Source organism: Novosphingobium sp. PhB165 (assembly GCF_004341845.1).
Classification (GTDB): Bacteria; Pseudomonadota; Alphaproteobacteria; order Sphingomonadales; family Sphingomonadaceae; genus Novosphingobium.
Genome location: NZ_SLVB01000007.1, coordinates 57,672 through 115,342, shown reverse-complemented (window position 1 = coordinate 115,342; position 57,671 = coordinate 57,672). Strand labels below are relative to the sequence as shown.

The following is a 57,671-nucleotide window of genomic DNA, read 5'->3' as shown; positions in this document are numbered from 1 at the left end:
GGTTCGGCCCCGACGCTCGCCATATCCGATCGAGCCGGTTCCGGCGACGATGTTGATACCGTCCTCGCCGCCGAACGAACCGGCCCAGCCGCAGATCATGTCGTTGCCGACCACATAGCGGCTATGGCCGAGCACTTCTCCGCATGCCGCATGAAGGCGCGGGTCGATGGCGCGATCCTCGCCATAGGCTGGCAGCCCAAAGAAGGCATGGCCGATGGCCTCGCGCGGCGTGCCGATCGCTGTGCAGACCTGCGAGAGGCCGGATTCCAGACGCCGCACCACTTCATCGAAGCCGACCTGCAGATGATAGGTCGTCCCCGTCAATGCGGTGGCAAGGACTTGTCCTGCTGCATCGATGCAGACGAACTCGGTCTTGGTCCCACCGCCGTCGACGCCAAGGAAAAGGCTCTGGCTCATGCGGGCTGCGCGTGAATCCGCACGCCCTGTACCACGCGATTGACGGTGCCGCTGGCGTTCGGGCGATCCGGCGTCAGTCCCAGCTCCAGCGAAACTGCCAGCCCGAACAATTGTGCGGGGATGATGAACGGGAACAGCAAGTCCGCGTCCACTGCCCGGGCCAGACCGGGCACTGCGACCTCTGCAGCGTCGTCCGGATTGGCGGAAACCACCATGACTGCACCGCTGCGGCCGTCCGCGCGCAGTTCGGCGATGATGTCGAGATCGTAGAGGCGTGTAAGCGGGTCGTTCGAGACGAAGACCACCACCAGCGTCTGCGCATCGATGATCGTCTTCGGGCCGTGTCGGAAGCCGAGCGCGGTGTCGAACGCGGTCACCACTGCGCCGTCGCTCAGTTCCATCAGCTTTAGTGCGGCTTCGCGCGCCAGCCCCTTGAACGGCCCGCTGCCGAGATAGACCACGCGGCGGAAGCCGCGCGCGGCCAGATCTGTGACCACCGGCAGGCTCCGGGCGTGCGTTTCGGCCACGGCGGATGCGATGGCATCGATACGGCCGTCCAGCATATCGATACCGCTCAGGATCGAAAGCGCAGCGAACATCATCGCGCTGAAGCTCGACGTCATCGCGAAACCGCGATCGTGCGTCGCCTCGGGCAGCACGACGACGTGCATGTTGCTTCCAACGCGGCGCGCCAGTTCACCTTCGGCGTTGCAGGTGATGACGAGGTGGTAGGCATCATCGACATGCGCGTCGACCAGATCGGCAGCGGCCACGCTTTCCGGGCTGCTGCCCGAACGGCCGAACGAGACCAGCAGCGTTGGCTCGTGGCGGCGCAAGTACAGCGCGGGCGAACTGACGATGTCGGTCGTCGCGATCGCTTCCACCGATCGGCCCAGCAGGCCCGAGAGCCACGGCGCGAGGCACTCGCCGATGAAGGCCGAAGTGCCCGCACCGGTCAGCACGATCCTGACACCGGATTTGGCGAGGAGCGGCGCAACGAAGGCCTCGATTGCGGCTTTTTCGGCGTTCAGGATCGCCTGCGTGGCGCGCAGCGTTTCCGGCTGCTGCGCGATCTCGCGGCGAGTCCAGGGTTCGGCGTTGTGACCCGGCATTTCGGGAGCCAGCGGTGCGTCAGGCATTGGGGTGACAAGCTCCATGATAGGCATCGAGAGTGGCGGCTATATGCGCCAGAACAAGGTCGGCTGGGTCGAGTGTGGCGTCGCCGCTGCGCACGGCCGCGTAAGCGAGCGGCAGGTGCTGACTGACCAAGGGCAGGGAAGGCGGCGTAGCGCGCAAGTTGGCGAACAGCTGTTCTTGCGCGGCAAGGATCTGTTCGTCCGGCCAGTAGTAGCGAATGCGGTCCGAGAGGCTGTACTGCAATTGCAGGTTCAGCGCCGCGCCTTCTGCATGGTAATACTTGCGCCAGTTGCCGGGCTCTGCATGCATGCGATCGAGCGCGACTTCGCGCAAGGCGGCGCGGCCGGACGCGGGGATCGTTTCCGCCTCGATGGCATCGAGCGCCCAGAGCGCTTCGCGCAGCGCGAAGGTCACGCCGGGGCCGACCTTGAGCACCGCGAAATGATCGCGCACCAGCGCCGAGAGCGCATCGGCGGTCTGATAATCGGTTGAGTGCGCCTCGTAGACGAGCCCGGCAATCGGCTCGATCGCGCGGCTGAGGTTGGCGGCCCGCTCGGGCCGATAGTCGACCACCTTGTCGTGATCGAATTCGACCCCGGGCTGGACGACGGTGGCGATCACGCGGTCCCACGCGGCGGACAGGCCGGCTTCCGCGAACATGTCGCGGTGCATCTCGACGGTGGCGATGGCGTCTGCCGGATCGGTGACGGCCAGTTCCTCAAGATCCTCGGCAGCGCCGCCCGGGACGGGAACTTCGGTGCCGATGACATAGACCGGCGCGTCGTCCGCCCCGCTCTCGCTGTCGGGCTGGAAGGCGTCTTCCGCTGCGCGGCACAGACGTGCGGCGCGCTCGGCGATAGTGCGTTCGGGCAGCGGCACGGGATCGTCCGCGCAGCTCATCGAGCAGTCGAGATGGATCTTGCCGAACCCGGCACGGACGTAAGCCGCAACCATGACCTCGGCACGCTCCATGGCCTCGGCAGCGGGAAGCGCCGTCCAGGGGTTGGGGCCGAGGTGGTCGCCGCCCAGTGCCAGACGGTCAAGCGGGAAACCCACGCGCCGGGCGATTTCGCGCACGAAGTCGCGGTAATCGGCGGGGGTCATTCCGGTGTAGCCGCCTTCCTGGTTCACCTGGTTGCAGGTCGCCTCGACGAGGAGGACTTCCTGACCGGTTCCCAGCGCGTGACGGAGCGCCGCCTCGATCGCCAGCGGATGCGCGCAACATACCGAAGTCACGCCGATGCGTTCGCCCGCCTTGTGCCGCAGCACGATATCTCGAATCGCTTTCACATCGCTTCCTTTCGCAATCAGGGCTAGCGTAGCGAAATCTAAAACGCAACTAATCGAAACTAATCGAAACCATCATTCCGCAGGAATGGCGTCTTCGTCTTCGGCGTCGGGTTCGATGGCGAGAAGCAGCGAGGCGAGCAGCGCGAGGCCGATGCCCAGGCTCTTGAGCGGGCCGGGCATGACGCCCAGCACGGCGAGCGAAAGCAATGCTGTGGCCAGCGGCGCGCCCGCATTCGAGAGCGGCGCGACGATGATCGCCTTGCCGTAGCGGAAGGCGAAAACCAGCGTGAGCGCGCCGACTGCGTTGAGGACCTGAATCACGGCGGCCAGACCCGGACCGTCCCAGCCCCAGTTCACCGGGTGCGTGAAATCGGTCATCGCCCAGGCTGCGGGCATGAGTACGAGGGCGGAAATCGTCATGTAGACGAAGATGCTTTCTGCCGACATCACGTTGTTGGCGGCCTTCATGAAGTAGGCCTGCACGCCCCAGCATAGCATCACTACCATCGCCGGGATCAGCCACGCTGCAGAAGCGGCGCCGCTGCCGCCGGGCGCGAAGTCGAACGTGGGCAGCGCCAGCAGGGCCAGCACGATGCCCAGCGCGCCCAGCTTGCCGGTCCTCTCGCGCATCAGCACGAAGGACAGCGCGATGGTCACCACCGGAGAGAGCGAGATGATCGGGAAGATCAGATAGGCTGGCCCGCGCGCGACGGCGTAGAACAGCACCATCTGTCCGCCGGCCCCCAGCAGGCCCACCGCAAGCCCATAGGCAATGGCGCGCGGCGTAACGTCCAGCGCCCAGCGCACCTGCGCCAAAACTACCAGGGCGGGCGGGATCATCGTCAGCGCCCAGACGCAATAGACCAGCGTTTCGGGAAACCCGTGCTGGGGAGAAAGGCCGGAGAATGCCCCCCAGATACCCCAGAGCACCACGGTGACGAGGGCGTTGACCAGCCAGGCCCGGTTCGACGGTGCGGTAAGAGCGTTCATGCCTTGGCTTCCTTGGCCGGAGTGGCGCGGACGAGCAGGAACCGCTCGAACTTGGCGGGGATCGTATTCTGCTTTGCCGTGGCACTGCCCAGCGGCTGCCCCGTGAAGCCGTCGGTCAGGCTGTATCGTCCCGATTCCAGCCCGCGCAGGCTTATCGGTCCGTCCCACTTTTCGGCATAAAAGGCGTAGTGCAGTTCGCCGTTCTTCGCGATCGCGTGGGCCTCGGGCTTGTCGAAGCCGATGTCGTACAGCCCGCCAAGGTAGGTGCCCTTGGCCAGCATGTTTTCACGGTAGAGGTCGATCCACTTGCGCCAGAGTTTTTCCTTCTCGGCCGTAAGCTTGAACCCGCCGGGTGGCAGCGGTTCGGACGGTGTAGGCGTGTCCTCCGGCCAGGTGAACTTGGTCGAGGGGATAGCGCCGATGCCGTAGGTCGAGGCGAAATCGTTGCCCGTCTCGGTCAGTTCGACATGGTCGCCGGAATAGGGTGCGGATGGCCCCATCAGCGCCTTGAAGGTCTTGCCCTTCGATCGCACCTGCCAGGAAGAGGTCGGGTCCGAGGCGGGCGTGTTGTTCATCGCCGGGATATTGTGGAAGGCAAAACTGTCTCCGCAGGGGCAGATCTCGACGACGGCCTGCGGGTTGATCGCCATGACCTCGTCGTAGATCGCTTTCCAGAAATCCTGCAGCTTCTCGTACGATTCCTCGGGCCGCGCGTGGTTGTGGGCCGGGTTGTGGCAGGGCGCGACGCCGTTGAGGTGCTGGCCGTCGAGCTTGAGCCCCTCAAAGCCCCATTCGCCGATGATCGTGCGGACAACACCGCGGAAATAGTCGATTGTGGGCTGGTAGGCCGGGCACAGCGTAAAGGCGTTCCACCAGGTCACGTTCTGCGCGGCGCCGTCGCGGTCAAGCAGCAGCATGTCTGAATGGTCGCGCAGCAACGGAGTGCCGGGATCGGCCGCCAGCGGCGCCAGCCAGAGGCGGGGGCGCATACCGTCGGCCTTGATGCGATCGGCGAAGGCCTTCATGTCGGCGTCGCCGCGCGGGAAGCGGGTGCGATCGACGCGCCAGTCGCCATCCGCGACCTGCCAGCCGTCGTCGATCACCGCCCACTCGAAGCCGATTTCCTTCGCCTTGGGCAGCGCACCATAGATCTGTTCGGGCGTGAATTTGCGCTCATAGCCCCAGGCGCACCAGATTGGGCCGTAGCTTGATTCCGGGATCGCCGGTGCCTTCAGGCCGCGATCGGCCATCAGCTGGCGATAGGCGTCAAGCGGGCGGAAATGGTCGCCTTCATGCGCCATCACGAAGGCGCTCGGCAGCGCCAGTGAGGCGCCGGGGGACAGGACCTCCCGCGCGTCACCGGTCATGCCGATGCGCGTGCCGCCGGGCTGCGCCGAAACGGGCAGGGCGACGAGGCGGGGCACGGTTTCGAGATGTCCCACCGCCAGCCCGACATCACGCCGCCAAGCGACCGCAACCGGCGTCCCGCCGCCATAGTCGGAGCCATTCATGCCCATGAAGTTGCGCTGTTCGAAGCCGGGGCCGACTTTCTGCACCCAGTCGCGGCGATCGGGATAGGATGCGCCCGCAAAGCTCCAGGCGCCATCGGGGTGATTGTGCAGATCGTGCATGGCCAGACGCCAAGCGGACAAGGGCAGGGGCTTGTCGCCGGTGTTGCGGTAGCGCACGTCATAGATCGCAAGGCCGGGGAAGCGATCGATGAACGTGATCGCGATCTCCTGCTCCAGCGTGCCGCCCGCCGTAGCGCGCAGGACATGGCGGCGGCCTCCGGGAACAGCGGCTTCGCTTTGGTCGAGCCGCACGAAGCGGTCGAAAGCGGCGCCTTCCAGCGGGAAAAGTGCATCGGCGGCCGCCCAGGGCGCAATCTCACGGTCACGATACAGCAGGCGCGAACGCATGGCCGCGTCGAACTCGGTGGTCAGGGTGCCGTCGGTCAGCTTCACGGTGGAGGCAGTCGCCGCCCAGACTTGCCCCGACAGCATCGGCCCGCTCGCGGCGGCAAACGTGGCGCCGGCCATCAGCCGGGCAAGGGCCGCGCGGCGGGTAACGGGGCTCAACTGCATATCCTCTCTCTCCTGATGGTGCGCACGTCCGGTTCGAGCCGGAACCGCCCCTCGAGAAAAAGCTTGCACCAGCGCAACCCCGCATGCAAACCAAAAACGCAATTTATGAATGCGTTTTCTTTCGTTTTCGTGTGAAAAGGGCTCAATCTTGCATAAAATGGTCAAATGGGCGCTTCTTGCCGGCATAGCGCTGGCAAGCGAAGGCGCCGCATCTGCTGCGGCCGAACGGCACTACAGCGAGGCCGACTTTGCGCGGGTCGCCAAGTTCGACGCGCATGTCCACGCCAATGTCGACGATCCGCGTTTCATCGACCTCGCGCGCCGCGATCGTTTCGAGGTGTTGTCGATCAATGTCGACTATCCCGATTTCCCGCCGCTGCTTCTGCAGGCTTCGATTTCCGGGGCGATGCGCAAGGAAGATCCGAAGGTTTTCCATTTCGCCACGACATTTCCGATGGAGGGCTTCGGAACGCCGGGTTGGACCGAGCGTACCAATGCCCTGATCGATGCGGCCGTGGCGCGCGGGGCCTTGGCGGTGAAGGTCTGGAAGAACATCGGCATGGTTGCCCGCGATGCCGAAGGCAAGCGGGTATTCCTGGACGATCCGCGCTTCGATGGGGTCATCGCGCATCTGGAAGAGCGCGGAATTCCGCTGATTGCACATCAGGCTGAGCCCAAGAACTGCTGGCTTCCGCTCGATCAGATGACCACCGACAACGACCGCAGCTACTTCCGTGAGCACCCCGAGTACTACATGTACCTCCATCCCGAGGAGCCGAGCTACGAGGCGCTGATGGCGGCGCGCGACCGGTTCGTGACGCGGCATCCGAAGCTGGCGTTCGACGGGGCGCACATGGCCAGCCTGGAATGGAGCATCGATGAGCTTGCGCGGTTCTTCGATGCCCATCCCAAGGCAGTGGTGGATCTGGCGGCGCGGCTGTCCAATTTGCAGGTCCAGTCCAACGCCGATGTCGCCAAAGTCCGGGCCTTTTTCATCAAGTACCAGGACCGCATCCTCTATGGAACGGACCTGACCGACAGCCCGCCAGACCCGGCGGCGCGCGCCCAGAATCCGCCCGCAACCGATGATTTTCCGGGCGAGGCTGACAAGGTGTGGCGGGCCGACTGGCGCTATCTGGCAACCCCGCTCAGCCAGCGCGTCGATGCGATCAACGCTGATGCAGTGGGTCTCAATCTGCCCAGCGACGTGATCGACAAGATCTACTGGAAGAACGCCAGAAAGTTCTTCCAGATCAAGGCGTAACGGCCGCAGACAGCAACGCCGCCCCGTCATTGCGAGGGGGCGGCGTTGATGGCACCTAACGGTACCTAAGCGTACCCTAACGCTACCTGAAGTGCACCAAAGCCGTCAGGCGCGGTGGAGGCGGAAGCCCAGCCGGTCGGCGGCGGACTGAACCGCGTCTTCCTCTGTCGCGTCGGTGACGAGGTCGTCGATCTCCTCCACATTGAGGATGCGGTGCAGGCAGACCTTGCCGAATTTCGAACGGTCGGTAACCGCGATGACCTGTTGCGCCGCTTTCGCCATCTTTCGGTTCAGCATCGCTTCGGGTTCGTAATGCGTGGTGATGCCGCGCTCGAAATCGAAACCGTCGACGCCGAGGAACAGCTTGTCCACGTGCAGATCGCTGAGCGCGCTTTCGGTCTGCGCGCCGTAGAAGGCGCGGTTGCGCCGCCGCAGCGCGCCACCCAGCATGACCACGCGGATGTGCTCCTTGCGGGCCAGTGCGCAGAGGATGTCGAGATCGTTGGTGAGGACGGTAATTTCCTCGTCATCCGGCAGATGATGCGCGATTTGCAGCGTCGTCGTGCCGGAATCGAGCACCACTGAATCCCCCGGCCTGACCATGGCCGCCGCCAGCGCACCGATGCGTGCCTTGGCGTCCGGATTGGCCGCGCGCTTGGTTTCCAGCGGCGGTTCGGCAACGACGTTGACGGCGTCGGCCGAGATGGCGCCGCCGTAGGAGCGTTCGGCCACGCCCTTCTTCGCAAGGAAATGAAGGTCCTTGCGAATCGTCTGCATCGAAACGCCATAGCGTTCGGACAGGTCCGTGACCTGCACACTGCCGCGTTCACGCACGAGCGTGCTGATTTCCTGCCGTCTGCGGCTCGTGTCCCGGGTGATGACCATCAGATTCTCCTGCGAAGCACTGCATTATCAGCGCCGACGCGCTGCGACAAACATTAAGCGATGTTTCGTTTCGTTTCTGTTTGACAGATATCGGACATCCAAGTTACCAAAACGAAATATAGTACGCCATGGCGACGGGAATCACGCGAAATCCCGCAACGGACTACGGCGACGTGACAAGGGGTATGGAAACATGACGGGACGTATCACCTGGCGCCACGCAGCGCTTGCCGGGGCCAGCACCATGGCGCTGCTCGCCGCTTCTCAGGCCCAGGCCGCGCAGGATAACGGCCCGAATGCTGCCACCGCCCCCGCCTCCGCCGATGCCGTTGCCGCCGATACGACGGTTTCCGCCGACAGCGCGCAGACCGCCGCCGACGCCGCCACTGCCGAAGCCATCGTCGTACGCGGTGTGCGCGGCAGTCTGTTGCGCTCGATCCAGGCCAAGCGCAGCGCCGACACGATCGTCGACGCGATTTCGTCCGAAGAACTGGGCAAGTTTCCCAATCGCAACGTTGCCGAGGCGCTTGCCAACATCCCCGGCGTCACCGTCGGCCGCGACGGGCGCGGCGAGGGGCGCTCGATCACCATTCGCGGCCTTGGCGAGAATTTCGCGATCACCACCCTCAACGGTCGAATCCTCCCGACCGACGGGCCGGACCGCTCTTTTGCCTTCGACGTTCTTCCCTCCGAGATCATCTCGGGCGCCGAAGTGCAAAAGGCGGTCCGCGCGTCCGAACTGGAAGGCAGCATCGGTGGCAATGTCGATCTGCGCACCGCGCGCCCGCTCGATCGTCCCGGCCTTCACGCCTCGGGCGCGGTCGAAGGCCAGTACAACGATCTGGCGGACAAGGGCGGCTACAAGGTCAGCGGCGTCGTCAGCACCACGTTCGCTGACGACACGATGGGCCTGATGCTGGGCGTCAGCTATAACAAGTACAAGTTCCGCACCGACAATCTGGGCGAATACTCGCTGGCGGACGGCACCGAGGCGGCATACGGCATCGACTTCAACCGCGACGGCCGCGTCGATCCCGATGAGAACGGCCCCGCCTACATCTGGCCGGACTACTACAGCGTCGGCACCGTGGTCGGCCAGCGTGAGCGCATCGGCTCGGCCGGATCGTTCCAGTGGAAGCCGTCGAGCGCGTTCGAACTGACCATCGACGGTCTCTACAGCCGTTTCGACGTCAAGCAGCATAACTATCGCTCGTCGAACTACCTCAACCCGCTGGGCGACGATGGTTCGCCGCGCTGGGATCCGGACTCGATCAGTGTCGATGCCAACCACGTCGTCACCGGCTTCTCCATCAACGACTATACTGCCGAAGTTCTCACCACCGACGAGCCGCGCAAGAGCCAGACCTGGCAGATCGGCGGCCACATCGACTGGAAGGCGAGCGACCGCCTGAAATTCGGCTTCGATGGCTACGTCGGCGAGGCGCGCGACAATACTGGCGGCCAGAACCGCTTCGTGGTGGCGGGCATCACCGGTGCCTCGGCTGATTTCGCGACGCGAAATGGCGGATTGCCGGATCTCGACATCACCATCCCCGGCGGCCGCACGCTGGACGAGGCCACGAACGACGATTTCCGCGCCCACTATATCGGTATTCAGGGCCAGAACATCTCCGACCGCACGCAGGGCCTGAAGGGCGACGGCACCTATGACGTCGACAACGGCGTGTTCAAGTCGATCCAGTTCGGCGTTGCCTATACCAATCGCAAGAAGACCGTCGCCACGATCGACAACCAGTATACCAGCTCGTGCAACTTCTGCGGTTACCCCTTCACGTTCGGGCAACTGGGCGCGGACGTCGTGCAGCCGGGCAGTGGCTCGATCCTTGGCAAGCTGGAGGGCGATTTCCCGCGCAACTTCCCGCGCTTCGATATCGACACCTACCTCTCGGCGCTGTCCCGTGCCGAGAACAACCCGGCGATCCTCAATCCCAACAGCTGCCTTGACGATACCGGCGCGACCATCCCGGGCTGCACGCTTTCCCAATATCCTTCGGGTTATTCGACGCAGGTCATCGAGGAAGACCTGCCCGCCTCTTATCGCATCAAGGAGCGGACCTGGGCGGGCTACGTGATGTTCAACCTTGAGGGCGATCGCTGGCGCGCCGACATCGGCGCGCGTCTGGTGGCCACCAAGGTGTCCTCGGTCGGCTACGGTGCCAGCATCGCCAGCATCATCCCGCGCGCCGGTACGCAGGACAACGCGGTGACGTTCAACCCGGTCGAGCCCATCGAGGGCGGCGGCGACTATATGCGCCTGCTGCCGGCGGCGAACTTCTCCTATGATCTGGCCGATGGGCTGCGTCTGCGCCTTGCCGCCTCGCAGGCGATCTCGCGCCCCAGCTTCGGCGAGCTTTCGCCCGCCAAGGACGCGACTTCGGCGCAGTCCGGCACTTACATCATCTATGATGCCGGCAACCCGAACCTCAAGCCGACCGAGGCCAACCAGCTCGACATCAGCCTGGAATATTATCCGACCAACCGTCTCGCACTTACGGCGGCGGCCTTCTACAAGCATATCACCAACTTCGTCTCGACAGTGCCGGTGGATGTGCAGATCACGCCGACCAACCAGCCCGCCAACCAGCCGCAGGGCTACTCGTTCGTCGAATATCAGGTGATGAACGGCGACAGTGCGAACGTCTACGGCCTCGAAGTGGGGGGGCAATACTTCCTTGATAACGGGTTCGGTCTTCAGGCGAACCTTACCTACAATCGCTCGCGCGCGAAGACCGGCGGCATTACCACCGATCTTCCGGGTGCGATTCCCTTCTCCGCCAATGCCAAGCTGTTCTACGAGAACCACGGCATCAGCGCGCAGGTTTCGTATAGCTATCAGTCGCGCTTCACGTATGCCCAGGCGGGCAGCCTTGCCTACCTGCCCGTGAAGGAAGAGCCGTATCACGAGATGTCGGCGAGCCTGTCCTACGACCTGACCGATAATTTCTCGGTCTATGTGCAGGGCTCGAACTTGCTGGGTTCGGCAATCAAGCGGTTCAACGATTATCGTAATCTGCCCAATTTCTACGAATATTCGGGCCGTTCGTTCTTCTTCGGGGTCCGCGCTCGTCTCTGACGGGGTAAAGGGACCGATCATTTTGGTCGCATGCTGCATCTCGCCCTCGGCTCGGGGGCGGGATGCAGCCCGTCAGTTTGAAATGATCGTCCGGTCCCTTCACTGAACAGAGGCCAAATTACCTGCGTAGAGCGCACATCGGATTGAGTGTTCTACAGAAAATACCCGTCGGAAGGCGCGTCAATAAATGCCTGTTATCGGAGGGCAGTTCGACCAACGGCAGCCAAGACGACGCCGGGGAAGTTGGCCGGGGTCAACACATGAATTGGCCAGTGAAGGTTTGATAATGACGTCATCCTCACCAAGCCGAAGCCCATTTTCACCCGTTTGACGGTCGCCATCCGCAGCAAAACACAATCCGCCTTGTTTTGCCCAGCTTCAGGCAGCCGCGGCTCTTCATTTCGCCGCAGCCGGTAGCTATCGCAGTGCCGGAGGGGGCGTTCAACAATGGATTCGATCAAAAGCACGCTGTCGGATCGGCAGGCAGTCTGGGCTTTCATCCTCGGTTGTGTTGCTGTCACTCTCGGCGTCTGTGCCCACCTCCCCATGTTCGCGATGGCCCGTTCGATGCAATATCGTCTGGCGGGCATGCCGATGGACGGCATGATGCTGGGCGGAATGGCGCTGATCATCGTCGGGACAATGGTTGCCGCTTACGGCCTGCTCCCGCGTAATATCGGGGCGCAGCGCACCGCCGCATCCGAAATCGTGGTCGCGGCACCCGAGGATGCGCCGCTCGGGCCTGCGCACTGGGGGCTGATGGCGGTGCTGGTCATCGCGCTGGTCATCGACGTCATGAAGCCTGCTTCGCTCGGCTTTACCGTACCTGGCATGATCAGCGAATATGGCGTTCCGAAGAGGACGGTCTCGCTGGTGCCCTTCTTCGCTCTGGCCGGTACCGTGACGGGATCGGTCTTATGGGGATGGATTGCCGACGTCTATGGGCGCAAGGCTTCGATCCTTTTGTCGGCGGTCATGTTCGTCGGGACATCAATCTGCGGTGCCATGCCCAGCCTCGCGTGGAATATCGCGATGTGCTTCATGATGGGCGCAGCCGCGGGAGGCATGCTGCCGGTCACTTATGCACTGCTGGCCGAGATGATGCCGAGCCGGCACCGTGGTTGGAGTCTCGTTCTGGTCGGCGGATTGGGCGCGGTCGGCGGCTATTTCGCAGCGAGCGGCCTTTCTGCAATTCTGCAGCCGGTTTTCGGCTGGCGGATATTGTGGCTCGCCAACTTGCCGACCGGCCTTACGCTGGTGGTGCTTGGCGCGTTTATCCCCGAATCCGCGAAGTTTCTGCTCGCGCGCGGGCGGGTCTCGGAGGCGGAGGCGGTGATGCGCCGTTTCGGTGCGCGGGCGACACGGGCGAGTTCGGGAAGGCTCGCAGAGGGGCGTACATCACACGCGCTGACCGGGATCGGCCTCTACGGCAAGCTGGCGGCATTGAGCATTTGTGCGCTGTCCTGGGGCCTCATCAATTTTGGTTTGTTGCTCTGGCTACCCGCCGATCTGGTCGCGAAGGGGTACTCGGTGGGCATCTCGAGCCGCCTGCTGGCCGAAAGCGCGCTGATAGCCTTTCCCACCGTTTTCGTCGCTGCGCTGATGTACAGCCGATGGAGTACCAAATGGTCGCTCGCGACGATGATCGCACTGACCCTCGCGGGATTGCTACTCGTGCTCCGCCTGGAACTGGCGGGCAGCGGCAGTCCGGTGCTTCCGGTTGCTTTGCTGATTGTCGGCACGAATGGCATTATCGCTATCGTTCTCCCCTATACGGCCGAGAGTTTTCCGCTGCGCGTTCGCGGTCGTGCAACGGGCTGGGTCGCGGCCTGTACCAAGGGGGGTGGGCTGCTGGCTCAGGGACTGACGATCAGCGGGATTGTCCTGTCCATGGGTCTGTCGTCAGCGCTGGTGATGCTGCCGACCACATTGGCCCTGGTACTGGTGGCGTGGTTCGGACGGGAAACCCGTGGCCGCGACCTGCGGGATCTGGATGCGGAGAATGGCCAGATCGGTCATTAGCGGCGAAACGAATGATCCCGCGAAGCACGGGCGGGATCGACAGCGGCTCATAATATTTTGGGCGAAGGCCTTGGGAACGCGGCCGCCACGTTGATTTGGCGCTGACTTTCGTCAAGATAAGTGAGATCCAACTTAAGGCGCTGGCTGCTTCAAGGTCTGAAGCTGCGGGTGCTTGCGGTTGCCACCCAAATGCGGAACGTGAACAAGGGTTGTTGCAGTGCGAATAGCCTGTCCGTCTGGAATCCCAAGGTAACTGTTGCATCATGGCAAAGAAGCCCGCCCCTAGCCGCCGGCCACCTACTCTTCAAAACGTTGCGACCCTTGCAGGCGTATCGTTGATGACTGCCTCGCGTGTCGTGAACAGGAGCGCCTACGTCAGCGAAGCTGCAACCAGTGCGGTCGAGAAGGCGGTCCAGGAACTGGGGTACGTCCTGAACAGCACCGCGCAGTTGCTGGCTGGCGGGGGAACGCGAACAATCGCCCTGGTGCACAGCGACAGCATGACTTCCGCATATCTCGGAGAACTCCTGCTGGGCGCCTTGGCGGAGGCTGCAGCGCGTCACATCCACCTGACCGTGGAGCAATATGTTCAGGGCCGTCCCTCGGCCTGGCTTGTCAACCAGATAGTCGACGGGCGCGCCGCTGGTGTAATCCTTCCTCCTCCGCTGTGCGATTGGCAGGAATTGGTCGAGGGTCTTTTGGCGGAAAATATTGCCGTCGTAGCCATCACCCCTGATCGGTACACAGACGGGGTGACGGCTGTCTCTGTCGATGACCGGCAGGCATCCTACGAGATTACCAAACACCTCGTGGATATGGGCCATCGCAGGATCGGCTTCATTCAAGGTAATCTGCAACACCGCGGCAGTAGCCGGCGCCTGGAAGGATTTCTGCAAGGGCTAAGCGAAAATGGAATTCATCCTGGAGAGGAATTGATCGTTCCAGGAGACTTTTCCTATCGCTCCGGACTCCTCGCCGCGGAACGCCTGCTGAGCTTGCCGACGGTTCCCACAGCGATCCTGGCGTGCAACGACGATATGGCGGCAGCGGCGGTCACGATCGCGCACCAGCGAAAAATCGACGTCCCTGGCGAACTTTCGATTTGTGGCTTCGATGATGCGCCTCTGGCGAGCTCTATTTGGCCCGCACTCACAACGATCCGGCTTCCCGTGCGGGAAATGTCCACCAAGGCCATCAGAGCTTTGTGTCAGGAACTTGAGCAAGGCGGCAAAGCAAGCGAGTCCAATTCCAGGCACGTCAGCCTGCAACTCGATTACCGGCTCATCCGCAGACAATCGGATGCGAGACCTCCAAAGCGTTGAACTTGCGGCTGATCCATAGAAGCAAGGACTTTCCTGTGCCTTTTGTGCGGATCATGGCGCGCGCACTCACGCGGCCGGGGTGTAGTGGTAGAGACCAAAGATCGTGCCGACGAAACCGCCCGCCTTTTTGGTACTGAGCAGCGTCGCGTCAAGCCCGTCTTTCAGGATCTGCGTCTGGCCATCGACTTCAAAGTCGAAGCCCATCGTTGCGCCGTGCGTGCGGATAGTGAGTGTGACTGGCCCGGCGGCCGAGACCGGCGCGGAGGCGATCAGCGTGTCGGCATCGGCAGCGTCGCGGGTGTAGAGCGCGATCACGGTGTTGCCGGCAATCCGGGTCAGGCCGAAGAAGAGGTTGCTTCGGTCGCTCTGCACGGCTGCCAGGCCTGCGCGGTCGCCATCCCTGACGGGGGCATAGCGGATCGTTGTGGAGACGGTGGCATTGGCATGCTGTTGCCGCCGGCCGATGAAGGCAGGAGCACCGTTGAGGTCGCCGATAGGGCGTGCGCTATCCAGTTCCAGCGCGCCGCCCTTGAGATGGTAGAAGGGCTTTTGCGGCGTTCGGATGCCGATCCACTGTATGGGCAACGTCTTGCCGTCGAATTCCTCGACATATTCGAAGTTGCCGCTTGTCGGAATTGGCGATTTGGGCTGGGCAGGCAGGTCTGGCGCATTCAGGGCGTGCGGGATTGCCTGCCCGCGCGGCAGGATGATCGGCCAGCCATCCTTCCATGTGACGGGCAGAAGGAATGTTTCGCGGCCGGTATTATAATAATCGTCAGCATAGGGCCGCACAGCGAGGAAGGTCGCCCACCAGTCTCCGTTCTGGGTCTGGACCAGTTCGGCATGGCCGGCCGATCCGATCGGATCAGGCCTTGCCGGATCGAGATCACGCTGGGTCAGGATCGGGTTATCCGCGAATGGCACATAGGGACCGAGCAGATCCTTGGAGCGGAACACGACCTGCGAATGGTTGACGCTCGTGCCGCCTTCTGCGGCGGTTAGATAATAGTAGCCGTCCTTGCGGAAGATATGCGGCCCTTCGATCCAGACCGGCTTCTTGCCGATGTCGACGCCGCCGTTGATGAGTTGGGTACTTTTTCCCACCATCTTGCCCGCGCGCCAGTCGTATTCCTGGATCCAGATTGCGCGGTGGCCTTCATAGCGGGGGGGCTCGTCGGGGGCGCGGTTGTTGACGATGTAGGCCTTGTCTCCTTCCCAGTAGAGAGAAGGATCGATACCTTCAAAGGGCAGCCAGATCGGGTTGGACCAGGGGCCGGCCGGATCCTTGGCAGTGATAATGAAATTGCCCCTGCATTCGACGCAAGTGTTGACGATGTAGAAGGTGCCATCGTGCCAGCTGATGTCTGGTGCAAAGACGGCCTGCGATGTGCGGCGGCCCTTGAAGTCGAGTTGCCCGGGACGGTCGATCGCATTGCCGATCTGGGTCCAGTGCACCAGGTCCTTGGATTTGAAGACAGGCAGTCCCGGGTAGTGAGCGAAGGAGCTGTTGACCAGATAATAGTCATCGGCGACCCGCATGACAGAGGGGTCCGGGTAATAGCCTGTCAGGATCGGATTGCGATATTCACCGGGCTTGATGGCGATCTCTTCGGTCGAATACCCCTTGTATGTGAAACGATCGAACCGAGCCGGCGCGGCATAGGCGGCAGTATTGGCCTGCAAGAGTGCGGAAAGCGACAGCAGCGCAATGGGCAGGGCGGTAAAGCGCGAGGTCCGGTGCGTCACGATTCCATCTCTCCTTTTGTTGCCACACTTATGCTGCGCGGCTGGAGAATTGGTAACGCTAACAATACGGGGTGTCGAGCGCCGTTTCAGTCCCGTCCATGCCGTGTCGGCTCTTGGCCAGGCGTACCGGACGCCATTGCGGCTGCGCTGGCGATGAGCAGGGAGAACGGGTTCATCGCGCGGGACCCAGAAACCAGACAATCAAGCTCAGAGGCACGGCCGCGCCGATCAGCAAGGCCCAGGCCCGCATGGGACTGGCGGCGTGGAATACCGCCATCGCCACGACCGCGAATACCGCATAGCTCGCCAGCGTTGCGGCGGTGACCGCCTCGGAGCGGGTCACGCCGAGTGCGGCGAGGACCAGCGACACAGCCACGGTACCAAGCGCAGTCACTGCATAGGCACCGAGCGTTCCGGCAATAGTGCGCGAGGCGACCGACCAGCGATGGCGGGTTTTCTCCCGAGGGGAGAAGATGGCGGAAAGCGGCTTGATCATGCGCGGAGTTCTCGGGGTTTTCATCGACGCAGGCGGGCGAGGATGCGTTCGCGGTTGGTTTGGGCGGTAAGCGTAAGGGCAGCCCCAAAGGACAGCCAGCCGAACCAGGCGACGGCACCGTAGGCCCAGCCGAAACCTGCGCATGCAACGGCGAACGCGCCGGTCAGAATGCCCAAGCCGCCCAGGCGCAGCCAGCGGCTGATGCGGGCCGGTAGCTTGCGGCGGAGCCAGTCCTGCTGGTGGCGGGTCATCGCCATGAGCAGGAGCGCGAAGCCGGCGATCGTCATGACGGCGACGATGGAATGGATCATGCCGTCGCCTCCCCGCCGCTGCGGCGTTTGCGCGCGGGTATTTGTCGCGGTTTGTGGCGGGCAAGCGTCCAGCCTGTAAAGGCAAAGCCGGCTGCCAGCGCCAGCATCACAAGGTCGAAGCTGGCGAAAGTCCAGTCGCCCGCCATCAGGCTGGGGGCAAGGCCGCGCGGGGTGGTGGCTGCATTGATCAGCGGGATCGCGGCGTAAAGCGTGGCGGCTGCCGTCAGCGTTTCCAGCCATGCCCGGCGCGGCTGGCGCAGGAAGGCCCAGACCAGCGTGCCGCCCCAGGCAATGAACAGCGCGTTGATCTCCCAGTCCGCATGGCGGGCCATGGCAACGGGGAGCAGCCGGTTGGCGAGGAAATAGATCGCGATCCCGATCGGCGCGCCGGTGATGAAGCCGATGTTGAGCCGTTCCACCAGACGGAAGCCGAAATGCGGGCGGCTGGGATCGGGCAGCTTAAGGCGCCGCTTTACGCACCACAGGCAGAGCCCGGTCGCGGCCATGGCCACGCCGCCAAGGCCGGAGAGGAAGTAAAGCCAGCGCAGGCCATAGCCGGCGAACCATGCCGTGTGCAGGTCCACCATCACCCGGTGTGTCGCGGTGGCGCGACCGGGCGTTGCAGGTGTGGACGGCAGCAGCGCTGCGTTCGTGGCATCGAGGTAGACCGTGTCTGACCGGCCATTCCCCCATTCCGACTTGGCGGTGTAGAGCGTGGCCATGGCGGCCTTGTCGCCGGGGTTCTCGATCGAGAGATAGGTGGGCATGGCGCCGCCCCATTGGCCCTGGGCCTTGGCGATCATTTGCCCGATCGGGGCGACGGGTGTGGCCTCTCCGCTGGCCTCGCGCTCGGGCCCTTGCGGATAGGTGGTGGCGTAAAAGGCCTGCCGGTCCGGGAAGTTTGCCGAAATCGCCCAGGGCATCAGCGTGAACAGCAGCGTCGCCAAACCGGTGTAGGTGATCATCAGATGGAAGGGCAGCGCCAGCACGGCCGTCACGTTGTGCGCGTCCAGCCAGCTGCGCTGCCCCTTGCGGAAGCGCAGCATGAAGAAGTCGGTGAAGATCTTCTTGTGCGTCACCACGCCGGACAGGATCGCGACGAGCATGGCCATGGCTGCCACACAGACCAGATAGCGCGCCCACATGACCGAGATGAAATGGAGGTCGAAGTGGAAGCGGTAGAGGAAGAAGCCGCCCCGCGTCTCGCGCACCGGGATTTCGGCGCCGGTCGCGGGATCCAGCGTGATCCGCGTTGCTTCGCGGCGGCCTTGGCCGGGCATCTGCCACGATACGTCCAGCGCGCTGCCGCCGCGCGCATCGGGCAGCGAGACGGACCAGCTCTCCGCCCCCGCCGCCCGGGCCCGCAGCACGGCATCGGCAGAGGCGAAGGCGCGCGGGGATACGCGCGTTTCGGAAGGCAGCTCGGGCCGCATCCAGGCGTCGATCTCGTGCTGGAAGAACGCCGCCGATCCGAACACGAAGATGACGTAGAGCACCCAGCCCGGCACCAGCCCGGCCCAGGTGTGCAGCCATGCCATCGATTGGCGCAGGCTTTGCTTCATGACGCGGCCACCGCGCATCGATCCCGTTCCGTCATCGCTCAGAACCCGTACTTGACCGCAAAGGCCACGTTGCGGGGGCCGCCGAGCTGGGACGAGGTCGCCCAGTAATCGAGGCCGCCCAGATTGGCGACGTTGAGGTCGAAGCGGATCGGGTGGCCGTCGATCTCGGTCTTGTAGTGCATGCCAAGGTCGACGATCGTGTAGCCGTCGATCTTCTGGAGATTGGCGCTGTCCTTGTACATTTTGCCGGCGTGGTAGACGCCGCCGCTGATGGAGAAGCCGTCCAGCCCCGGAATCTCGTAATCGGCGTAGACTTTCGCCAGCATGTCGCTGACGCCGGTGGGCTTCTTGCCGAGCAGCGAGGCCGTGCTGGTCTTGGTGACTTTCAGGTCCATCACGGTGCCGCCCAGCATCACGTTGAGCCGGGGCGTGACATGGCCGGTCACCGTCAGCTCCACGCCCTGGTGGACCTCCACGCCGTCCTGCGTGCGGGTGATCTTGCCGTTTACCGTCTCGTCGTAGGAATTGGCCTTCTCGATCCGGTAGAGCGCGCCGGTGATCATGAGCGCGTCGATCGGAGCGTACTTGGCGCCCACTTCGTACTGCTTGGAGACGTAGGGCTTCATGATCTCGCCCGAATTGTTGTAGAGCGCGGCGTCGTCGGGGACGGTCGAGCCCTGCTCAAGCCCTTCCATGTACGTCGCATACGTCGTCACCCGCGCCGCCGGCTTGAACACCAGCGAGACCGTGGGCGTATAGGCGCTTTCGTTATAGCTGGAGGTGCGCGCGCCGGTCGCCCCGAAGTTGCGGGCCTTCACGGTGCTGCGGTTCACGCCCAGCATTGCGCTGAGCTGCTCGGTGAACTGGATGTCGTCGCCCAGGATCACGTTGGTGTTCTGCGACTGGCTGGACTTGTAGAGCGCGCCCCACGAATAGGTGTTCAGCGTATCGGGCATGGCCCAATTGTTCATGTCGTTCGGGTCGGTGAAGGCCGGCGAGAAACCGGCGCTGACCGAGTTGGTGACGTGCCGCTTCACCCGCAGGATGTCACCCGAAGCGCCCAGGGTCAGGCGGTGCTTGATGCCCAGCGTCTCGAACTCGCTGTCAAGATAGGCATAGGCGCCCTGCGCAATGTTGTAGGACGGCGCGCTGCGCGAGGCCCAGCCGACTTTCCAGCCCACATCCTCGAAATAGGCGGGATAGACGTTGATCGATTCCTGCGCATCGCGCTTGTAGAGGTAGGCGGCGCGCAGGCTGAAAGTGTCGTTCAGCTTCCACTTGGCATTGGTGCCGATGCGGTCGGTCTTGATCTGGAGATAGGTCCAGTCCGGCGTCCAGGTCTTGCTGGCGTCCAGCGGTTCGATCCAGTGATCGATCGCCGCGTAACTGGTATCGGCATAGGCGTAGAAGCGGGAATCGATGCCATCGACCCGGTAATAGGTATGCGCCGCTTCCACTTGCAGCAACAGGTCCGGCGTCACGTTCCAGTCCACCGCGCCGCTGAACAGGCTGCGGGCGATGTTCTGGTTCTTCTTCGCGGTCTCACCGTCCTGATAGGAGAGGTTCAGCCGGTAGGCGAACACACCGTCCCGGTCGATCTTGCCGCCCAGATCGGCATGGACGAAGAACTGCCGGTTGCCATAGTCGCCCACGGTGATGTCACGCGTGGGCGTGTAGGTCGGCCGCTTCAGCACGTAGTTGGTCACACCGCCCGGATTGCCGACGCCGTATAGGAAGCCGGACAGGCCGTTCATGATCTCGACATTGGCGAGTTCTTCCATGGAAATGCCGGTCAGCGTGGAGGAGAGCCGCACGCCGTCCACCACGCCCTTCTGGGAATCGAAGCCGCGGATGGTGACATAGGGCGTGCCGTAGACGGTCGATGGGGCGGAGTTCTGGACCACCGGGTTCATCTTGAACATCTGGTCCATGTCCCCGGCGACGACGCTTTCGATCAGGTCCTGCGACAGGACGCTGATCGCATAGGGCGTGTTGATGACGAGCTTGTCACCCCAGGGGCCCGAGGCTGAGCGGGTGTCGATCTTGTCGTTGTGGCCCGTGACCACGATGGAATCGCCACGCCGCGCGTCATACGCTGGGTCGAACCGATCCTCATCGCTGAGCATGGCTGTCGTGGAAGGCTCTGCGCTGGCCGAGACGAGCAGTGTATCGAGCGTCATTGCCCCGGTGGTGGCACGCGCAATGGTCACGGCCGCCGGGCCATTGGCACGCGCCACAAGGCCGGTGCCCGACAGCAGCCGCGCCAGTGCGTCACGCCACGGCAGCTTTGCGTTGAGGCCCGCCGAATGACGTCCTTGCGTGAGCGAGGCGTCGTAGTTCAGCTGCAATCCGCTCTGCTGCGCAAAGTTGTTCAACGCGTCGCTCAGCGAGCCAGCGGGAATGGCATAGGCGTTCACGCTGCCGTTCTCTTGCGCCATCGCGCTGGAAGCGAACGCAGTCATGCCCCCGGTCATGGTGGTGCCGGCTAGCAGTGCTGCTACCAGCAGGCGTGCGCCGCCATGACCCATTTTCTCGTACATCGAATTGACCCCCACATGGTTGCGAGATGGCGCAATCACGATGTTGCGACGCATTCTCAATAATGGAGACGGGGCGGGGCGGGAAAAGACGACCAAGGGCTGCAAATTTTTTGCGGTTCAGCGGTGGAGCACGATCAGGCGATCCGAAAACCGGAAAGACTTGAGATTCAGGCTGCGCTCGATGCTGTCGACGGCCTCAAGCGGGTGGTCGAGATCGTAGACGCCGCTGACCTTCACTTCCGCCGCTGTTCCCGTGACGGAAAGATAGCCGTGTCGATAGCGCGCGATTTCGGCGACGACTTCGCGCAAGGGGCGGTTGACCACGACGAGCCGGCCTCGCGTCCAGGCGGTGGCCCCATTGCCGGCGGCTTCGACAGCGCCCAGTGTCTCGGCATCGAAATCGACGCGCCGGCCTTCGTCGACGATTGCAGAGCGACCACCGCCGATAACCCGGACCCGATGTTGGGTCACCACGAGTTCGGCGATCCCGTCCCGCTCGCGCACGGCGAAAGCCGTGCCAAGAGCGGTGGCGCTTCCTCCCGCGGCTTCGACGGTGAACGGGCGGCTGCGGTCCGGCGCCACTTCGAACAGCGCGCTTCCTTCTAGCAGGCGTATCTGGCGGCGGGTGCCGGAAAAGTCGTGAACGATGGCCGAACTGCTGCCCAGCGTCACGCGTGAGCCGTCTTCCAGCGTCAGCAAACGGCGTTCGCCTACCCCAGTGGCATAATCCGCGCGCAGGCGGGTCGGCCAGTCGCCGAACGAGGCGAATGCCGCCAGCGCTACCGATGCGGCGACTGCCGCTCCGGCCCATCGTCGCGGCTTGCGGGCGGGAGGGGGGAAGGAACTGCGGTTGCGGCCGAATATACTCCGGCGTTTGAGCGCGATTGGCGGCAAACCGGGTTGGCTAGCAACGGGTGCTGGATCGCTGTCGATCAGGCACCAAAGCTCTTCCAGTCGTTCAAGGGCGCGGCGATGGGCCGGCTCGGACAACCATTCCTGAAAGGACCGCTCATCGTCAGCCGACAATTTTCCTCCGTCCCGGCGGACGATCCAGTCTGCGGCGGTTTCGGCAATGGCGGCCGAAATGATGGCGCGAGGTGCGTTTTCGGTCACGGTTCCGTCCCTTCGGTCGGCTTTCTCATCAACCATGACGGAATTGTACCGCCAAACACGACGCGGCCAGACGAGATGCCGTCAGGCAAAGCTGGGCGACTGTTGCGGAGCGCACTGGCCATCACGCCTCCCCCTCGATCTCGCCGAGGCGGGTGGCCAGCGTCAGCAGGGCGATCCGTAATTGCTTTTCGACCGCGCCCCGGGTGATGCCGAGCCGGTCGGCGATGACGGCTTGGTCGAGGCCATCGAACTTGCGCAAAGTGAAGATTTCCCGGCATCGGGGGGGTAGATCTTCCACCAGTTCGCGCACCATGCGCAGGCGATCTGCCGCGAAGACTTGCCGCTCGGCATCCGGGCTTTCATCGGCGACGGTGATGCCGGCCTCTTCGTCTGCCAGCCAGGGCCGCCACTTGCCGCTGTCCCGCGCCCTGTCGTTCACCAGATTGCGGGCCACGCGGTAGAGAAAGGCGCGGGGGTTCTCCACCCGGCCCGCACGAAGCGACGGAATGGCCCGGGCCCAGGTTTCCTGCACGATATCGGCGGCAACCGGCGGCGAATCCACGAGCGAACGGACATAGGCGAACAGCGCGGCCTGATGGGAACCGACGATGGCGGCATCGCCCCCGTTCACGGTGTGGCTGCCGACGTCGCCCCGTCATCGATCAGGAAGACGATGGGTAGGGAAACGGCAAGTTCGTCCGGAAGCCCGCTCGGGATCGGGGGGAAAGGGGCGGCCCTTGAGACGATGGCCAGCGCGGCTTGATCGAGGGCGGAATGTCCCGTGCTGGAAACGATCACCGCATCCAGCAAATACCCGTCGCGATCGATGCGGAAGAGCAGGGAGCCTGTCCCTTGCGCGTGGTGTTGAAGCGATCCCGCTGGATAGCGGCGCTGGCTTTCCAGCCGCGCGATCAGGGCCCGGCGATAGGATAGCGCGAGGTCCGGCAGATTGTCCGACAGGCCGCTGGTGGCAGCAGCGGCGGCCTGTTCAGGGGCGTTTGTCGCGAGTACTGCTGCGGTGCGAACGGGCAGGGGCGTCGCGACATGGGGCGGGGCCGATGCCGGGATATGCCGCGGACGCACCGCTTGGGCGTTCGGCTTGTCGTGCACGGGTGCGGGGGAATGGACGTTGAACGTCACCAGCGTGGCAGGTGCCGCGTGATCCGGCGCGCCTGCCTGCAGCCAGCCGAACGTGATGGCGGCAATGGCGGCTGCCGCCACGTGAACCCCGGCCGTAATGGCAACGGCGGCCGCGCGCACCGATGCGCCGTTTCCACCCTTTTGGTTGGAACGGCGCAAGCGGCAGAGGAAAGGCGGCGGATTCACGCGCGGCGAAGGGTGAGGGGGTGCTTGCTTACGGCCTGGTTCTCACAGCGTGCCGCGAAGCGTCAATGTGAAGGCGCGAGGCGTCGCGAAGCGTGCGCTGCCGATATAGAGGCCCGAGTAGTACGTCTTGTCGAAGACGTTATCGAGGTGCGCGGTAAGCGAGAAGTGTTCCGAGAAGCGGTAGTTGGCCAGAAGGTCCAGCGTCGCAAGGCTGCCCTGCGTGTAGATTTCGCCATTGGGGCCGGTGCCGTCGGCAGTGGTCTTGCTCTGCCACTTGAGGTTTCCGCCCACCATCAAGGCGTCGAGCGCGCCGGGCAGCCGGTAGGTGGTGAACATCTTGAAGGTGTTCTTGGGGATCTGCGGAAGCTGGCGAACGCCATCGCGATCTTCGGCCCGGGCGTTGGCGAAGCCACCCGCCACGCGCCATCCGGGCAGGACTTCGCCGTTGACTTCAAGTTCGAAGCCCGATGATTTCATGCCCGATACCGCGTGATAGGCGGAGCTGCCGTCCGGCGCGAAGATGCCGGGGCCGTCTGCCAGGGCATAGTTGTTCTGCTTCATCCGGAAGACCGCCGCGCTGGCGCTCAGCTTGCCGTTGAGGAAATCCGCCTTCAGGCCTGCTTCGTACGTGTCACCTTCAAGCGGAGCAATCGTATCGCCATCCACGGTGCGTTCCGTCTGCGGGTCGAAGACGCTGGCGTAGCTGATATAGGCCGAGATGGCCTTGCTGAAATCGAGGACGATGCCCGCGTAGGGCGTGAATACGGCTTTCTCGTCGGTTACCGATGACCATGTGCGCACGCCGCCAGCCGGCTGCGAATAGCTGTCCTGCTTCCACCATGTCAGGCGTCCACCGGCGATCACCGACAAGGGGCTGATGGGCTTGAGGCGCGCCACGCCGGCGATCCCGCTCGTTTCGACGCGATTGCCGCCGAGATCGCCCGTTGCCGTCAAATCGGGTTTGGGCGTGTCGCCATTCGGGAAGAATGCGTAAGCATTGATCGGTTTCGCGTAATCGCTGCCCGACCACCAGCCGGGGTAAAGCGTCTGGTCATCGTCGGACCGGGCGTGGCTAAGCGTCAGGGCGATGTGCTGCTCCTGGCCCAGAACTTCGAAGGTCCCGCGCAAGTTGGCATAAACGGCATTGAGCGTGAGGTCCGAGGCCCAGCGCGTCGAATAAAGAGTGCCGCCATCCCCGGTATCCTTGTCTATCGCGCTTCCGAAAAAATAGCCGATAGTTTCGTCATAGGAACCGGACTTGTGCTCGGCGTCGATCTGCAAGTGCCAGTTCTTGTCGAAATCGTGCACCAGTGACGCGAAGATGTTGACGCTTTCGCGCTTGAAATCGGACCAGTTCGCGCCGCCGTTGGTCGATCGTGCAAAATCAGTCGTGGTTCCGTCTGTGAAAAACAGCGGTACGCCGCCGCGCGAGGCACCCTTGTTGCCGAAGTTCTGGTATTCGACGCCGACCGTCAGCAAAGTGGACGGCGCCAGATCAGCCTCGACGATGCCGTAGAGCGCCTGGCGCTTGACGTGCTCGCGATCGATGAAAGTGTCATTGTCCTGCCAGGCGCCAGAGACGCGGGCGCGGATGTGGCCGTCGGCCGTTACGGCTCCGCCCACGTCACCTTCCATGCGGTACATATCCCAGGAACCGACGGTGGCGGCCGCGGTGGCCGTGAGATCCGTGCCGGGACGCTTGCGGATCATGTTGATTGCCGCGGAGGGCTGGCCGGTGCCCGTCATCATACCGGCCGATCCCCGGATGACTTCGATCCGATCATAGGCGATCATGTCCGCCGTATCTTCGGTGAAGCCGTAGATCTTGGTCGGCCGGGCGATGCCGTCGACGAGGTAGTTTTCGATCGCGAAGCCGCGGGCCGTGTAGTTTGTGCCGTCGGTCCCGAGTGCGCTGGATTGATTGGACTGTATGCCGACGATTTGCGCCATCACGCCGGAGATGTCGTAAAGCCCCTGTTCCTGCATACGCACGCTATCCAGGACGGTTACCGATTGTGGAGTCTCGCGCGATGAGAGGCTGAGGCCGGTTGCTCCTGTCTCACCCGTGACCACGATCGGGTTCTCCTCCGGATCCTCAATCGCGGGTTCGGCGTGGGCGCTGCCAAAGTTCATCCACCCGATAGCCAATGCGGATGCGACGCAATAGCGTATTCGACTTCTTGTTCTCATTGTCATTGTGGGCCCCCTGATGCAGCGCACCGGAGAAACCGGCGTCCTTATGCCGGCTGGCGTCTAATGCGAATGATTTGCAAATGCAATAAGACAAAAACGTCTACGTTCACTGTTCGATATGCCAGGCACACACGACACCCTGACCCGCGTGGAACCCGTGAAAGTCTATGGGGCGGGAGCTATGGTCGCCGCCAACCCGGGCGGCGCGTGCGTGGAACTGACGGCGCAACTCGAACCTGGTTGCGCACCGAGCGTTGCAGGTCGGTGGCGGTTCGGTCTACCTGGATCTTGGTATAAGACGGCGAGCACGGCCCCCTTTGGAGAGCGACATGGCTGACAACGATCCCCCCATCACGGTCTCTCCACTTTCCCGGATGGTCAGCGAGGATGGCATCACGGTTCGAGTGGAGATATTCAAACTCGAAGCGGACGAAGGCTGGACGTTGGAGGTGATCAACGAAGCCGGCACTTCAACAGTCTGGGAGGACCCGTTCGATAGCGATGCGTCAGCCTTCGAGGCGTTCAAGCGCGCGGTGGAGATCGAGGGGATAGGTACTTTTCTCGACGATGATGGCGAAGGTTGGACCACCATTCATTGATACCAATCCTGATTGGGCCGCCCGGCATCGTCTGCGGCGTCATCCAGGCGGCTGCGGGCTGGCTTTCGCGACCCTGAGCCGCCGCCATCCCTTAAATCAGTCGTCTTACTGCGCCCGCATTGCCGCACGAACCGCTCAAACTGTCGGCAATGGGTTGGCTTATCCCGCCGTTCACGTCACATTGCTGCAATGCAGTATTCCTCCAAAGCGCTTCTTGCCATCGGGCCCCCGGTCCTGTTTGCGCTTTGCGGCGCTGCTGGCCGTTACACTTTCCAGTTGGTGGAGACGCGCTACCAGATCCTGACATTCTGGATGATCGCGGCTGCATTGGGGCTGTGGCGCCATGCTGAAGAACCGCAAGCTGGAAGCTGGAGGGCCGTCGCAAATGCCGCCGCCGCCACTGCCGCAATCATTGCTATGAAATGGCATATCGAGGGTGTCTCGCCGCTGCTCCTTCCCCTCATGGTTTAGCCCAGGGCGCAGTCCAGCGCTGCAATTGGCGAACTTTGCAGATCTGCTGTTCCAGCAGGACAAGGAAGGAACGGGTCGTTCCGCCACCGTTCTTCCATGGGACTTCGGAGCAGCGCCGAGTTCGGATAACCTGTAAATACTTTAGCGTAACTCAGATGATGAGGAGATGAATGTCCCGTTTCATGCCTCATTTTCAGCGGACGAACTCGTGTCGCGCTCCAAAGAAGTCCTCAGGATCAATCGCAAAGCCGGACGAAATGCACGCAGATTTCGTCATTCGCAGGTTGCGCTTCTCAAAATGATCGCGCGCAGTTTCCTCGTCCTTCACCCGCCAAACCAGCGCGTAAATGCCGTTCTGTGGCTTGTTGAGGAAGGCTCCGAGCGGGCCTTGTTCGGTGTCGTCAGGTTGGATGAAGGCAACCTGGATGTCGCCAACGCTCAGCAGCACGCGGCGGCCATCTTGGGGGAGTGCGGTCGCTCCGTCCTCGATGACGCGGCCATCCAGGACCGACGTGAAGAAGTGAATCGCCTTTTCGATTTCGCTGGTCACGCATGCGATATGGTCAAGCTGCAGCACTGACGACGCATGCCCGGTTCCGACGGAAGGGCCCCAGCCTCCCGGACGATCGTACGGGTCGTTCGGCATCGTGGAGGAGCAAACCTCCAGCAGAACACCGCCCGTGGATTCCGGCTTTACGAAGAAAAAGAAACCATAGTCGCTTGCAACTACGCCGCCGGCGTCCCGAATGGCCTGGCTGGCTGCCGGACCATCCTCGACCTTGAGCTCGAACGAATGAAAACTCTCGCCAATTTTGCTCGTCATCCGGGCAAACCCCTTGCTCATGTCATCGCGCGTTCGCGGTGCCATGGGTTCGATCGAATGATTGGTGACGTAAAGGAGTGCACAGTCCCGATCTTCTGCTGGAAAGTAGTTTTCGGCAAATACGAGGCCGCCCAAAGCGTCCTGATAGAGGAGACGGCATGCATGAAGATCGTAAGTGGCGTGAATGGTATGAATGACGCGCTGAACGGCGATTTGTGCATGCCCGGCCACGAAAATCTCCACATCGAAGTCGTTTCGTGTTTGGGTATTTTGCCTCGCCGAGTGGAGCAAGCGTGCAGACAAACTCATCGTCAGGGTGAAGTAGTCGCGATTTGCGCAAGAGCTCACCGCTGCAATCCGGGAGACCGGCGCGACGATCGCCTTCGATGCCATTGGCGGCGGCGCATTGGGCAGCGACATCCTGAGCGCAATCACCATCACTCCCGGAGCCGCGGCACTATCCGGTGAGGCGGAAGCTTCGGCGGACATGGGCCGGTCCTAAGCGAACCGGCCTCCTTTTTCATTTCGGAATTACTTCGATGCCCGAGACGATTGCGGGACCGTTGATCGGCTGAAACACCAGATCGAGTGTGCCGTCCGCGACATTGACCGCGATTTCGCGGGTCAGCGCTGTCCTGGCGGCCTTCGCTTCACGGCGAACGTCGATGCGGGCCGCCTCGCGGCCTTCTGCCAGAACCTGGAACTGCCGCGTACCAACGCCTGCCTTCTCGTCCGGTTCGAAGAAGTGCATGCGGACCGTATAGCGCCCGTTCGGCACCGGGATCGCATAACGGAAATCGCCCTCCCGCCAGCTGCCATAGGGCGCCTGGTTCCGTGTGCCCAGCACCGGCCGCACCGGGCCCGGCTCTCCCCCGCGCGACATCGAGGGACGGTCGCGGAAATGCGCCTCCCCGCCTTTTGAAAACACATCCGATCCCCAAAGCACACCATCGGGTGCGCGCTGCTCCTCCAGAGTGCCCGCCCGGATATGATAGAGGCCGGGCCTTCCCTCGAAAGTCCAGGTAATGGCGTCCGAAATCCGCTTCCCGTCGCGCATTCCGGTTGCCTCCAGCCGGTTCTCGCCCGGGTCCAGAGTAACCTCGGGCCAACGGCAAATTCCGACCTCGCAGCGCGCCTCCCCCAGCGAGCGGCCGTTGAGGCTCAGCTGAGCCGTTTCGGTATTCGCATAGGCTTTCACCTCGACCACCGGATAGGGACGCGAGCTGTGGCGCCGTTCGGCCAGATAGAGGGTTGGCTCCTGCGACCAGTTCGCCTTGTAGAAATAGAAAGCATCCTTGCGGGTCTTGCGGTCGAACGTGACCAGGCCCTTGTCATTGGTATCGGTAAGATCGCCTTCGAGCCTCAGCTCGTTCGAGAAATCGAACATGTTCCATACCCAGCTCGCCCAGACATAAGGCCGCGCGGCGATCTGCTTCCAGCTGTCCTCCAGCAGGTGGCTCTGGAACTCCTCGGGATGAGGGCGCCCGAAAGCCGCGATCGGGCCGCCAAGCGGATCGTCCGTATGCTGGGTCAGCGCGCCGCCTGCACCGTACTCGCTGATCGAAATGGGCTGATGCGCAAAACGGCCATGCAGCCGGTCGAGATCGCGACCCAGGAAATCGACGGTATTTCCGTACCAGCCGTGATAGCGATTATAGCCGATCACGTCGGTGATCCCCGCGACGCTGTCGAGCCCCGGCTTGTTCTCTTCCGCGATGGTGCCGCAGCAATCCGCCAGCGTGGCAGGGCGCAAGGGATCTTCCGCATGGACAACGGCCTGCAAACGCTCAAGCAGAGGCCTGGCATTCGAAGCGCCCCGCCCCTTGGCCGCCTCCAGGTTGACCTCGTTGGCGATCGACCAGACCGCGATCGAGGGATGGTTGTATTCCTGCCGGATCAGTTCGCGCAGTTGCTGCTCGGCATTGGCGGCGAAGGCTTCGGTCGTCGTCTCCGAATACCAGGACGCCGAGCGATCGACGAGCGGGATCTCCGCCCAGACGACCATGCCTGCCTCATCCATTTGCCGATAGGTCTCGTTGGCATGCTGGTAGTGCGCAAGGCGAACCGTATTGGCCCCGATTTCCCGGATCATCGCCGTATCCTGCGCGATATCGTCCGGTGTGATCGCCCAGCCTTTCCCCGGCCTGTCCTGATGCCGGGAGACACCGTGCAGCGCGATATGCCGGCCATTGAGCCAGAATCCGCTCTGCGGATCGATCCGCATGGTGCGAATACCGAGCGGTTGCTCCACTTCATCCACCACGCGCCCAGCATGATCGAGCAGGCGGACGTTTACGCGATAGAGGTAAGGGTCGCGCAGTCCGTCCCACAAGTGCGGACTGGCAAGGACGAGTTCGCTTGCGACCTCGCTGCGGCCCGCCCGCTCGCCCGCGGCCGCAGTGCGATACGGCACGAATGACGCCGCAGCGACCCTGCCATCCCGGTCGAGCACGCGGATCTGGAGCTTGCCTGCAGCCGCTTTCTTGGTGCCGTTCTCAAGCCGTGTAAGAACGCGCAGGCCTGCCTTGCCGTTCTCCAGTGCGGTCGTGCTCGCATAGATCCCTGGCCCACCGAAGTCCTCCATCGCAATGCGCAAGGGGGCGGTCACAATCAGCGACGCCGGCCGATAGAGGCCGCCGTACATCGGCCAATCGCCGTTCATCGGGATCACATCGGCCGTCGGCGATCCCTTCTCCCGCGGAGAACTGTTGTCGACCCGAACGACCAGCACGTTCTCGCCGCTCGGCCTGAGAGCGGGCGTCGCATCGAACCGAAAGCCTGCAAAAGCGCCAGCATGGCGGCCGAGGTGCACGCCGTTGACCCAGACATCGGCAACGACACTGGCCGCATCGAATTGCACCCAGACGCGCCTGTTCCCGAGTTTGTCCGGCGTTGGGAAACCGCGCCTGTACCAGCCGCTACCCTTGACGTTCTGGTAGTCTTCCCGCCGCTTCGCAGTCCCGCCCATCCGGTTCCAGTTGTGCGGCAGCGAAACCTTGTCCCATGCGGAAACATCGAAATCTGCACTCTCCGCGCCGGCAGGAAGATCGCCGAGGTGGAAGGACCAATCCGAACCGAGCGGAACGACCTCGCGCGCTGCCAACGGCACGAAAGCGCCGGGAACGCACAAAGAGCACATCGCAAGCAGGGCCGCACGCCTGGTGTGGCTAGGAAACGACATCTTCTTCTCCCCGAAAATTGGTCAGGCCTCTTTTGGTGCCAATATCGCTGCCAAGCGGACTTCTTTTGATCTATCGCCCATTATGTGAAGTAGGCAACCACAAATTGGTACAAACGATTGGCCAGGACGCATGCTTCCTCCACCAAACGGCGCGGCAGTCGCAACGCCACGCTCCCGCTCGGGCGGCCTGCTTCGGCAGCTGAGCGCCCAGAGCTGCCGTCAGGATCATCCTACGCCAATCTTAAAACCCGCCGTTCGATTTTGGTTCGGGCGGAATTATGTTTGGCATTTTGGGGGCGATCCGCCGGCGTCGGATTGTCGCACAACCTCGCGTTGGTTTCGCCTGTCGCATGGCCGTTCACAAAGGCACGGACTTACGCGTTGTCGAAATAGCCCCGGCCAATCGGCACATCACCGCGGGGGGCAAGCTGCCCATAGTTTATTCCTATGGTTGTGTAAAAAATACATATTTTACATGATGCTTCGGATAGATGACAGCACTGGAGAAAATAAGCAGGAGAGGTGCATTGCCCCATATTATGGGTCGTCGAAAATTCGTCGGGTCAACGGTGGCGCTCATAGGTGCTTTGGCGGTGCCCCTCACTGCTTTAGGCAAACAGCCTGCCTTGGCACGAGTGATCCTCGACAACGACTTCGCCGGCGATCCGGATGGGTTGTTCCAGCTTGCTCACCACGTGCTGTGCTCATCGGTAAAGATTCCGCTTATCGTCGGATCGCACCTTCCCGCCAAATTCGGCAGCGGGCACGATGCCCAGGATGCGGCATCGCGGGTTGGCGAAGTTCTCGAAATCCTGAATCTTGCTGGCAAGTACAACGTGATGGCCGGTTCCGAAACGCCGATCCAGTCGCGCACGTCCTGGAAACCCAGTACGGCATCGGCAGCCATCGTCCGCGAGGCCATGCGGGACGACGTTACGGAACCGTTGATCTATGCAGCCGGTGCAGGGCTGACCGATCTCGCGCTCGCCTGGCTGTCTGAGCCGCGTATCGGTCGGCGCATAAAATTGATCTGGATCGGCGGGAATACTCACGCCGGCTTTGGAAATCCCGCGGCCAAGCCGGGCGAGCCTGAATTCAATTTCTCGATCGATCCGGTAGCGGCGCAAGTGCTGTTCAACGAATCCGATATCGAGATCTGGCAGGTGCCGTCAGACGCCTATAGCCAGATGTTGTTCAGTACGGCCGAACTTGAAGAGTTAGGGGCGCAGAGCCGTCTCGGCGCCTATCTCAAGGCTAAGGTCGATGCGATACCAGAGATGTTCGCCAAGATACCGGGCGTTCCGCCGGTGGCCATGACAGATGCCTACGTCCTGGGTGACAGCCCGCTGGTTACGTTGACCGCGCTGGTTCCTCCAATGCAACCAGACCCCACCTCGAGCCGGTACAAGCTGCTGCCAACTCCAAGGCTGCTCGACAACGGAAACTATGCAGAGCGTCCGGGTGGGCGCCCTATGCGAGTTTACACTTATCTCGATGCGGGGCTGACATTCAGGGACATGATGGCGCGTTTCAGGCTTCATTCGGCCGCATAAGCTCCGGAACAAATGCCTGTCTGATTTCACGGCTGGGCATGCCCGCCCGCCTTTTCACCAAGGACTCCCGATGATCGACCGACGTTCAATCATTGCCGGCGCTGCCGCGTTCGCCGCAGCGCCCATGCTTGCCGGAAAGGCGGTCGCCGCTTCTGCGCAGAAGCGATCCTCGCCAGTATCGGATAGTTTCCCTTCCGGCTTCCTGTGGGGCGCCGCCACCGCCGGCCACCAGATCGAGGGTAACAACACGAATTCCGACCAATGGCTTCTCGAAAACGTGCAGCCCACCATCACCGGCGCGCCGTCCGGAGACGCAGTCAACAGCTTCGAACTCTGGCGAGACGATCTCGACCTCGTGAAGAGTATGGGGCTGAATGCCTTTCGCTTCAGCCTTGAATGGCCGCGCATCGAGCCGGAGCCGGGAATGTTCTCGCGCGCCATGCTCGATCATTACAAGGCCATCATCGATGGCTGCCGGGAGCGCGGTATTGCGCCGGTCGTTTCCTTCAACCACTATACGACCCCGCGCTGGTTTGCGGCCCAGGGCGGATGGTTGCATCCCGACGCAAGCGACCTGTTCACCCGCTTCTGCGATCGGGCGGCCAAGCATCTGGCAGCGGGGATCGCAATCGCGACGACTTTGAACGAACCGAACCTGCCCCGGCTTCTGCCCTTCGTGTTGCCCCCGCAGTTCATGGGAGGACTGCGCGCCAATTTGGGGGCGGCCGCAAAGGCGGCGGGCGTGCCGCGCTATGTCGTGGCCAATACCGTATTACCCGAGGATGTCCCCGCACTGACCGCTGCAATGATCAAGGGCCACAAAGGCGCGCGCGCCGCGATCAAGGCAGTGCGCCCCGATCTACCTGTCGGCTTCACGCTGTCGATCGCCGATGACCAGGCCGTCGGTTTGAACTCTATCCGTGATCGGATGCGAGCCGAATTGTACGGAGATTGGCTGGCAGTGGCGCGCGACGACGATTTCGTCGCCATCCAGAACTATGAACGAATTCTGTGGGGCAAGGACGGACGCCTGCCTGCGCCCGCAGGTACGCCGCGCAATTTCCGCGGCGCCGAAGTATATGCCTCGTCCCTGGCCGGAGCGGCACGATACGCCCATCAGGCGACTGGCAAGCCCGTCCTGGTTACCGAGCATGGTGTCGGAACCGACGACGACACGATCCGCGCCAACCTTATCCGCGACGGGTTGCGAGAGCTTCACCATGCGATGGCCGAAGGTGTTCCTGTACAGGGCTATATCCATTGGACGCTGATGGATAATTACGAATGGGGCGCTGGTATCGGCCACGGCGCATTTGGCCTTGCCAGCGTCGATCCGATCACGTTCAAACGGTCTCCCAAGCCAAGCGCCCAGGTTTTGAAGGCAATCGCTCAGTCAAATTCAATATGAGCGGCTTGAGGTGACAGCAGCCGGTCTCGATCACATGTGCACGGGAAGGCGGGCAACTCGGTTTCGCCTTCTCGCGCTTGCTGCCCAAAACGACAGAGGTACTCGATCGCATTGGTAGGGCGGCAACGCGCCCATTCGAAACCTTCGGCGCTGGGCAAAGCCGTATCGTCGATGATCAGTCAGGCCTTGTTGCCGCCGATCAGTTCATCTGCCTGCCAGTTCTCTTCCATCGCCCGCCTCCTTAAAAGCCGGTTCTCCATGAATCACGCATGCAACGCCGAGGGAATTCCGAAAATCAAAACTCTGCCAAAATAATTCTAGCATTCGCTGATGAAATCAATTTGTATCGCGTTGCCCTCAAGTACGGTCTTGCCAGTGAACACGGCGCAGTCCAGCGCTTCCATTGGCGAACTCTCCAGATCCTGCGGTTCCAGCAGGACAAGGAAGGAAGCGCTTGAGCTTGCCATGACTGTGCCTGGACCCCGGCGGGCCATCTTTACGGTACACCCGCCGCGCCGGGTCATGGCATTGAGATCGAGCACCGGACCGCCCGCAGGTTCTCCATATATCTGTGCGCCGCCATCGAAGGGAAAGGGTGCGCTCTGCGGATCAAGCCGGATATCCACTCCGTCGCCTTCAAGGTGCAAGGTGCCTTCCAACACCGCAAGTGTCCTATCGATCCCGAGGAACGTCGAGAAGGCGCCACCATGCTCCACTCTTGCCATGCTGAGCCGCCAGAGGAAGTCGTCCATGCCGGCGCCGGGCGGAAAGACTGCGATTTCTCGGGTCGTTCCGCCACCGTTCTTCCATGGCATTTCGGGGCAGTCCCGAGTTCGTATGATCTGAACGATGCTCATAGCCTGCTGCTAGCGGAAAAAGACGACGTCACCTACCGCAAGTTCCGTGGCTTGATCGATGCCCTCAGTTGGTTGCCCGGGAATGTGCGCCATAGGGTTCAAGGATCGGATAACGCACCGTGTTCTCGATGTTATTGTGGCCGAGAAGGATCTGCACCGCTCGCAGGTTTCCGGTGGCCTTGTAAATGAGCGAGACCTTTGTACGTCGCATCGAGTGCGTGCCGTATTCCCGCTTGTCCAGGCCGACCGTAGTAACCCATTCATCGATGGCGTGCGTACTGTCGCGTGTTTAGGTGACTGAGATAATCGACACGGCTCGGGAAAACAAAGTTGTCTACGTTCCAACCGCGCCTGTCGAGCCAGGCCGTCAAGCTCTTTCGGGCCTCCATCATGATCTCGAACTGGACGGGTCTTCCGGTCTTTTGCTGGATGACGGTTGAGCGGTTGCGGATGCTACCGCGACTGACAACATCACCGATCTTTTAACATGCCCTTCTATCATCCGACCGTCGAGGAAGGGTCGAAAAAGGCGCTGCGTACCATCTGATCTGCTACCCCATCGCCCTCCCGTCCGATCGGGACGGGGCACGCCGGCCGGTGCGTAACGACTTGCCTATCGATGCTCAGGACAACGAAGTGTGAAAGTTCACGCTCCTTGCCGCAGTCTGCCTTCGCAGTGTCTCCCGGAACATAGGGACAGCCCGGAAGTTCTAGAACAGAGCTGGTCGAAAAAGTCGACGCAGCCTTTGTATAAAGGAGAGCCCTCATGTTTCGCTGGGCCATAATTTTTGCAGTTGTTGCACTGATCGCGGCACTTCTGGGCTTTGGCGGCGTAGCAGGCCTTTCCGCCAGCCTTGCCAAGCTCTTTCTGCTGGTCGCGGTGGTCATACTGGTTCTCGGCTACTTCTTTGGTCGAGGCAGAAGGGTACCTTGAAGCATTGATCGGGCTGCACATTCTGGCGATTGCGTTCTTTGCGGTTGTGGGGAAGCGCATTCCGGTGCGGCCCGTGATCTCCAACACGAAGGCGGGCCGCTTGCTGCGCAGCCCGTGTACAATTTGGCTGCATGACTCCGAGCGACATGCAAAATCGAACGGGTCAGTCGGAAGTCGAAATGACCTCCGACTGACGCCGAGATCGCGTTTCACTTCGGATAACAGCTGGCCGCAAATTGATAGTCGAGCTTATCGATATCGACACCACCGAGAATTGGCTGGCCTGATTTCGTGAGGCCGCCCGGAATCTGGTAGCACATGATCGAGTTCGTGTCGGAGCGCGGCGTGCCCAATATGGAACCGTCCTCGATCGGCGTCAGGACTTGTGCGATCACCTCCTGCTCGCTCCAACCCTGGGTTGCCATGTAGAAGCGTATCGCCTTTTGCCGGTCGATGAGATCGACGAGATCGGATCGCATATGCTCGTGAGGGAATCCGAGCGTATGTCCAGTTTCGTGCCGCACAACGCGAACGAATTCGGATTCCGGTGTGTTCATGGTGAAACCTTCCAGGTTCATGGTAGGTTTGTCGCGGTCGATCAGCAGAATATCGGTCCCGAGATAGGACCAGTATCCGCCATCGAGTCCACCTGCCCGGGTGATCCGAACATCGGCCTCGCCATTCGTCTCGGTAAAGCAGACGTTGGCAGTCGCCGACCAGGCATTCATGTGTTCGACGATGCGTTTGCGCAGATCGGCCGGTGGGCTGTCGAGAAATCCGACAGTCAGTTTGACGCCATGGGTCTGCCACTTACGGGCCGTCAGAATGGAAAGGGATGCGCGGTTCAAGGCACGGCCCGGCATCAGGCGGCGCGCGGCAGCCACGGGCGCATGGTTGAGCGGGTTGGTCTCAACGGCAGTGGCGATGGCTTGTTCGATCGATGCCGTCGGCAGGCGCTTTGGCGTACAGGTTCTGACGCACATGGGAAGGTTCCTTTCTCGATTGAAGGTGCAGGCGGCGGCGCGTGCGAGCGCCGCCGGCCGCTCAATCCATCACCCGGCGTTGACAATATCGGCGATTTCCTTCGCCAGCGTTGAGAGCCGGTGGGTATGCTTGTGTTCGACCAGCGCTCCTCGCGTCTGCGACTTTTTGGCCGTGAGTACGACGACGACCTCGTCAGCGGTGATCAAGTCGATGAACGCATTGGTCTTCCGGAACTTTGAGCCGTACTCGAACAGAGTCCCCAATGCTTCGATGAACTCGCGCGCCATGCCCCCAAGGCCTGAGCCTGGAATGAAGCCGGTGAGCCTCAGGCCGAAATTCGTAACCAGGCTGGTAAATGTGTAGGTTTTGTCGGGCTTGAAAGCATAGGCATAATAATCGACCCGGACGATATCCTCTTTCTCGGTAACGAAGGTGATCTGGTCGTCGCCGCCGCCGTATTCGGATGCGACGAACTTTTCCTGGACCATCCCTTCGTAAATCCCGCAACGTACAAGGACGTCGTCCATCGTGCCCATGAGAGCGATGATCTCGCCGAAGGCGTGCTTTCCCTTGCCGCGAAAGACGATGTCCTTGCCGATGAGATTGTGTTTGAAGCCCCGAGTAAGAGGGCCGCTACGCTGACGGCCCTTGAGCCAGTTGGGGCCGAATGACATGCCGCCGATCACGGCGGCTTGGTCCACGATGACCCATCCTGCAGTTACTTCGGTCATTGCAAATCTCCTTTCAGAAGCGAGCCGGCAGGGGATGCCCACGATGCCCACACCGCCGGCATTGGCCGTTTGGCCGCTTGGTTGTGGAAGGGCAGAAGTGCGGAAAAATCCGCATTGGAGGGCATCCGGACACGTCCGGTTCTGGCCCCGGTGAGGCGCTGTGACGGCCACTCACGCTTATGCGTCGTGTGATCCGCTTCGCCTCAAGCGTCCTATAGCGCGCAGAAATAGGGCTCGTTGCTAAGCGGCGTTTCGGTACCGAAGATCGATTGCAGCTGCTGCTTGTTCGCCGGTGTTCCGATATTGATGGTGCCGTCCGTTCGCGTGACGCTGCCGCCTGGCACGTCGAGGAACGCAAGGCTCAGATTGATGAGACTGGCGGTTCCCGTCACAGCAAGGCTGTTGAGGGAAGAGGGGGGCACCGCGCCGCCTGAAATCCACTTTGCCAACTTGTCCTGGGCCGTGGGTATGTCGCTCACGACGCCGACACCGAGGCACAAGGCGGCGAGAGTTGCCGGCTTTGCCCCGGAAATCGAGGATGTGCCGGAGGCTGTGACACTGAGCAGCGGAATACTGTTGAAGGCCTGGCTCCACCAGTCTGGGGCAAGCACGCCGCGACCTTGGGGCGGCTCGGCAATGCGCCGGGCGAGCATGGCACAGATCTGCGAGGCCAGCGACGGCACGCCAAGGTTGCCTGGTAGCCCTGCAAAGACCCCCGCCTGCACGCTGATATAGGGATTGATCATCCGATCCTCCTTAAGTGGACAGGGCCGGCGGGCGCGTTGAGGGCGCCCGCCGGGATTGGGTCAGACGCTTGGCTTGATCTGCGACTGCGGTGTGCCGCCGCCGTTGAAGAAGTTGTTGGCGTTCGCGAACTGGGCAGTCGCGTCGGCGTTCACCAGACCCTGGAAGAGGTTGTAGTCGGGACCGCCCTGGCGAATGCGGCGTGACTGCACGAGCGTTGTCACCTCCGAGTACTTCATGTCGATGTTGACGTATTCCGCAGAGGCGCAGCTCGACTTCAGTTGGGTGAAGTATTCAAGGAAGTTGATCTGCCGCAGCACGATTGCCGAGTAGTCGTAGTAGCCGCCCATCTGATCGGAAACCAAGTAATTCTGGTAGGTGCAGGTGACGACGTTGTAGGATTCCTTGGTGTTGCTGGCGCTGAACACCACGTTGCCGATCGAATTGAGATAGGACGTGAAATCGGTGAGCAGCGAAGCGCCGTCGGTGATGATTGCCTTGGCGATCATGCTCAGGAAATCGCCCGATACCGAGGCTCCAACGAGGCGGTTGGTGTAGGTTTTCTCGACTTGCTGGCCGATGGCAAGATCGGGCAGGTTCTTGACGACATTCACCCAGGTGCCGATGTCCATCGTCTGCAGATTGATGGAAGGATAGCTCTTCTTCATGTAGCCATAGATCAGCCCGCCCATCGCCAGGAGATTGTCGGCGTTCTCCTGCATGATGTCCGAATACTTCGGATCGTCAGGCTTTTGGCCGATGAGATGGAACTGGACGCTGCCCTGATCGGTCGCAACCGAAGGATCGGTACCCGGTGTCGTCGGCGCGGTGGGGGCGTTGGCCGGCGCCGGAGCACCCGGCATTGCCAATGCCGTTACCGGCGCAATGATCGGTGTCGCATGGAAAAAGTCGTGTGCGCGGGCAAATTTAGCCTCGGAGGCTGCGCCTTCCTGCACGGCTCCGGCATTGTATCGTGCTACTGTCGCCATCGGTCTTCTCCTCATTGATCAAGGTTCGGCTGGTGGCGATCGTGAAATCTTGCCCCTCGAAAACACCACCGAAACAGACAAGATTCCGGATTGACCGCGCCTGAGGCGTGTAATGAAACGACAGCCATAAATTGCGGCTCGTTTCGTGATACGCTCGCAGTTGCGCCAAATATCCGTAAATCAAATTAGCCAACAAATCTGCTTCACAGTCATATTGGAGCAGCCGGCTGATGCCTGGCAGTGAAACGTTTTGCACTAATAACGAGATCCGATCATTTTAACTTTCAATTCGGATATTATTGATATCTTAACCATCGATCTATCTTTAGATTCGGGTTCTATTCTGATTCACATTCAAAACATTACAGGATTATTGCGGCATTATGGCTGCGAATTGCCATGGAATGCCGCCTCGGCCTGCCCCGGTGTCGGTCGCATTAGGGCGCAGACAGCCTCGATCGAGGCCTTGATTGCCTCAAGGAGAGAGCGAACTTCAGGGGCGCACGAAGAGGCTGGCCGACGCGATCTTGGCAGACCCGCGCTTCGATGTGGCGATTGAGACGTTTTGCGGGGGCATGTCGCGCTGGTTTCGCGCAGATCCACTACGCCTCCTCGTTTTTGGAGATCTGGGTCAAATGAGCGTCGTTGCCACCGGCTTTGCTCGGCAAGGTGAGGGCGGAATAACGCTTGCCAGGATCATCAAGCTGGTGACAGGCAGCGCTATCGCGTCCTCGCGGCGTGTCAGGGCGCTCTGCGACAATCTAGACCGTATGGAGATTATCTCGCCCTTGCCGGATTGCGGGGGCCGGCGCGAGAAGCCGCTTCGGTTTGGCGGATGGCTGCAACCCGCTTTGATCGCTTGGCTTGAAGTCTTCGTCCAGGCGGTTTTGCCATGGGTGACCGGACCGGTGTTGCCGGACAATGGATCGCTCTTGCGCCTGCTAACGTGGCATTTGAGGGTTGTTGAGGCATGTGGCCTTGCGGTGTTGGAGCCTTGGCCGGAAGTTCGCTTTTTCCTCGAACGTGTCGCCGGATTTCCGTTCCTGATGGAACTGATTGCCGCCGATCCGGCCAAGGCTCTGCTTTCGCGCAAAGGCGCAGCACTCGCCTATGGCGTCAGTCGGCGGCACATTGCCATTCTGGTCTCGCACGCAGAAAAGCAGGAATGGATCGAGGTCGAACAAGGTGGCTGGTCGATTTCGCTTTCCGCAACGAGTCGCAACCGTTTGCGCAAATGGATTGCGAAAGAGTTTGCCATTGCGGTCCTCGCGCTTGATCCGAAGAGAAGGGTTTGAAGAACGGAACCGGTTCGCAGGGGTATCGATGAACCGAGCGTCATTTTATGCGCGGCGGAACATAGGGCGCGGTGTTGCTACGGATAACCGCCCACTCTTCATTTGAAAGCGGAAGCCGGGGGTATCTCTGGTTGTAGTATGTCGCCAAATCGGATGAGAAGGGCCAGTCAGAGGCGGGGAGGAACTGCTTGATGCCAATGCGACGTATCAAGACGACCAGCTTCTCCATGTCCGTCTCGCTGCTGTCTTGATCCCAGACTTCTGCCAGATCGAAGTACAGGTGCTTGCGAAGTGACGGCCGGGCATCCAGCGCATCGGCAAAGGCGCCGAGCGCGCTGAGCGTATTGGCGTCTATCCCTCCCCAGCCTGCGGCATGGGCAATCTGCACGGTCGTATTTCCGGCGGCAGGCAGCACGTCGCGCAAGAATGTCTGGACATCCTGCGCCCCATAGTCCGTGCGTTCAGATCGCATGTGGATGACGATGGCGAAATGGTTGGCCGCAGCGGCTCGGAATACCTCGGCTAACTTGCGCACATGATCTGGATTGCGGAGATCCACGCCGCTGTTGGTCAGATGCAGTTTGACGCCCGTGACAAAGGGATCGCCTTTCCACCGCGCCAGCTCGGGCAGTGCCGTCGGCGTTATCGGATTAACGCTGATGAAGGCCATCAGTCGGTCCGGATGCGCCCGCGCTGCTGCTTCGGTGAAAGCGTTTCCTGCATGAAGAATGGAGGCGTGATCGGGATCGACAGGATCGGCAAATGCGGTCTCAGCCAGATAGGCGGTAGAGAGAAGCGAACCGCCGCGAATATGGGCCGCGTCGAGCTGCGCCAGCAGGTCCTCTACCGTGTTCGCTTTGACAAATTCCGGGCTGCACCCCTCGGGCATTTGCGGGCTGTTGCACATATGCGGCAGGAATTTGACGATTTCCGGCGCATGGACATGGAGGTGATGATCGATCGCGATCGGCGCGATCGACATGTTGGAAACGACGGTTGGTTCAGCGGCGCCGATCGTCGTCAAAAGCACCGCTGCAGCGGCGAAGATGCTGCCAAAACGCATTCTTGTTGGATGCAACCTTGTCATGGATATCCCGCCGTCGTTGAACGAATTCCGCAGTGCCTGTCTTCGAAAGTGGGTCGCCTCAGTTTCCCAAAGCGACCGGGTCGAGATCGTCGTCGCCAGGCTCCGCCGCATCCAGTAGGCGGATCGCAACCTGGTTGCGCCCGCCGCGCTTGGCCTCGTACAGCGCCTCATCAGCGAGACGATAGAGCGTGCGGAAATCGGCGCGCGTGCTGGATTTCGCAATGCCAATACTCACCGTAACCTTGCGGTTGTCGATGGCATTGCCGTGTTCGAAGCCGCTTATCTTCTGCCGAAGGGTGTCTGCAAAGCGCATCAGTTCGAAATCCTCAAGGCCAGCGACTGTCACCGCGAATTCCTCGCCGCCGAGGCGGGCGACAGTGCAGGACGGGCTTTCGTAAGGTGCGATGCAGCGGGCGATTGCCGCCAACACGACATCGCCTGCTTCGTGACCGTAAAAGTCGTTGATCGTCTTGAACCAGTCCACGTCGATCAGGAGCAGGGCCACGGCTTCGCCTCTGCCGTGCGAAGTATCGAGGACGGTGCCGACCCGTTCGATGAAGCCGCGCCGATTGGGCAGCCCGGTCAGTGAATCGCGGCGCGCCAGTTCCTGCGCCTGGGCTTCGGCTTGACGCGCCATGTCGCGCTCCACGCGCAAGCGGGCATGCGAGCGCGAGGCCGCGACGGAGAGCCAGAGCGTCTGCCAGGCCGCCGCAAAGAGCACGAGGATCTGCGATCCACCGCCCCAGAACATCGCGTCCGTATCGATGAAGTTGGTGGAGGCCAGGACGATCATCGGCACCGCCCAGGCTCCGGTAAAACTACGCGCCTCGCTGCTCCCGCGCCGCCAGGCCTGCCCAATGCAAAATGCGACCGCGACCAGGTTGGCGAGAATCAGGATGCCCAGAATGCTGCCAAGCATGTCGATCGGCCCGGACCGCATCAGCGAAAGCGGGATGCCGAGCGCGAATACGCTGCTCGTCAGCCACAGCGCGGTTCTTCGCAGCCAGCGGCTGACGCAGCGCTCTTCAAGCGCGGTGACAGCGCTCAGAGTGGCGAGCGAAATGGCCAGACATGACAGACCCGTGCAGATTTGCGCGGAGATCGCGCCCGCCATGGCGGGAAAGAAGAACAGATGGAGCTGCGACCAGCACGCGCCCCATACGAACATGCAGGCAGCCCAAGCCGCTTGCCAGGCCGAGAACTGTTTGCGCACGGCAAACGCCAGCGAGGCATTGTAGATCGCGCCCGCCAACAGCAGCACGAGTGCCGCGCCGATCGAGGTGGCCAATCCCGTCGTCTGCGTACCTTCCTCGCCTCGCCCGACGAGCCTCATTCGCAGCAGGCGTGCACTAGCCACTTTGTCGAACCGCATGGTCACGCCGACCAGCGGCCTGTCACGATGCGGTGCGCGGAAGGCGAGTTGGCCGCCTGCCCGCCAATGCGAACCGAAATCGCCGCTGCGCACCTCCTGGCGTTCCACGGCCCCGTCGGCGTAGGAGAACATGACGATCAGACGATCGAACCGTGAACTATGGACGATCAGCGAAAGATCGTCGCGCTCGTCCGCTTCCGGCGGCAGCATTGCATGGAGCCATAGCGTTCCCCGCTGATAGCCTTCGGGCTCGCCGCTGCAGGCGAAAGTCGGGAGTCCGCCGTCATCTTCCGCAACCGTCGGGCTGACCGCATGACACAGCGGGCGACCGATCCGCAGCACGTCGGCAGATGCGGGCGCCGACCAGCCGAGCCCCATGCACGCAATCATGCAAGAGGCGATCAGGACCTTTAGAAAGAGGCGCAGGACGGACGATTCGCAAACCATTGCGGCGCGACCTATGGCATAAACGTAATTATATCATAGATGATGAATTGAATTCATCCGTCGCTCGTCCCTTTTGCGTGTCGAGGCAGTCTCGACGACTGGCCATCCGTCACAGAAAACCGGCACAAGTGGTTGCCGACCGAGCCTTGAGCGGTCGCCCCTGATCATCCCCGCCCACCTGCCGTCTCCGCATGCCGGTTAGGTGGGGAAGGGTGACGAGGGCCTGCGGTTCGAGACCTTCGATCAGGCCTAGCATGGGGTCTCCCTATGGTCTTTCAGAGACGATAGGGAGCGCTGCTCTGGTCAGGAGGGGATGCGGCCGCCGTTCACGCCGATCGTCTGGCCCGTGACATAGCCGGTGGCTTCAAGGCATAGCCAGGAACAGGCCTTGCCGATCCCGGATGCTCCGCCGGTTACCAGTGCCGTCTTGCTGCTCAAGTCTTTCTCACCTTTTCCATGGATCAGCCCCTTCCGAGAAAGGACCCGGCCGGCGATGATCGCCGACCGGGCAAGGAGGGACCGTAAACTTCGTTGTGCCTGAAATTCCTTCTGGATGCCGACCTCGCGTCGCGGAAGTCACGGAACGATTACAAGGAGTTGAGGGCTGCGCTCAGCCCGCCATCGACCAAGAGGTCGGTGCCGCTGATGAAGGAGGCCCGGTCCGAAACGAGATATTCCACGGCATCGGCGATTTCGTGCATCGCGCCCTCGCGGCCGAGCGGGAAAGCGGCCCGGACACGATGCCCTCGGCGAAGCGTTGATTGGCGGCAAACTCGTATCCGGTGCGCAGCCGCGCATCGAATGTGGAGCCGGGATCGGCGGAGATCAGCGAGATGATGCCGCCGGGGCTGTTCTTGCCGTAGAACAGCGCCTGTGGACCTTTGAGGACTTCGACCCGTTGCAGATCGAATTGCCCCAGCCTTACGGCGTTACCGTAGCTGATGGGAATGCCGTCTATGTTCAGCGTCACGGCTTGCTCGGTCGACGGGTTCGCAAGGCCCGCGCCGATCCCGCGAAGGTTGATCGAGCCCCCGGTCTGGTTGGTGGACTCGCCTATCACCAGCTGCGGAATGCGCTCGCTGATGGCCGTGAGCGAATTCGTTGCATAGCGTTCGAGATCGGCGCCCGACAGGGCCGAGATCGCCACGGGAACATCGACGGCCCGCTCATCACGCTTGCGCGCCGTGACGATGATTTCAGAGACGCCCTTTTCCGTGACCGGCTCGGCGGGCGCGTTTCCCACCGGTTCCGCCTGTTCGGTTGCGCCTGCCTGTACAAGGTAGGCGCCTTGCGGGGTGCGGCGCGCAATCAATCCGGTGCCTTGCAGCACGAGCGAGAGCGCCTGTTCGGTCGAGTAGCTGCCACGTAGTGCCTGCCCCTGACGGCTGCGCACATCCGATGCGGTAAAGATGATTTCCGCGCTCGTCGCCCGTCCGATCTGGGTCAAGGAGGCGGCGAGGGGCTGTACGGGAATGTTGATCGAGACCATCTGCACGCCGCGTGCTGTGGCAGTACCGGTTGTGGCAGTCGTCAAGACCGCTGCGCCAAGCAGCAGTCCCGCCTGGGCGCAGATACGCTTTGAAGCCTTGATAGCCATGTTTCCCCTCTCCCTACGGCGCTGGTTCTCTCCAGTCGCATTACACTGTAGAACGCTGGTGCTTGGGAAACCCGCATCGAAAACTTCAAATCAACCGGCGGCTTTTGCAATACTCAGCGTGAGGCGGGCGTTTTTCGAACGAGTTCGATGCTGCCGTCCGCAAGTTCTCGCGATTGGAGTGGAAGCATTTCGCCGAGAATTTCGGCAAAGTGTTCGGGATTTCCCGTCCTGAAGATACCGCTGACCCGCATGCCGGTGATGCCTTCGCGATTGGCGATCAGCTGCGTGGCCGAATAACGGTTCATCTCGGCGAGTGCTTCCGACAGAGGCACGTCATCGAACTCGACGAAGCCGTCCCGCCAGCGAAGCTGCTGCTCGACATCGACTTTGGACAGAGTTGGGGCCGCGCCGTCCGAAGCGACCAGCTCGTGGCCGGGAGTGAGCAAGGTCGGCACGATCCGGGAGCCCGACGATGCGCTTCCTCTTGCGCCATCAACGACGACTTTGCCTTCCGCAAGCGTCACCTGCATCCGGTTTGTGTCGAGACGAACCTCGAACACCGTGCCGACAGCGGTGACTTGCCGCCGGCCCGCCTGCACGACGAAGGGGCGGCCCGGTCGCTTCGCCACCTCGAACAGGGCTTCGCCGCGCAGCAGGGTGATCAGCCGCCGCTTCGGTTCGAATGCGACCCGCAGTGCGCTGTCGGTGTTTAACGTCACTGTGCTGCCGTCAGCGAGGGCGATCCGGCGCTGTTCACCCTTCGCCGTAATGTAATCGCGCGGTTCTGCGCCTGGCGTCGCCAATATCGGCGGCGTTGCCGAGGGCGCTCCCTGGAGGTTCACCGAGGGCTGCCGCCAGATTGCCGTGCCAAGTGCCCCGAATGCGGCCATCACCAGCAAAGACGCGGCTATGCCGGCGCCGATGCCAAGCCACAGAGACCGACGAGGCTCGGGACCTGCCGCCAACGCGAATTCGCGCAGCGCGTCGAGATGGGGATCCCCTGCCGCGTGGTCGAAAACGTCCCACATCTCACGCGCGCGGGCGTATGCCTCGGCATTGCTTCGGTTCTGCGCGTACCATGCGTCAAACTCCGCCTGCGCAGGAGCGTCGAGAGCGCCGCCATCCATCTGGACAAGCCAGTAGGAGGCTGCCTCATCCGGCGTCAGTCCCGCAGGAAGGCGAGGGGAAAGGGAAGTCCTCATTCCGGATCCCGCCTGCGTATCATGTGTGCGATAGCGCGCTGCATATGCTTTTCGACCGCGCTCACCGAGATGCCGAGGCGCGAGGCGATGTCCTGAAAGCGCATTCCCTCAAGCCGGCGCAACACGAAGATGACGCGAGTCCGTTCGGGTAGTTCCAGAAGCGCTGCCGTTGCCCGGGCCAGCCGTTCCTTACCTAGGAGGACATCTTCGGGCGAAAAATCGACGTTCGCATGGAGATCGGCATCGAACGGCTCGTGAGCGGTCTCATGCCTGGTCCGCATTCGTCTGAGCCGGTCGTTGAGCACGCTGCTCGCAGTTTCGAACACGTAAGCTTGCAAGTTTTCCAGACTGGCGACACCGCCGCGGCGGATCAGGCGGACGAAGACCTCCTGAACCATGTCTTCAAGTTCACAGGTTTCGGAAAATCGCCGTCCGAAGTGGCGCAGAAGCGATTGTCGGAACCGCTTGTCCAGCGCAGAAATCGTTTCCAGCTCTGCAGCCGCCAAAGGTGTGCCATTCAGGCTCACCTTCAGCCTGCGCGGCTCATCTGGTGGGTAGGGGCCGCCGAATATCCTGCGGCCCTGCGCAACGCCGAAAACGCAGCGCAGTTTGACCGAAGCCGATCGCGGCCGATATTTCTTGCGTTGCAAGGCACTTGCAATCCCCTCGGTTCCACCACTTTCGGGGGCGGAGCTGGTGTCCTCCCATTTCCATAAACGCTGAGGCGGCCAGAACCCACACCGGGAATTGGAATGCCTTCAGATCACGACCGAGCGCAAGACGATGTCATCACCCTGGTCGCGCATGGCGCAAGCCGGATCTCTCTCGAAGCATAGCAGGTTTGCGATGTTGGCCCAGATGCTGCTGGCGACTTCAGCCTCGCAGGCACAGGCTGGCTTGCGGATGAAAGCAACGCCATTCTGCAAGATAGGCGGCGACTGACCATGCAATCGTTGCGCATATGTTGCCCATCCGCAGGCTTATGCGAAAAAAATCCGGACTCCAAAGTCCGTATGCGCGCAGTTTCCTCTAAAATTTAGGAGGCTGCCCCCCGCGCCGACACGGTCGCACTCATGGGCGAAATCCGCGAGGACCCTATGCGCCAGGTCGTAACAGTTTCGAATACAGTAACGGTGCGATCTGCACATCTATTCTCGGAAAATCTGCTCGACTTGTTCTCTGCTGAGCAAGATGTCGATCTGGACTTGTCGGAACTTGTCGAAGTCGATCTTGCGTTTGTGGAGATTGTCTATTCCGCGCGAGAGCAATGGGCGCGCGCGGGTCGCGACTTGCGCCTGGCGCAGCCTGCCGAAGGGGCCGTTGCCGCGCTGCTCGGCCGCGCAGGCTTCCTGACGAACCTCACCCCCCGGGACCTTGAATTCTGGTTCCATGGAGAACTGCCGCAATGACTGCCTCTATCCTTACCGTCGACGATTCCCCCAGCCTGCGCATGGCGATCCGCATCGCGCTGACCGGCGCGGGCTACGACGTCACCGAGGCGGGCGACGGCGTCGAGGGGCTTGCCGCAGCGGCTGCCAAGCGGTTCGATCTTATCATCACCGATCTCAACATGCCCAATATGGACGGGCTGACGATGATCCGTGAACTGCGACAAGCGCCCGAACAGGCCGGTGTGCCGATCATCTTCCTTACCACCGAAAGTGACGATGCCATGAAGCAGCAGGCCAAGGCTGCCGGCGCCACCGGCTGGCTGGTGAAGCCCTTCGTGCCCGAACAGCTGATCAAGGTTTCGCGCAAGGTGCTGGGCCGGTGAGCACGCAAGACCCGGTCGCGGCGTTCCGCGTCGAGGCGGGCGAACTGCTGGACCAGATCGAGCACGGGCTGCTCGATCTCGGGCATCGGCTGGATGACCGCGCGCTGATCGATGAAGTGTTCCGGGGGCTGCACACGCTCAAGGGCTCCGGCGCGATGTTCGGTTTCGACGCGCTGGCCGAATTCACGCACCACTGCGAGACCGCGTTCGACCGCGTGCGCAAGGGGCTGGCGCCGGCGACACAGGAACTGGTGGCAGTGATCCTTTCCGCTCGCGACCACATGCGCGCGCTGCTCGAGGGGGACGGTACCGGGCTGGAAGCCACGGGTGCGGCGATCCTGGAGCAGCTTCAGGCTGCGATCGACGGCTGTGCGGGCGAGGCCTCCGGCTCTTCTGCTTCTCCCGTACCGACTTCCCCGGCAGGACAAGCCGCGCGCGGCGGCTGGCGCCTGTTCTTCCGCCTTCCCGCAGATGCCATGGCCAATGGCACCAACCCGTTGATGCTGCTGGACGAACTGCGCGAACTGGGTGACTGCCGGATCGTCGCGCGAACCGACACGGTTCCGCCGCTGGCCGATCTGGTGCCGACGGAATGCCACATCGGCTGGGACGTCGAACTGCGCGGCGATATCTCGCGCGACGATATCGATGATGTCTTCATCTTCGTGATGGACGACATGGAACTGACTATCGAGCCGCTTGGCGATGCGATTGCGCAGGCTCCCCCCGAGACTATTGAGGAAGTTCCGGTCGTAGAGGTTCCTGCCACCGCGCAGGACGTTTCCGTCAATCGCGTCCCTGCCAATGCAGGTGCCAAGACGAACGCGACGCCCGGTGAAAGCGTGCGCGTTCCCGCCGAGCGGCTCGACGAGCTGATGGACCGCGTTGGCGAACTCGTGATCGTGCAGAGCCGCCTGTCGCAGCTTGCCAGCGGCCATGGCTCGGCCGTGGGCAACGAGCTGGCGCTGCGCTCGATTTCCGAGGAAATCGAACGTCTTGCAGGCGAACTGCGCGATACCATGATGGTGCTGCGCATGGTGCCGGTGGCCAGCCTGTTCAGCCGGTTCCGCCGCCTGGTCCACGACCTTGCGCGTGAGACCGGCAAGACCATCGAGCTTTCGACCGAGGGCGAGACCACCGAAGTCGACAAGACCATGATCGAGCGTCTGGCCGATCCGATGGTCCATCTGATCCGCAACGCCTGCGACCACGGGTTGGAAACGCCCGAGGATCGCCTTGCCACCGGCAAGGCGGCTGCCGGGCAAGTCCATCTTTCCGCGCATCAGGCGGGCGGCGAGGTGCTGATCACCATCCGCGACGACGGGCGCGGAATCGACCGCGCCCGGGTACGGGCCAAGGCGGAATCGCAAGGGTTGATCCAGCCCGGCCAACAGGTTTCCGATCACGACCTGCTCCAGATGATCTTCCATCCGGGCTTCTCCACGGCGGCGCAGGTCACCAACCTGTCGGGTCGCGGCGTCGGCATGGACGTGGTCAAGCGCACGATCGAAAGCCTGCGCGGCGCCATCGACATCACTTCGGTGCCCGGCGAGGGCTCTACCGTCGTGCTGCGCATCCCGTTGACGCTGGCTATCATCGACGGTCTGCTCGTGCGCGTGGGCGAGGGGCGCTACGTGATCCCGCTGGGCGCGGTGGAGGAATGCCTCGAACTCAGTCTTGAGGAAGACCTGCGCTCACGTGGACGCAGCTTCATCACGCTACGCGACCGGCTGGTGCCGTTCCTGCGTCTGCGCGAGATCTTCGACACCGGCACGCGGCCCGATCCGCACCAGAAGATCGTGGTCATCGCCACCGGCAGCGAGCGCGTGGGACTGGTGGTGGACCAGATCATCGGCAGCCACCAGACGGTCATCAAGTCGATGTCCCCGCTGCACCGTGACGTGGCGACGTTTGCGGGCGCGACGATCCTGGGCGACGGTGGTGTCGCGCTGATCCTCGATGTCGCGCAACTCGTCATGCTCGGCCAGAACCAGGAGGAGCGGCTTCGCGCCGCCGGATAAGCCCATGAGCGACCTGATCCCCGAAAAGACGGCGACCCAGTGGGACGCCGCCGGCAATCTCGAAGTGCTGACCTTCAATCTGGGCGAGGAGACTTTCGCGCTGGAAGCCACGCTGGTGCGCGAAATCCTGGACCTGCTGCCCGAAACCCGCGTGCCCGGCGCGGCGCCGCTGCTGGGCAGCGTGGTCAACTTTCGCGGCAAGATCATCCCGATTGCGGACCTGCGGCTGGCCTTCGCCATGCCTGCGGCCGAAGCGACCGTGGACAGCCGTATCGTCGTGATCGAGACGGAAGCTGAAGGCGAGACGGTCCAGATCGGCATCCGCACCGACAAGGTGCACGAAGTGGCGACCTTGCAACGCGCCGCCAGCGAGGAACCGCCCGCCGTCGGCATGCGCTGGCGCCGCGATTTCGTTCGCGAACTGGTTCGCCGGCAGGACGGCGTGGTCGTCCTGCCCGATCTGGCCGCGATCTTCCATTCTCTGGTTGGCAGCGCGGATTCCGCCGCCGCCCAGCCATCCACACTTCACTGAGCCGGGGCAACATGCGCGCGACCATCAAGCTGAAGCTGGGGGGCACTTTCGTGCTCCTCCTGATCATCATGACCGCAACGATCCTGGTCGGGATTTCCCGCCTTACGATCCTGAACGACGCCATCGGCGATCTCGTCACCGGCCCTGCCAAGCAATTGGACCGCGCCCGCAGCATCGACGGCGGTGTCAGCATGATGGTGCGCGCGGAAAAGAATCTCACGCTGACCGACGATCCTGCCACGCGTCGCGATCTCGACGCGGAGATCGAGACCTGGCGCAACAAGGTTGAGCAGACTGTCGAGCAGGGCAATGCCGGCGCATCGGCTGAAACGCGTGCGGCGTGGTCGCAACTGCGCGACCAGTGGAACGCGTTCAAGCCGGCGAACGCGCAAGTCGCGGCGCTCAGCAGGACCGACCATTCCGCCGCCGTGGCGCTGACCATGGGTGAATCGCGCGACCGTGCCCACGCCGTGACCGCGAAGGTCGAGGAGCTGGTGCAGGTCGAACAGCAGACCATGGCCAAGGCGGACGACGATACCGAAGTCACCTACAATTCGGCGCGCACGCTGATGATCGCCATGGGCGTGACGGCGTTCCTGATCACGGCCGCAGCCGCTGCCTATCTGGCACTGCTGATATCGCGCGGATTGAAGACCGCCGGCGATGCGATGAGCCGGGTGGCCGATGGCGACCTGACGCGCACGGTGGAAATCCGCTCCGATGACGAGATCGGCGACCTGCTGGGCCACGTGAACACGATGATCGAGCGCTTGCGCGGTGTCGTGGGCGATGCCGGCGTTGCGGCCGAGAACGTGTCCAGCGGCAGCCAGGAACTCTCGGCCAATTCCGAACAGGTCTCGCAAGGCGCGACCGAACAGGCGGCTGCAGCCGAGCAGGCCTCCGCCTCGATGGAAGAGATGGCCGCCAACATCAAGCAGAACGCCGACAATGCGGCGCAGACCGAAAAGATCGCGCGCCAGTCCTCCAAGGACGCGGAATCGAGCGGCGTTGCCGTGAACCGGGCAGTCGGCGCGATGCGCACGATTGCCGAGAAGATCGGCATCGTTCAGGAAATCGCTCGCCAGACCGACCTGCTTGCGCTCAACGCGGCAGTGGAAGCCGCGCGTGCCGGGGAACATGGGCGCGGTTTCGCGGTCGTCGCCTCCGAAGTGCGCAAGCTGGCGGAACGCAGCCAGCAGGCATCCGCCGAAATCAGCGCGGTTTCCGGCGAAACGGTGCAGGCCGCCGCAGAAGCGGGCGAGATGCTGTCGAAACTGGTGCCGGACATTCGCCGTACCGCCGAACTCGTCTCCGAAATCAGCGTCGCCTGCCGCGAACAGGACATCGGCGCGTCGCAGATCAACGAGGCGATCCAGCAGCTCGATCAGGTGACCCAGCAGAACGCCGGCGCCTCCGAGCAGATTTCGACGACGTCCGAAGAACTCGCCGCGCAGGCGGAGGAGCTTCAGGCCTCCATCGCCTACTTCCGCGTCACCGATGCGCCGGTCCGCCGCAAGGTGCCGCCGATGGCGGTCCGCCCGGCGACGACTCCGGCGCGCAAGGCCGTGCAGCCGGCACGTTCCACACGTTCCCTTTCCGTCTCCGACCAGCAGGCCCGTGCCCGTGGTTTCGCGCTCGATCTCTCTACCGGCGGTCCGGATAGCGAGGACGAGGCCTTCAGCACCCACGCCGCCTGATCCGAACGGTTCCCGTCTTTCACCCCAAATCTGGGTTTCCAAGGCTACATTTCCCCATGCGTGCAACCATCAAAATGAAGCTGGGCGTCACGTTCGGCATAATCCTGCTCCTGCTGGCCGTGCTTGTCGGCGTCAGCCTCAGCCGTCTCAGCACTCTGAACACGGCGATTACCGACCTCATTTCCGGCCCCGCCGCGCGTCTCGACCGTGCGCAGAAGGTGCAGGTCGTGTTCGGCACGCTGTCGCGCAATGAGCGCAGCATGACGATGACGAACGACCCGTCCCAGCTGAAGGAGTTCGACGACAAGGTTTCTCGCGCGTTCGTCGAGTTCGATCGTCTGGTGGAAGAGGGTGAGGCAGCGTCGACGCCCGATACGCGTCAGACCTGGCTGGACATGCGGACCGCGCTCGACAACTTCAAGCCGATGGACACGCGCATCCGCGAACTGGCGCGCGCGAACCAGAACGACGAGGCAGCACGCCTGGCGCTTGGCCCGGCACGCGCCGTGCTGGACCGCGTCAACAAGCAGGCCGACGCCCTTGTCGATCGCGCCCGTGACGACATGAAGCAGGTCGATACGGATACCGACGCGCTCTACGCCTCGGCCCGCTATACGCTGCTGACCGTGGCCGCCATCGCCATCCTTGGCGCTCTGGCCGGTGGTGTCTGGATCTCGCTGATCGTCTCGCGCGGTCTGGGCCGTGTCAGCACCGTGATCAACGCGGTCGCCATCGGCGATCTCGATCAGGACGTCGAAGTCACCTCGAACGACGAGATCAAGGATCTGGTCGATACCGTGAACAAGATGACCGCCAACTTGCGCGTCAGCGCAAGCCTTGCCGACAAAATCGCCGACGGCGACCTGACCGTGACGCACAAGCCGCTGTCCGATGAGGACAAGCTGGGCCATGCGCTGGTTCGCATGATCGAGCGTCTGCGCGGCGTCGTCGGCGATGCCACCGTGGCCGCCAACAACGTGGCCAGCGGCAGTCAGGAACTGTCCTCGACTTCCGAACAGGTCTCGCAAGGCGCCACCGAGCAGGCGGCTGCGGCCGAGCAGGCATCGGCGTCGATGGAAGAGATGTCCGCCAACATCAAGCAGAACGCAGAGAACGCGGCGCAGACCGAGAAGATCGCCCGCCAGTCGGCACAGGATGCCGAAGCCAGCGGCATCGCGGTCGACCGCGCTGTGGGTGCGATGCGCACGATTGCCGAGAAGATCGGCATCGTGCAGGAAATCGCCCGCCAGACCGATCTGCTGGCGTTGAACGCGGCGGTCGAGGCCGCCCGTGCGGGCGAGCATGGTCGCGGCTTTGCGGTCGTCGCGTCCGAAGTGCGCAAGCTGGCCGAACGCAGCCAGGGTGCCGCTGCGGAAATCAGTGCGGTTTCGTCCAATACCGTCGATGCCGCCACCGAAGCGGGCGAGATGCTGTCGCGCCTCGTGCCCGACATTCGCCGCACTGCCGAACTGATCTCCGAAATCAGCGCCGCCTGCCGCGAACAGGACATCGGTGCCGGCCAGATCAATCAGGCGATCCAGCAGCTTGACCAAGTGACCCAGCAGAACGCCGGCGCGTCCGAGGAAATCTCGGCCACCTCGGAAGAACTCGCCGCACAGGCCGAGGAGCTTCAGGCAAGCATGGCCTACTTCCAGGTGGACGACGCCGGCAAGCAGGGCCGTTCGGTCGGCAACGCGCGCTCCGCTCCGGCCCAGCGCAAGCCGGCGCCGGCGAAGGTGGCGGCAAAGGCTCCGGTCAGGGCCCCGATCAAGAGCGCTGCCAAGCGCCCGGCCACCAATGGCCACGCCCGTCCCAATGGCTTCGCGCTCGATCTCACCATGGGCGGCGCGGACGACCACGACGACGCCTTCGGGATGCAGAACGCATGACGAGCGCGCAGGAAATCCAGGCCGTAACCTTCGGGCTTGGGGCAGAGATCTTCGCGGTGCCGGTGACACTGGTCCGCGAGATCCTGGACTATCGGGAAACCTTCCGCATTCCGGGCGGCCCGGATTACCTGCTTGGCCTGACGGACATGCGCGGGGAGGGCGTCACCACGATCGACTTTCGCCTGCGGCTTGGCCTGCCGGCGGCGGAGCCGACCCCGGCGACCCGCATTCTGGTGGTCGATATCCCGCTGGAGGACCGTGTGCTGGTGCTGGGGCTGGTGGTTGACCGCGTGATCGAGGTCACCAGCTTCCGCGCCGACCAGATGAGCGCGGCACCCGATGTGGGCGTGCGCTGGCCGTCCGACTATATCGGCGGCGTGGTGAAGCGCGAGGAAGGCTTCACGGTGCTGGTGGACATGGCGCGCATCTTCACGACCGAGGATGTCGCCCAGCTCTCTGCCCCCATGGCGATCCCGGCCGCGCAGCCCGCCTGATTTTCCCTGCGAAACGGGCGCCCGCTCGCGGGCGCCCACCCTTCTTTTATCCCGAAAGCCGCCACGATGTCCGCAGCCGCCCTTGCCACACGCAGTTCGTCCGCCGTGCAGCCGCTTGGCGATCACATGAGCAAGCGCAACTTCGCGCGGCTGGCGGCCTATATCTACGAAGAGTCGGGCATCAAGATGCCCGAAAGCAAGAAGACCATGCTGGAAGGCCGCTTGCGTCGGCGCCAGCGGGCAACCGGTTCGACAACGCTCGATGCCTATTGCGACCTGCTGTTCACGGCCGAGAATTTGCCCTCCGAAGGGCTGGCGCTGATCAACGCGGTGACCACCAACAAGACCGATTTCTTTCGCGAGCCCGGCCATTTCGATTATCTGAGCAATGTGATCCTGCCCGAAATGGCGGCGCGCGGCGTGCGCAGCATCCGCGCGTGGAGCGCGGCCTGCTCGACCGGTCCTGAACCTTACACACTGGCCATGGTGCTGGACGATCATGCCGAAACCAGCGGCGGCCCGAGCTATGGCATTCTGGCTACCGATCTCGATACCGATGTGCTGGATACCGCGCGCGCAGGCATCTACCCTGCGGAACTGGTGGAGCCGGTTCCGCCCGCCCTTCAGCGTAAATACGTGATGTTTTCGCGCGATCCGAAGCGGCGCGACGTGCGCATGGTGCCTGCGCTGCGCAGCGCGATCGGTTTTGCCCGGCTCAACCTGATGGACGATCACTATCCGGTGGGTGAGCCGATGCACCTGATCTTCTGCCGCAACGTGCTGATCTATTTCGACAAGCCCACGCAGCGCAAAGTCGTGGCGCAACTGGTCGATTGCCTGAAGCCGGGGGGCCATCTGTTCCTGGGCCATTCGGAATCGATCACCGGGCATGACCTGCCGCTGACGCAGGTGGCCAACACCGTGTTCCGGAAGGGCTGAGGCGATGCTGACGGGCAAGAAGATCCGCGTCCTCGTCATCGACGATTCCGCCAGCGTCCGCCAGGCGATGACCGCTATCCTTCAGGAAGATCCGGAGATCGAAGTGATCGGCGCCGCCCCCGATCCGTTCAGCGCCGCGCGCCGGATTCAGGAGGAAGTGCCCGACGTCATCACGCTGGACGTGGAAATGCCGCGCATGGATGGCATCACCTTCCTGCGCAAGCTGATGTCGCAGTGCCCCGTGCCCGTGGTCATGTGCTCGTCGCTGACCGAAGAGGGCTCCGAAACGCTGCTTCAGGCGATGGAAGCGGGCGCCGTGGATGTGATCCTGAAGCCCCGCATCGGCGTGGCCGATCATCTGGCCGAGCACAATCTCCAGATCCGCGACGTTGTGAAGGGCGCCTCCCGCGCGCGCGTTCGCGGCCGTCCGCCGGTGCGTGAGAGCAGGCCGGAGGGCCCGCCGAAGAAACTGACCGCCGATGCCGTGCTGCCCCCGCCCAGCGGCCGTGCGATGAGCCGCACGACCGAGATGGTGGTCTGCCTTGGCGCCTCCACCGGCGGGACGGAAGCACTGCGCGAAGTGCTGGAGGCACTCCCCGCCAACGCGCCGGGCGTCGTCGTCGTCCAGCACATGCCGGAGAATTTCACCCGCGCCTTTGCCAAGCGGCTCAACGGTCTGTGCGAAGTGGACGTGAAGGAAGCGGCGGACGGCGATCCGGTGCTGCGCGGCCATGTGCTGATCGCTCCGGGCGGCAAGCACCTGATGCTGGAACGGCAAGGTGCGCGCTATTGCGTGGCGGTGAAGGACGGCCCGCTGGTTTCGCGTCATCGCCCCTCGGTGGACGTGCTGTTCCGCTCTGCCGCGCGTTCCGCAGGATCGAACGCGGTGGGCGTGATCATGACCGGCATGGGTGACGATGGCGCGCGCGGGCTGCTGGAAATGAAGCAGGCCGGCGCGCGAACCTTTGCGCAGGATGAGGCGACGTCGATCGTGTTCGGCATGCCCAAGGAAGCGATTGCGCGCGGGGCAGCGGATCGGGTGATCCCGCTCGGCTCCATTGCCCGTGAAGTGCTGACGGCCACTGCTCGATGACTACCATCTGTTTTCCCGAGCCCGTCTCGGACGATCCGGCAACGACCGGTCTGGAGGATGCATTGTTTCTCGCCACCATCTCCGAGGATTCCCTTGAGGCCGCGCCTGCGCGTATGGAGCTTCGCGACGCGCTTGCCACCGTGGCGAGCGGGCTGGATGCGCGCTTCGTTGCCGCCGGAACGGCGCTTGCCCGCGCCTATGAGATCGTCGAAGCCCTGATCGGCGCGCTGGAGAGCGTCACCAACGCCTTCGAGCGCGATGCGGCAGAGGCGGCGGTAGACAACATGCGCGGCACCGCCGACCGGTTGATGCGCCTGCCCGTGATCCAGTCTTCGCGGCGCAAGGCGCTGATCTCGATCGAGCAGGCAAGTGCGGCGCTTTCGGGGCAGATCGATCAGGTCAACCGTACGCTGAGCTTCCTGCGTATCTGCGGCCTCAACATCAAGGTCGCGGCCGCCGGTTCCGGCGATTTCTCCGGCTTTGCGGACATGATGTTCGCCAAGATCGACCTTGGCGAAGAGGAAATGGCAAGCATCTCGCGAGAGATCGGCTGGCTGGCCGAGGCCGTGCCGGGCATGTTCGAGGTTGAGGATCAGCTTGCGGCCGAATGTGCGCTGGTGGTTCCGCAGGTGCCGTGCAAGCTGGCGGACGATGCGCTTGCCTTGCAGGATCATCAGGTGGACCTTGCCGAACGTGCGGTGCAGATTTCCGACGTTGCGCGGCGCATCCGCAGCCAGGTCGGAACCGCGCTGGGCGCGCTGCAAGTGGGCGATATTACCCGGCAGCGACTGGAGCATGTGGCCGATGGTTTGCTTGACCTCGACACGTTTCTGGAAGCGCCGTCGGACCTGACGCCGGACGTTCTGGAGATCATTGCCGGCCACGCAACGGCGCTGCTGGCGGCCCAGGCGGCGGACACGCTGGACATTTTCCGGAACGAGGCGCGCCTGCTGACAAGCAGTCTGCGCGGCATCGGCCCGAACGCGGCGGCACTGCTGGAACTGCGCGTGAGCGAGAATGCGGACGAGCCGGACGGCGAGGGTGTGTTCCTGCAAATGCTGGAAACCAGCGTTGCCGAAGTGGCCAGCGTGACCGAGCGGCTGCGGGAGGCGGATGCGCGCTCGAACCGGCTCAGCAACGTAGCCTCCACCACGGCGCGCAACCTC

General features: G+C 62.7%; 49 protein-coding genes and 2 pseudogenes (2 of these 51 cut by a window edge). 20 read left to right on the top strand and 31 right to left on the bottom strand.

Features of this window, described 5'->3' with window-relative positions; all coding sequences use genetic code 11:
• The 5 genes from EDF56_RS19925 to EDF56_RS19905 all read right to left on the bottom strand — a co-directional run.
• Positions 1–417, bottom strand: the beginning of a protein-coding gene (locus tag EDF56_RS19925) for a BadF/BadG/BcrA/BcrD ATPase family protein (RefSeq protein ID WP_132390804.1). Its footprint begins 516 nt before the window's first position; the window shows 417 of its 933 coding nt (coding positions 1–417); its start codon is at positions 415–417; its stop codon lies beyond the left edge, outside the window.
• Positions 414–1,556: an SIS domain-containing protein gene (locus EDF56_RS19920; protein ID WP_132390802.1), complete on the bottom strand. Its 1,143-nt coding sequence runs from the start codon at positions 1,554–1,556 to the stop codon at positions 414–416. Before EDF56_RS19920 ends, EDF56_RS19925 begins: the two co-directional genes overlap by 4 nt.
• Complete coding sequence (locus tag EDF56_RS19915; RefSeq protein WP_132390800.1) at positions 1,549–2,844, bottom strand: D-tagatose-bisphosphate aldolase, class II, non-catalytic subunit; 1,296 nt, start codon at positions 2,842–2,844, stop codon at positions 1,549–1,551. Before EDF56_RS19915 ends, EDF56_RS19920 begins: the two co-directional genes overlap by 8 nt.
• 72 nt (positions 2,845–2,916) lie before the next feature.
• Positions 2,917–3,834 (bottom strand): DMT family transporter, encoded by a 918-nt coding sequence (locus EDF56_RS19910; protein WP_132390798.1) that lies wholly within the window; start codon positions 3,832–3,834, stop codon positions 2,917–2,919.
• A complete protein-coding gene (locus EDF56_RS19905; protein WP_132390796.1) occupies positions 3,831–5,918 on the bottom strand; it encodes a glycoside hydrolase family 36 protein in 2,088 nt (695 codons plus the stop codon). Before EDF56_RS19905 ends, EDF56_RS19910 begins: the two co-directional genes overlap by 4 nt.
• A gap of 157 nt (positions 5,919–6,075) precedes the next feature.
• Between EDF56_RS19905 and EDF56_RS19900 the strand changes: the two genes are divergently transcribed.
• Positions 6,076–7,182, top strand: coding sequence for an amidohydrolase family protein (locus tag EDF56_RS19900; protein ID WP_132390993.1), 1,107 nt, complete (start codon positions 6,076–6,078; stop codon positions 7,180–7,182).
• Positions 7,183–7,287: 105 nt separating this feature from the next.
• On the opposite strand, the gene agaR is transcribed toward EDF56_RS19900, so the two are convergent.
• Complete coding sequence (gene agaR / locus EDF56_RS19895; RefSeq protein ID WP_132390794.1) at positions 7,288–8,067, bottom strand: transcriptional repressor AgaR; 780 nt, start codon at positions 8,065–8,067, stop codon at positions 7,288–7,290.
• Positions 8,068–8,260: 193 nt separating this feature from the next.
• On the opposite strand from agaR, the gene EDF56_RS19890 reads away from it, so the two are divergent.
• The 3 genes from EDF56_RS19890 (at position 8,261) to EDF56_RS19880 (ending at position 14,505) form a co-directional block, all read left to right on the top strand.
• Positions 8,261–11,161: a TonB-dependent receptor gene (locus tag EDF56_RS19890; protein WP_165912272.1), complete on the top strand. Its 2,901-nt coding sequence runs from the start codon at positions 8,261–8,263 to the stop codon at positions 11,159–11,161.
• Positions 11,162–11,608: 447 nt separating this feature from the next.
• A complete protein-coding gene (locus EDF56_RS19885; RefSeq protein WP_132390790.1) occupies positions 11,609–13,183 on the top strand; it encodes an MFS transporter in 1,575 nt (524 codons plus the stop codon).
• Between the two features lie 263 nt (positions 13,184–13,446).
• Positions 13,447–14,505, top strand: coding sequence for a LacI family DNA-binding transcriptional regulator (locus tag EDF56_RS19880; RefSeq protein WP_132390788.1), 1,059 nt, complete (start codon positions 13,447–13,449; stop codon positions 14,503–14,505).
• 66 nt (positions 14,506–14,571) lie between these two features.
• Here the strand turns inward: EDF56_RS19880 and EDF56_RS19875 are convergent, their stop codons facing one another.
• From EDF56_RS19875 to EDF56_RS19835, 9 genes are all read right to left on the bottom strand, one after another.
• Complete coding sequence (locus tag EDF56_RS19875; RefSeq protein ID WP_243652733.1) at positions 14,572–16,215, bottom strand: glycoside hydrolase family 43 protein; 1,644 nt, start codon at positions 16,213–16,215, stop codon at positions 14,572–14,574.
• Positions 16,216–16,423: 208 nt separating this feature from the next.
• Complete coding sequence (locus EDF56_RS19870; RefSeq protein WP_243652722.1) at positions 16,424–16,771, bottom strand: hypothetical protein; 348 nt, start codon at positions 16,769–16,771, stop codon at positions 16,424–16,426.
• A complete protein-coding gene (locus EDF56_RS19865; RefSeq protein WP_132390784.1) occupies positions 16,768–17,058 on the bottom strand; it encodes a DUF3325 domain-containing protein in 291 nt (96 codons plus the stop codon). The genes EDF56_RS19870 and EDF56_RS19865 overlap by 4 nt, the downstream gene beginning before the upstream one ends.
• Positions 17,055–18,620 (bottom strand): PepSY-associated TM helix domain-containing protein, encoded by a 1,566-nt coding sequence (locus EDF56_RS19860; protein WP_132390989.1) that lies wholly within the window; start codon positions 18,618–18,620, stop codon positions 17,055–17,057. Before EDF56_RS19860 ends, EDF56_RS19865 begins: the two co-directional genes overlap by 4 nt.
• Positions 18,621–18,658: 38 nt before the next feature.
• Entirely contained in the window at positions 18,659–21,160 is a 2,502-nt protein-coding gene (locus EDF56_RS19855) for a TonB-dependent receptor (protein WP_165912271.1), read from the bottom strand.
• 117 nt (positions 21,161–21,277) lie between these two features.
• On the bottom strand, positions 21,278–22,273 hold the full coding sequence (locus EDF56_RS19850; protein ID WP_165912270.1) for a FecR family protein: 996 nt from the start codon (positions 22,271–22,273) through the stop codon (positions 21,278–21,280).
• Between the two features lie 121 nt (positions 22,274–22,394).
• Positions 22,395–22,904 carry a sigma-70 family RNA polymerase sigma factor gene (locus EDF56_RS19845; RefSeq protein WP_132390778.1) on the bottom strand — a complete coding sequence of 170 codons (510 nt, stop codon included), beginning with the start codon at positions 22,902–22,904 and terminating at the stop codon, positions 22,395–22,397.
• Positions 22,901–23,572, bottom strand: a complete 672-nt coding sequence (locus tag EDF56_RS19840; protein WP_165912269.1) for an energy transducer TonB — start codon at positions 23,570–23,572, stop codon at positions 22,901–22,903. Before EDF56_RS19840 ends, EDF56_RS19845 begins: the two co-directional genes overlap by 4 nt.
• Before the next feature lie 69 nt (positions 23,573–23,641).
• Positions 23,642–25,732 (bottom strand): TonB-dependent siderophore receptor, encoded by a 2,091-nt coding sequence (locus EDF56_RS19835; RefSeq protein WP_243652721.1) that lies wholly within the window; start codon positions 25,730–25,732, stop codon positions 23,642–23,644.
• Between the two features lie 389 nt (positions 25,733–26,121).
• On the opposite strand from EDF56_RS19835, the gene EDF56_RS19830 reads away from it, so the two are divergent.
• Both EDF56_RS19830 and EDF56_RS19825 read left to right on the top strand, forming a co-directional pair.
• Positions 26,122–26,391, top strand: a complete 270-nt coding sequence (locus EDF56_RS19830; RefSeq protein WP_132390772.1) for a hypothetical protein — start codon at positions 26,122–26,124, stop codon at positions 26,389–26,391.
• Positions 26,392–26,667: 276 nt separating this feature from the next.
• Positions 26,668–26,862 (top strand): hypothetical protein, encoded by a 195-nt coding sequence (locus EDF56_RS19825; protein WP_165912268.1) that lies wholly within the window; start codon positions 26,668–26,670, stop codon positions 26,860–26,862.
• Between the two features lie 193 nt (positions 26,863–27,055).
• Here the strand turns inward: EDF56_RS19825 and EDF56_RS26470 are convergent, their stop codons facing one another.
• On the bottom strand, positions 27,056–27,508 hold the full coding sequence (locus tag EDF56_RS26470) for a VOC family protein (RefSeq protein ID WP_243652732.1): 453 nt from the start codon (positions 27,506–27,508) through the stop codon (positions 27,056–27,058).
• A 697-nt stretch (positions 27,509–28,205) separates the two neighbouring features.
• Positions 28,206–30,794, bottom strand: a complete 2,589-nt coding sequence (locus EDF56_RS19815; RefSeq protein WP_243652720.1) for a glycoside hydrolase family 2 TIM barrel-domain containing protein — start codon at positions 30,792–30,794, stop codon at positions 28,206–28,208.
• A 563-nt stretch (positions 30,795–31,357) separates the two neighbouring features.
• On the opposite strand from EDF56_RS19815, the gene EDF56_RS19810 reads away from it, so the two are divergent.
• Together EDF56_RS19810 and EDF56_RS19805 are read left to right on the top strand one after the other, a co-directional pair.
• The gene (locus tag EDF56_RS19810) at positions 31,358–32,419 is read left to right on the top strand and encodes a nucleoside hydrolase (RefSeq protein WP_243652719.1); all 1,062 of its coding nucleotides are present in this window, start codon (positions 31,358–31,360) and stop codon (positions 32,417–32,419) included.
• A gap of 70 nt (positions 32,420–32,489) precedes the next feature.
• Positions 32,490–33,827: a family 1 glycosylhydrolase gene (locus tag EDF56_RS19805; protein ID WP_132390768.1), complete on the top strand. Its 1,338-nt coding sequence runs from the start codon at positions 32,490–32,492 to the stop codon at positions 33,825–33,827.
• A 317-nt stretch (positions 33,828–34,144) separates the two neighbouring features.
• Here EDF56_RS19805 and EDF56_RS19800 read toward each other — a convergent pair whose 3' ends face one another.
• Both EDF56_RS19800 and EDF56_RS19795 read right to left on the bottom strand, forming a co-directional pair.
• Positions 34,145–34,684 (bottom strand): HutD family protein, encoded by a 540-nt coding sequence (locus EDF56_RS19800; RefSeq protein WP_132390766.1) that lies wholly within the window; start codon positions 34,682–34,684, stop codon positions 34,145–34,147.
• A gap of 64 nt (positions 34,685–34,748) precedes the next feature.
• A pseudogene (locus EDF56_RS19795) lies at positions 34,749–35,166 on the bottom strand (tyrosine-type recombinase/integrase); the annotation flags it as partial.
• A gap of 284 nt (positions 35,167–35,450) precedes the next feature.
• Between EDF56_RS19795 and EDF56_RS19790 the strand changes: the two are divergent.
• Positions 35,451–35,618 carry a DUF1328 domain-containing protein gene (locus EDF56_RS19790; protein WP_132390764.1) on the top strand — a complete coding sequence of 56 codons (168 nt, stop codon included), beginning with the start codon at positions 35,451–35,453 and terminating at the stop codon, positions 35,616–35,618.
• Between the two features lie 209 nt (positions 35,619–35,827).
• Here the strand turns inward: EDF56_RS19790 and EDF56_RS19785 are convergent, their stop codons facing one another.
• The 4 genes from EDF56_RS19785 to EDF56_RS19770 form a co-directional block, all read right to left on the bottom strand.
• Entirely contained in the window at positions 35,828–36,601 is a 774-nt protein-coding gene (locus EDF56_RS19785) for a M12 family metallopeptidase (RefSeq protein WP_132390762.1), read from the bottom strand.
• A gap of 69 nt (positions 36,602–36,670) precedes the next feature.
• Entirely contained in the window at positions 36,671–37,333 is a 663-nt protein-coding gene (locus EDF56_RS19780) for a hypothetical protein (RefSeq protein WP_132390760.1), read from the bottom strand.
• Between the two features lie 212 nt (positions 37,334–37,545).
• Entirely contained in the window at positions 37,546–38,079 is a 534-nt protein-coding gene (locus tag EDF56_RS19775) for a hypothetical protein (RefSeq protein ID WP_132390758.1), read from the bottom strand.
• A 60-nt stretch (positions 38,080–38,139) separates the two neighbouring features.
• Positions 38,140–39,066 (bottom strand): hypothetical protein, encoded by a 927-nt coding sequence (locus tag EDF56_RS19770; protein ID WP_132390756.1) that lies wholly within the window; start codon positions 39,064–39,066, stop codon positions 38,140–38,142.
• 527 nt (positions 39,067–39,593) lie between these two features.
• Here EDF56_RS19770 and EDF56_RS19765 point away from each other — a divergent pair.
• Positions 39,594–40,361, top strand: coding sequence for a hypothetical protein (locus tag EDF56_RS19765; RefSeq protein ID WP_165912267.1), 768 nt, complete (start codon positions 39,594–39,596; stop codon positions 40,359–40,361).
• 40 nt (positions 40,362–40,401) lie between these two features.
• Here EDF56_RS19765 and EDF56_RS19760 read toward each other — a convergent pair whose 3' ends face one another.
• From EDF56_RS19760 to EDF56_RS26040, 8 genes and pseudogenes are all read right to left on the bottom strand, one after another.
• A complete protein-coding gene (locus EDF56_RS19760; protein ID WP_165912266.1) occupies positions 40,402–41,424 on the bottom strand; it encodes an amidohydrolase family protein in 1,023 nt (340 codons plus the stop codon).
• A gap of 82 nt (positions 41,425–41,506) precedes the next feature.
• Positions 41,507–43,210 (bottom strand): GGDEF domain-containing protein, encoded by a 1,704-nt coding sequence (locus EDF56_RS19755; RefSeq protein ID WP_243652718.1) that lies wholly within the window; start codon positions 43,208–43,210, stop codon positions 41,507–41,509.
• A gap of 360 nt (positions 43,211–43,570) precedes the next feature.
• Entirely contained in the window at positions 43,571–43,705 is a 135-nt protein-coding gene (locus EDF56_RS26650; RefSeq protein WP_279389723.1) for a hypothetical protein, read from the bottom strand.
• Between the two features lie 149 nt (positions 43,706–43,854).
• Entirely contained in the window at positions 43,855–43,968 is a 114-nt protein-coding gene (locus EDF56_RS26465; protein ID WP_243652717.1) for an SDR family oxidoreductase, read from the bottom strand.
• A gap of 146 nt (positions 43,969–44,114) precedes the next feature.
• Positions 44,115–44,756 (bottom strand): annotated as a pseudogene (locus EDF56_RS19745) (TonB-dependent receptor plug domain-containing protein); the annotation flags it as partial.
• 221 nt (positions 44,757–44,977) lie between these two features.
• Positions 44,978–46,066, bottom strand: a complete 1,089-nt coding sequence (locus EDF56_RS19740) for a FecR family protein (RefSeq protein WP_132390748.1) — start codon at positions 46,064–46,066, stop codon at positions 44,978–44,980.
• Entirely contained in the window at positions 46,063–46,716 is a 654-nt protein-coding gene (locus EDF56_RS19735; protein ID WP_165912265.1) for a sigma-70 family RNA polymerase sigma factor, read from the bottom strand. Before EDF56_RS19735 ends, EDF56_RS19740 begins: the two co-directional genes overlap by 4 nt.
• A gap of 108 nt (positions 46,717–46,824) precedes the next feature.
• A complete protein-coding gene (locus tag EDF56_RS26040; RefSeq protein ID WP_165912264.1) occupies positions 46,825–46,992 on the bottom strand; it encodes a hypothetical protein in 168 nt (55 codons plus the stop codon).
• Between the two features lie 147 nt (positions 46,993–47,139).
• On the opposite strand from EDF56_RS26040, the gene EDF56_RS19730 reads away from it, so the two are divergent.
• The 10 genes from EDF56_RS19730 to EDF56_RS19685 all read left to right on the top strand — a co-directional run.
• Positions 47,140–47,475 (top strand): STAS domain-containing protein, encoded by a 336-nt coding sequence (locus EDF56_RS19730; RefSeq protein ID WP_243652716.1) that lies wholly within the window; start codon positions 47,140–47,142, stop codon positions 47,473–47,475.
• A complete protein-coding gene (locus EDF56_RS19725; RefSeq protein ID WP_132390744.1) occupies positions 47,472–47,840 on the top strand; it encodes a response regulator in 369 nt (122 codons plus the stop codon). The genes EDF56_RS19730 and EDF56_RS19725 overlap by 4 nt, the downstream gene beginning before the upstream one ends.
• Positions 47,837–49,861 carry a chemotaxis protein CheA gene (locus tag EDF56_RS19720; protein ID WP_132390742.1) on the top strand — a complete coding sequence of 675 codons (2,025 nt, stop codon included), beginning with the start codon at positions 47,837–47,839 and terminating at the stop codon, positions 49,859–49,861. The genes EDF56_RS19725 and EDF56_RS19720 overlap by 4 nt, the downstream gene beginning before the upstream one ends.
• A 4-nt stretch (positions 49,862–49,865) precedes the next feature.
• The gene (locus EDF56_RS19715) at positions 49,866–50,393 is read left to right on the top strand and encodes a chemotaxis protein CheW (protein ID WP_132390740.1); all 528 of its coding nucleotides are present in this window, start codon (positions 49,866–49,868) and stop codon (positions 50,391–50,393) included.
• Between the two features lie 11 nt (positions 50,394–50,404).
• Complete coding sequence (locus EDF56_RS19710) at positions 50,405–52,090, top strand: methyl-accepting chemotaxis protein (protein WP_132390738.1); 1,686 nt, start codon at positions 50,405–50,407, stop codon at positions 52,088–52,090.
• 56 nt (positions 52,091–52,146) lie between these two features.
• On the top strand, positions 52,147–53,979 hold the full coding sequence (locus tag EDF56_RS19705) for a methyl-accepting chemotaxis protein (RefSeq protein ID WP_132390736.1): 1,833 nt from the start codon (positions 52,147–52,149) through the stop codon (positions 53,977–53,979).
• Positions 53,976–54,473 (top strand): chemotaxis protein CheW, encoded by a 498-nt coding sequence (locus tag EDF56_RS19700; RefSeq protein WP_132390734.1) that lies wholly within the window; start codon positions 53,976–53,978, stop codon positions 54,471–54,473. The genes EDF56_RS19705 and EDF56_RS19700 overlap by 4 nt, the downstream gene beginning before the upstream one ends.
• Positions 54,474–54,599: 126 nt before the next feature.
• Positions 54,600–55,412 carry a protein-glutamate O-methyltransferase CheR gene (locus EDF56_RS19695; protein WP_132390977.1) on the top strand — a complete coding sequence of 271 codons (813 nt, stop codon included), beginning with the start codon at positions 54,600–54,602 and terminating at the stop codon, positions 55,410–55,412.
• Between the two features lie 4 nt (positions 55,413–55,416).
• On the top strand, positions 55,417–56,505 hold the full coding sequence (locus EDF56_RS19690) for a chemotaxis response regulator protein-glutamate methylesterase (protein ID WP_132390732.1): 1,089 nt from the start codon (positions 55,417–55,419) through the stop codon (positions 56,503–56,505).
• Positions 56,502–57,671: the 5' portion of a hypothetical protein gene (locus EDF56_RS19685; RefSeq protein WP_243652715.1), read on the top strand. 630 nt of this gene lie beyond the right edge of the window; only the first 1,170 of its 1,800 coding nucleotides appear in the window; its start codon is at positions 56,502–56,504; its stop codon lies off the right edge, out of view. The genes EDF56_RS19690 and EDF56_RS19685 overlap by 4 nt, the downstream gene beginning before the upstream one ends.

Excerpts from the sequence above, each read along its gene's own strand:
- EDF56_RS19920 (WP_132390802.1), bottom strand. The coding sequence starts at position 1,556 with ATGCCTGACGCACCGCTGGCTCCCGAAATGCCGGGTCACAACGCCGAA.
- EDF56_RS19910 (WP_132390798.1), bottom strand. The coding sequence starts at position 3,834 with ATGAACGCTCTTACCGCACCGTCGAACCGGGCCTGGCTGGTCAACGCC.
- EDF56_RS19905 (WP_132390796.1), bottom strand. The coding sequence starts at position 5,918 with ATGCAGTTGAGCCCCGTTACCCGCCGCGCGGCCCTTGCCCGGCTGATG.
- EDF56_RS19900 (WP_132390993.1), top strand. The coding sequence starts at position 6,076 with ATGGTCAAATGGGCGCTTCTTGCCGGCATAGCGCTGGCAAGCGAAGGC.
- agaR (WP_132390794.1), bottom strand. The coding sequence starts at position 8,067 with ATGGTCATCACCCGGGACACGAGCCGCAGACGGCAGGAAATCAGCACG.
- EDF56_RS19890 (WP_165912272.1), top strand. The coding sequence starts at position 8,261 with ATGACGGGACGTATCACCTGGCGCCACGCAGCGCTTGCCGGGGCCAGC.
- EDF56_RS19885 (WP_132390790.1), top strand. The coding sequence starts at position 11,609 with ATGGATTCGATCAAAAGCACGCTGTCGGATCGGCAGGCAGTCTGGGCT.
- EDF56_RS19880 (WP_132390788.1), top strand. The coding sequence starts at position 13,447 with ATGGCAAAGAAGCCCGCCCCTAGCCGCCGGCCACCTACTCTTCAAAAC.
- EDF56_RS19870 (WP_243652722.1), bottom strand. The coding sequence starts at position 16,771 with ATGAAAACCCCGAGAACTCCGCGCATGATCAAGCCGCTTTCCGCCATC.
- EDF56_RS19865 (WP_132390784.1), bottom strand. The coding sequence starts at position 17,058 with ATGATCCATTCCATCGTCGCCGTCATGACGATCGCCGGCTTCGCGCTC.
- EDF56_RS19860 (WP_132390989.1), bottom strand. The coding sequence starts at position 18,620 with ATGAAGCAAAGCCTGCGCCAATCGATGGCATGGCTGCACACCTGGGCC.
- EDF56_RS19855 (WP_165912271.1), bottom strand. The coding sequence starts at position 21,160 with ATGTACGAGAAAATGGGTCATGGCGGCGCACGCCTGCTGGTAGCAGCA.
- EDF56_RS19835 (WP_243652721.1), bottom strand. The coding sequence starts at position 25,732 with ATGAACTTTGGCAGCGCCCACGCCGAACCCGCGATTGAGGATCCGGAG.
- EDF56_RS19830 (WP_132390772.1), top strand. The coding sequence starts at position 26,122 with ATGGCTGACAACGATCCCCCCATCACGGTCTCTCCACTTTCCCGGATG.
- EDF56_RS26470 (WP_243652732.1), bottom strand. The coding sequence starts at position 27,508 with ATGCCGAACGACCCGTACGATCGTCCGGGAGGCTGGGGCCCTTCCGTC.
- EDF56_RS19810 (WP_243652719.1), top strand. The coding sequence starts at position 31,358 with ATGACAGCACTGGAGAAAATAAGCAGGAGAGGTGCATTGCCCCATATT.
- EDF56_RS19805 (WP_132390768.1), top strand. The coding sequence starts at position 32,490 with ATGATCGACCGACGTTCAATCATTGCCGGCGCTGCCGCGTTCGCCGCA.
- EDF56_RS19800 (WP_132390766.1), bottom strand. The coding sequence starts at position 34,684 with ATGAGCATCGTTCAGATCATACGAACTCGGGACTGCCCCGAAATGCCA.
- EDF56_RS19790 (WP_132390764.1), top strand. The coding sequence starts at position 35,451 with ATGTTTCGCTGGGCCATAATTTTTGCAGTTGTTGCACTGATCGCGGCA.
- EDF56_RS19785 (WP_132390762.1), bottom strand. The coding sequence starts at position 36,601 with ATGTGCGTCAGAACCTGTACGCCAAAGCGCCTGCCGACGGCATCGATC.
- EDF56_RS19780 (WP_132390760.1), bottom strand. The coding sequence starts at position 37,333 with ATGACCGAAGTAACTGCAGGATGGGTCATCGTGGACCAAGCCGCCGTG.
- EDF56_RS19775 (WP_132390758.1), bottom strand. The coding sequence starts at position 38,079 with ATGATCAATCCCTATATCAGCGTGCAGGCGGGGGTCTTTGCAGGGCTA.
- EDF56_RS19770 (WP_132390756.1), bottom strand. The coding sequence starts at position 39,066 with ATGGCGACAGTAGCACGATACAATGCCGGAGCCGTGCAGGAAGGCGCA.
- EDF56_RS19760 (WP_165912266.1), bottom strand. The coding sequence starts at position 41,424 with ATGCGTTTTGGCAGCATCTTCGCCGCTGCAGCGGTGCTTTTGACGACG.
- EDF56_RS19755 (WP_243652718.1), bottom strand. The coding sequence starts at position 43,210 with ATGATTGCGTGCATGGGGCTCGGCTGGTCGGCGCCCGCATCTGCCGAC.
- EDF56_RS26465 (WP_243652717.1), bottom strand. The coding sequence starts at position 43,968 with ATGCACGAAATCGCCGATGCCGTGGAATATCTCGTTTCGGACCGGGCC.
- EDF56_RS19740 (WP_132390748.1), bottom strand. The coding sequence starts at position 46,066 with ATGAGGACTTCCCTTTCCCCTCGCCTTCCTGCGGGACTGACGCCGGAT.
- EDF56_RS19730 (WP_243652716.1), top strand. The coding sequence starts at position 47,140 with ATGGGCGAAATCCGCGAGGACCCTATGCGCCAGGTCGTAACAGTTTCG.
- EDF56_RS19725 (WP_132390744.1), top strand. The coding sequence starts at position 47,472 with ATGACTGCCTCTATCCTTACCGTCGACGATTCCCCCAGCCTGCGCATG.
- EDF56_RS19715 (WP_132390740.1), top strand. The coding sequence starts at position 49,866 with ATGAGCGACCTGATCCCCGAAAAGACGGCGACCCAGTGGGACGCCGCC.
- EDF56_RS19710 (WP_132390738.1), top strand. The coding sequence starts at position 50,405 with ATGCGCGCGACCATCAAGCTGAAGCTGGGGGGCACTTTCGTGCTCCTC.
- EDF56_RS19705 (WP_132390736.1), top strand. The coding sequence starts at position 52,147 with ATGCGTGCAACCATCAAAATGAAGCTGGGCGTCACGTTCGGCATAATC.
- EDF56_RS19700 (WP_132390734.1), top strand. The coding sequence starts at position 53,976 with ATGACGAGCGCGCAGGAAATCCAGGCCGTAACCTTCGGGCTTGGGGCA.
- EDF56_RS19695 (WP_132390977.1), top strand. The coding sequence starts at position 54,600 with ATGAGCAAGCGCAACTTCGCGCGGCTGGCGGCCTATATCTACGAAGAG.
- EDF56_RS19690 (WP_132390732.1), top strand. The coding sequence starts at position 55,417 with ATGCTGACGGGCAAGAAGATCCGCGTCCTCGTCATCGACGATTCCGCC.